The organism is Streptomyces bobili, assembly GCF_002154575.1.
In the GTDB taxonomy this organism is placed as follows: Bacteria; Actinomycetota; Actinomycetes; order Streptomycetales; family Streptomycetaceae; genus Streptomyces; species Streptomyces bobili.
On the sequence record NZ_MUBA01000085.1, the window covers coordinates 1 to 55,587 of the forward strand.

A 55,587-nucleotide genomic window follows, 5' to 3' on the forward strand; every position below is an offset into this window, starting at 1 on the left:
GGACGAGCGGTTCGGGGAGGCCGTCGGCGAGGGACGCGGGGCCGCCGGGGCCGTCGTACGGGCGGGTGCGGAGCCGGACGTGTCCGCCGAGGACGACGGCGAGGGAGAGGAGGCCGACGGCGAGCGGTCGGCCGGGAGCGCGGACAGTGTGCCGAGCGTCGCGAGCAGCGCGCAGGTGACGGCGGCGAGCAGCGCGGTCCGCCGACGCCGGTACCAGGGCCGGGCGGGCCCGCCGCCCAACCCGACATCCGGTAGCACCGCCTCCGGTAACGCCCTTTCCGGTACTGCCGCTTCCGGTACCGCCGTCGTGGCTGTGCGAGGCCGTGCCGCCTGGCGGACCGCCACGGCCCGCAGCCACCGGCGGTGCAGTTCGAGTCGTTCCTCCGGTGTCGCCCCGCTGAATTCCGCGAGCCGTTCCACGGGGGCGAAGTCCTGCGGTACGGCCTCGCCGGCGCAGTAGCGGTGCAGCGTGGAGGTGTTCATGCCGAGGCGGCGCGCCAGGGAGCCGTAGCTCCGGTCGGTGCGCTCCTTCAGCTCCGTCAGCAGTGCCGCGAACTCCGCGACCTCGTCCACGCCGTCACCGGTCGACACCGTTCCTCCTGACTCGCCGTCGTTGCGTCCGGCCGGGTGCCATCCCAGGCACTCATATACCTGCACGTCAGATGGGCTGGGATGGTTCCATGCCCGCCGACCGGGTGCCGGATCTTGCTCCGGGCCGCGGCGGCGCCGATGCTGGTGCCGTCGCCGCCGAGCGGAGCCGGGCCGGCCATCCGCGACTCCCGGCGGCGGTAACGAACCACGCGTGGCGACAGCACTCACTCACGGGGGACACCCATGCCCGACCGCACCCGAACGACAGCACTCACCGCCCTCACCGCCGCGGGCCTCGCCCTCGGCACCGTACTCGCCGTACCGGCCGGAGCCGCCCCGAAGGCGCCGGGATTCCTCGCCGCCAGGGACCTTCCGCCGCACCCGTCCTCGGCCTGGACGGCCGACCGGGTCAAGAACGGCGTCCCGGACTCGCTGCTCAACTGCGTGACGGACGCGCTGCCCGGCTACGACGCCCGCCACCGGGAGTTCCGCACCGACCTCGACACCGGCGCCGTACAGGTCACGGTCGTCGTCGGCAGCGCGTCGAAGGCGAAGGCGCTCCAGACCCGTCTGAACAAGGAGATGCGCACCTGCGCCACGCAGATCGAGCAGAACGATCCCGAGACCGAGGCCGCCGTGAAGGACTACGGCAGCATCGCGGTCGAGGAGGGCGCCCGCGTCCACGGCCTGCACACCGAGACCTCCTGGGGCGCCACCGACATCCACCTGCTGTCCTTCGGCCGTGACGGCCGGACCGTGACCCTTGTGCAGTGGGGACAGATGGGCGACTTCGGGGACGCGCCGGTGAAGGCCTTCAAGAAGACGACGACCACGGCCGTCAACAAGCTCCGCTGACCGCTCGGCCAACCGAAGAGAGACGGGGCCGCGGGCCCTCCCGCCACGGGGGTCGGGAGGGCCGGCGGCCCCGCACTCATGACGACGCCGACGACCGGACGGCCCGCCGCGCGCGACACGGGTCCACGGATCGAGCGCGCCGAGTAGAGCTGATTCCGGCCAACTTCGCGCGCCGATGCCGGGGCCGGGCAGCGCCGCCACCGCGCGGCCCTTCGGCGGGGCGGTCCCGGAGCCCGCCGGGACATGGCCGAACACCTGGTCGTCGGCGATCGGACATGACTGGCCCGCCGCCCGAGAGGGCAAGCATCCCGTGAACGTGTTCGAGCAGGAGGGGAACCGACATCGGCACGCGGGCGGGGGTCATGAAGAGGCAGGCACGAGGCAGCGGTTCGACCATGATCGCGAACACCTCGGCGGGGACGCAGGCAGTGGAGGACACGGCGGACGGCGGTGGCGAGCGGGGGCGTACGTCCCAGCTCCGGCGAAGACTCGGGCGGGCCGACCTGAGGGCCGTACCCGAGACGCGCCGGGCGCTGCGCGAACTGCTGCGGCACTGGGGCAGGCCGGGGCAGTCGGAGACCGCCGAACTGCTCACCAGCGAACTCGTCACCAACGCGCTCGTCCACACCGATCGGGAGGCGGTGCTGACGGCGACCGTCGGACCGGACGGACTACGGGTGGAGGTACGGGATTTCGTGGCCGGCCGTCCGCAGCCGCGCAGACCGGACACCGGCGACGGCACGCACGGCCGGGGCCTGGTCCTGGTGCAGTCCCTCGCCGACGCGTGGGGCGTACGGCCGCACGGGATCGGGAAGGCGGTCTGGTTCGAACTGGGTGCCGAGATGGCGTGAGCGGTGGGACCGGGCCGGCAACGGGACCGCGGGGTCAACGAGACCGCGGGGCAACGAGACCGCGGGGCAACGGGAGGGGGGCGCGACCGATGTGGTCGCGCCCCCCTCCCGTGACCGCTGGTGACGGCCGGTCAGCCGAACTGCTGCTCCAGGTCCTTGAGCTTGCGCTCCAGGGAGTCCAGACGCGGCAGGGCCATCGTGTCGTCCTCCGCCGTGAGGTCGACGGTGATCGGGTCAGTGCTCTGACGGACGGGCTGGAGGGAGGGCCGCGAACGCACGGGCAGTTGTTCCGGCGCGCTCGCCGCTATGGCAGGCTCCGCGGGAACGCGTTCCGTGGCCCGCTCCAGGGAGGCCTGGGCCTCCAGCTGCCGGCCGCCACGGCCGGGAAACCCGCGGTGACCGCGGCTGATCGCCTTGAGCTGGGCGCGCTCCACACGGTCCTGCTCGCGGCGGCGCAGACGTGCCGTCTCCTTCTGCCGCTTGTCCTCGCGCACCTCGTCGACGGCCTCGTCCAGGCTGCGCACGTTCTCCAGGAGCATCAGCGACCAGGCCCTGTACGTCTCGCGGGGGGCCCGCAGCCAGCGCACGACCCGGATCTGGGGCAGCGGACGCGGCACCAGGCCCTGCTCGCGCAGTGCGGCCCGGCGGGTCTGCTTCAGGGCGCGGTCGAAGAGGACGGCCGCCGACAGGGACATGCCGGAGAAGAACTGCGGGGCGCCGTCGTGGCCGAGACCGCGCGGGGCGTGGACCCAGTTGAACCAGGCCGCGGCGCCCGCGAACGTCCATACGAGTATCCGGGAGCCCAGGGCGGCGTCACCGTGGCTGGCCTCGCGCACGGCGAGCACGGAGCAGAACATCGCCGCCCCGTCGAGGCCGAACGGCACGAGGTACTCCCAGCCGCCGGTCAGGTTCAGGTTCTGCCGGCCGAAGCCGACCAGTCCGTGGAAGGAGAGCGCGGCGGCGACCGCCGCGCAGCAGAACAGCAGGACGTAGGAGGCGGTGCCGTATATGGCCTCCTTGCGCCTGCGGCGCTCTTCGGTGCGCTCCCACGAGTCGTCGCTCGCGTCCCCTGAGGAGCGCTTTCCGCGCGCGAGCACCGCCACCGCCGCCAGCATGCCCAGGAGCAGCACGGCGCCCGGAAGCAGCCAGTTCAGCGATATGTCGGTCAGTCTCATCTGGGGTCCCTTGCATTGGGATAGGGCGTAACGCCCGCCATAGTGGCCCAATCCCGCCGCCGCTCAGGGTGTTTCGGGGCAAGAGGCCGCCAAGGAGGTGCAAGGGAATGCCCAGGGCGACGATCTGCTCGAACTGGCGCTTGAGGGGCGGGAGTTGAGTTCGAATAAGACTACCCGTACGGGCGGTTCCACGGAAAGTTCCCGTGGTCGGTGAGGAAGTTGTGAAACAACCGTGATGAGCGCCAGGGGTCTCGTTCGGGTGATCTTACGGGACCAGGGATGCCGGGCCGTCCTGAGGGTGCCTCAACTCGCGGCGGTGGCGACGAGTTTGGCGACCCGGTCCGCGTCGCAGGTGCGCGGGCAGGTGGCGCAGGTGTCCTCGGGGCGCACCGTGTAGAACATGCAGCAGCTCGCCCGGTCCCGGGTGGGCAGCGGCTCCCCGTCCGGACCGGTCAGATCCCGGAAGGCCGCCGAGCCGACGTACGGCCGGGTCGCACCCGGCAGCAGCAGCTCCAGTTCGTGCCGGGCGCGGTCGCCCTCGCCGCCGCCGATCAGCTCGGCGACGTACCAGAGGCCCTCGATGACATCGTCCGTGACCATGCCCCACAGGGCACGGCCGCGCCGCCGGGTACGCGGGCCGAAGCCCGCCAGCACCGGCTCGTGGTGCTCGGCGACGGCGGCCCGCACCTGCGCGCGCAGCGCCTCCTCGTCCGGGACCACTCGGGCGCCGGGCAGGGCCGCCGCCGAGTCGCCCGGCAGGCAGGCGAACGACTCGGGCGCGCGGACGGCCATCCGCATCCCGCCACCGGTGCGGTCGCAGGAGACGTGGGTCACCGGCAGGCGGGGGACCCGGCGGTGCAGGAACCACGGGACGGTGATCAGCAGGCAGGCGGGCCAGGCGTACCGGTGCAGCCCGAAGCTCGCCACGACGTCAGGCCGGGCCGACTGCCCGTAGTCGCGCACCACCTGGGCGTCGTCCCAGGCCAGGAAGGCGTCCAGGTCCGCGCCGCCCTCCGCGAGCGCGGCGGCCGACACCCAGCCGCCGCCGCGCGGGGCCGGCTCGCCGTGCCCCAGTTCCCTGACGGTGAGGCCCGGGTAGACCTCGGCGAGGCGGACGTACGCGTCCGTCATGGCCGACGGGCGTAGGGGCATACCGGGACCACCGATCCAGCAGTGAGGGCGAGGTAAGCCTTACCTTACCGAACATGTTCGGGATTTGAACTGACGGCGAGTACGCCTAAGGTGCTTGACGGGCGAGTAACAACCAGCCGTAATGACCCCAAGTACCGACACGTCCGGAGGAGGACCCGTGGAGCGGAGCGCGCAGGGCTTTGCCGGCACGGGAATCCCCGGCGCGGGGCCGCGGGTGCCCGCGCAGCCGCGGGTCGGGGACCGGGACCGCGACCGGGACCGAGGTATGCCCGGCCCCGGCCCTGCCGTCGGCGGTCGGATCTCCGGCCCGGACGGCGGTGCGGGAGCCGTACGCGGCGAGCACACCCACAGCGAGACGCCCTTCCCGCGCCCCCGGCCCGTCGTCCAGCGGTCCTCCGTCCGCGGCCAGATCCTCGACGCCCTGCGCACGGCGCTCGTCACCGGTGAGCTGAAACCCGGCGAGGTGTACTCGGCGCCCGCCCTCGGCGAGCAGTTCGGCGTCTCCGCGACCCCGGTCCGCGAGGCGATGCAGCAGCTGGCCCTGGAAGGCGCCGTCGAGGTCGTGCCCAACCGGGGGTTCCGGGTGATCGTGCGCGGTACGCGCGAACTGACCGAACTGGCCGAGGTGCGGGCCCTGATCGAGGTCCCCGTGATGCTGCGGCTCGCCCGCACCGTCCCCGCCGAACGCTGGACGGAACTGCGCCCCCTCGCCGAGGCGACCGTCCGGGCCGCGGCCTCCGGCTGCCGCGCGACGTACGCCGAGTCCGACCGCGCCTTCCACCGCGCCGTGCTCGCCCTGTGCGGCAACGACCAGCTGGTCTCCGTGGCGGAGGACCTGCACCGCCGGTCCCAGTGGCCGCTCGTGGGCGGCCCCGTGTCGCACGGCCGGGCCGACCTGATGGCGGACGCGGCGCAGCACCTGACGCTGCTGGAGGCGCTGGGGGCGGGAGACGTGGACGTGGTCCAGGCGCTCGTGCGGGAGCACTGCGCGGGCCCGCGCTGACGGACCCTGGACCTGACCGGAGACCGGCGGAGCCGAACCGCCCCTCGCGGACCGGCAGTTGCCTGCGTCGGCCCGCTTCCACCACGAGGTCACCGGCCGGTCCGGTCGCCCCCCAACCCCTACGCCGTGGCCGCCGGCGGTGCCGCCAACTGCCGTGCCAGCCAGGTCGGTACGCCGCCCAGGAGGCGGAACAGCCGCCGTGCCTCCTCGCGCAGGCGGGACGCCTCGGGCTCGGTCTCCGCGTCCGCCAGGGACACCAGGGCCGGAGCCGTACCCACCAGGTAGCCCAACTCCTCGCGGATACGCAGGGATTCGGCGAAACCGTGACGCGCCTCGGCCGTGTCCCCGTCCCGCAGCGCGAGGCCCGCGAGATGGCGCCAGGTGAAGGACAGCAGCAGCGCATCGGAGCGGGCCGCGGCGGCCGCGTGCGCGCGCCGGTAGGCCGCGCGCGCGGACTGCGGGGAACGGGTCAGGTTCTCCGCGAGCAGCCCGCGCCGGAAGTCCAGCAGGGGCCGCCCCGCCGCGTCCGCGGGGATCAGCGCGGCGGCCCGGCCGAGCGCGGCCCGCGCCTCGTCGGCCCGGTCACGCACCCCGTGCACCGTCGCCGTGTACGCCAAGTGTCCGCGTTCACAAGCGGCGGCGCCCCGCTCCTCGTCGGTGTGGGCCAGCGCCTCCGCCGTCCGCAGCGCGTCCTCCGCCTCCTGCCAGCCCTGCTCGGTGTAGAGACACCGTTCCACGAGGAGAGCGGCCCGCTGGACGGCCCCCGCCGCGCTGTCCGGCGGAAGCAGTGCCGCCGCGTCGGCCCAGCAGGCCCGCGAGCGCAGCCGCCACACCGCTGTCTGGAGGGGATCGTCACCAGCGGAACTTCCATTGCCAGACATGGCGGAATACGCCACGTTGCCCTCCCCAGGGTCCTGTCCTTCGGATCAGCTCGAGTCGCGGGGCCGGGCACGCACATCCGCGGCGTCGTCCTCGGTCCCCGACGCTCCGCGTCGACTCCCTCGTCCGTCCTGCGGCTGCACGCACCCGGTCCCGCTCACCGGCATGCCAAGGCACCGCCCCTCACTACCGACCTGATCCGAAGGACAGGCCCAGCACACCGTTGAGCCATGAGTGGTGGCCGCATCTCAACACGGATCACGGCACCGGGCCAAGGGGGCGGGTGAAGCTTTTCACAAAGTCGGGGGACTCCGGTGCCCCACAGGTTTCAGCTCATCCGCAGTGCCAGGAAGAAGTCCAGCTTGTCCTCGAGCCGCGAGAGGTCACGGCCCGTCAACTGCTCGATGCGGCCGACGCGGTAGCGCAGCGTGTTGACGTGCAGGTGGAGCCGGGACGCGCAGCGGGTCCAGGAGCCGTCGCAGTCCAGGAACGCCTCCAGCGTCGGGATCAGCTCGGCGCGGTGCCGGCGGTCGTACTCGCGCAGCGGGTCCAGAAGGCGCGCGGTGAAGGCCCGGCGCACGTCGTCGGGGACGAAGGGGAGCAGCAGGACGTGCGAGGCCAGCTCCTGGTGGCCCGCCGCGCACACCCGGCCCGGACGGGCCGCCGCCACCCGGCGGGCGTGCCGGGCCTCCTCCAGGGCGCCCCGCAGCCCCTCGGCCGAGTGCACCGCCGCGCTGACGCCCAGCGTGACCCGGCCGTCACCGTCGAGACCCGCGGCGAGCGGTTCCCGTACGGAGGCCAGGAGGGCGTCGGCGAGGACGCCGGCCTCGGAGCCGTCGTGCTCGCTGGAGACCGCCGGGAGCGGGACGAGGGCGATCGCCTCGTCCCCGGTGTGGGCGACGGCGATCCGGTCGGAGGGCTCGGGCCCGGTGGCCCGCGGGTCGACCAGGATCTCCTCCAGGAGCGACTGGGCGACCGGGCCGCCCTCGATCTCCCCGCCGTTCCACTCGACGCGCGCCACGACCACCTGCCAGTGCGGCGCGGCCCCCAGCCCCGGCAGCAGCACCGGCGCCGCGACCCGCAGCCGGGCCGCGATCTCGGCGGGCGCCGCGCCCGTCTGGACGAGTTCGAGGATCTCCTGGGCGAGCCGTCTGCGCACCGTGCGCGCCGCGTCCCGCCGGTCCCGCTCGACCGAGATGAGCTGGGTGACGCCCTGGAGCAGGTCGAGGCGTTCATCCGCCCAGTCCCCGGCGTCCGCCTCGACGGCGAGCAGCCAGTCCGACAGGACGGTCTCGCGCACGTCCCGCGCCGCGTGGACGGCCTGCGCGGCGCGCCCGCTGCTGCGGATCGGGAACAGCGAGTACGTGGCACCGCCGAGGATCACCCGGTGCGGGCCCCGCCGGCCGGTGCGGACGGCCGCCAGCTGCTCGGCCGCCAGCTTCGCGCACACGTCCGCCGCGAGCACCGGCCCCGCCGTCTTCGGGCCCGCGACGAGCCGGCCCGCGGGGGACAGCACCCACGCCCGCAGGTCCAGGTCGGAGCCGAGCAGGTCCAGGACCACGTCCGGGCCGCCGCCCGCCGGTCCCGAGGTCATCATCCGGCGGTGCCGGTCGACGACCGCCGCGAGGTCCCCGGCACGCTCCCCGGACACCTGCCGTACGACGTGTTCGGTGATCGTCGCGAACGCCACCGACTCGTTCACCGCGAACAGCGGCAGCCGGTGCCGGGCGCAGGCCACGACCAGATCGTCGGGCACATCGCCCAGCTCGGCCTCACCGGCGGCGAGCGCGGCCACCCCGGCCTGCACCAGGAGCCGTACGAAAGGCTCGGAGTCCGCGGCGTCCCGGCGCCAGGCCAGCCCCGTGAGGACCAGCTCACCGCCGGAGAGGTAGCGGCTCGGGTCGCGCAGGTCGGTGGTCATGACCCCGCGTACCGTGCGGTCCAGTTCCTCCTGGCCGCCGAGCAGCCGCAGGCCCAGCGCGTCGGTGTCCAGCAGTGCGCGCAGCCGCATTCTCGTCGCCGCCGTTCTTTGTCCGGAAATCTACGATGAAGGGTGAGGAGTCGCGGGGCGAGCGGGCCCCGGCGACGGGCTCCCGGCCCTCGTGTCCACCCTCGCGAGCGGCGTTCTCAGATTGCCGGGTTGTTTCCCGTGTTTCCACGGGAGAACTGGGAGGTTACCGATGGCCTCCGTTCATACGAATCTACAAGATGACCGCCCCGACCAGCCAACTCCTTCATGGTTTCCGTGACTGACCCGGGCGGAGTACGGCGCGGTGTACTGACGACGATCCGCGTGAACAGCACATGAACGAGCCGGGACCGCCGCACCCGATCTGGCTCGAACCGAACGACTCACCAGACCAAGAAGAGAGCCGGTCATGGACTTCCTTCGCCCCGCCAGCTGGCAGGAGGCGCTCGCCGCGAAGGCCGAGCACCCCACCGCCGTGCCGATTGCGGGTGGCACCGATGTGATGGTCGAGATCAACTTCGATCACCGGCGGCCCGAGTACCTCATCGACCTGGGCCGGATCGGCGACCTGTACGAGTGGGAGGTCGGCGAGGACTCCGTGCGGCTCGGTGCCTCCGTCCCCTACACCCAGATCATGGAGAACCTGCGCTCCGAACTGCCCGGCCTGGCCCTCGCCTCGCACACGGTGGCCTCCCCGCAGATCCGCAACCGCGGCGGCGTCGGCGGCAACCTCGGCACCGCCTCCCCGGCCGGTGACGCCCACCCCGCCCTCCTCGCGGCCGGCGCCGAGGTCGAGGTCGAGTCGGTGCGCGGCTCCCGCCGCATCCCCATCGACGACTTCTACACCGGAGTGAAGCGCAACGCGCTCGCCGCCGACGAGCTGATCCGCGCCGTCCACATCAAGAAGGCCGACGGCCCCCAGCAGTACTCCAAGGTCGGCACCCGCAACGCCATGGTGATCGCGGTGTGCGCCTTCGGACTGGCCCTGCACCCCGAGACCCGTACCGTCCGCACCGGCATCGGCTCGGCCGCGCCGACCCCCGTCCGGGCGAGGACCGCGGAGGAGTTCCTCGACGCCGCGCTCGACGAAGGCGGTTTCTGGGACAACGGGAAGATCATCACCCCGTCGGTCGCCAAGCAGTTCGCCGACCTGTGCGCCGCCGCCTGCAACCCGATCGACGACGTCCGCGGCACCGCGAGCTACCGCCGTCACGCCGTCGGCGTCATGGCCCGCCGGACCCTGACCTGGACCTGGGAGTCGTACCGCGGCGCCCGCCGCACGACCGAGGGAGCTGCGTGATGCGCGTCAACTTCACCGTCAACGGACGCCCGCAGGAGGCCGACGACGTGTGGGAGGGCGAGTCCCTGCTGTACGTGCTGCGCGAGCGGCTCGGCCTGCCCGGCTCCAAGAACGCCTGCGAACAGGGCGAATGCGGTTCCTGCACCGTCCGTCTCGACGGCGTGCCGGTCTGCTCCTGCCTGGTCGCCGCAGGCCAGGTCGAGGGCCGCGAGGTCGTCACCGTCGAGGGACTCGCGGACTTCGCCAAGCAGCGCTCCTGCGGAACAGGGACCGGGGCGGGCGCCTGCGCCGGCCACACGGACGCCACCCCGGACAGCGCGCCGCAGGGTGTCTCCCTCGACGAGGCCAAGGCCTGGGCGGCGAGGCCGCAGGACTCCCACACCGGTGAGGGCGCCCAACTCTCCCCGGTCCAGCAGGCGTTCATCGACGCCGGGGCCGTCCAGTGCGGCTTCTGCACCCCCGGACTCCTGGTCGCCGCCGACGAGATGCTGGAACGCAACCCGGACCCGACCGACGCGGACATCCGCGAGGCGCTCTCGGGCAACCTGTGCCGCTGCACCGGTTACGAGAAGATCATGGACGCGGTCCGCCTGGCGGCCGCCCGGCAGGGAGAGGCGGTCTGACGGTGTCTGCAACCTCCAAATCCTCCAGGTCCTCCAGGTCCTCCAACAGCACGATGTCCTCCCCCAACGGCGTCCCCACCAAGATCACCCAGGGTTCGGGGACCAAGGGCGGCATCGGCGAGTCCACGCTCCGACCGGACGGCACCCTCAAGGTCACCGGCGAGTTCGCGTACTCCTCCGACATGTGGCACGAGGACATGCTCTGGGGCCAGATCCTGCGCTCCACGGTCGCGCACGCCGAGATCGTCTCCATCGACACCGCCGAGGCCCTCGCGTTGCCGGGCGTGTACGCCGTCATGACCTACGATGATCTGCCGACGGAGGTGCGCAACTACGGCCTGGAGATCCAGGACACCCCCGTCCTCGCCCACGGCAAGGTCCGCCACCACGGCGAACCGGTCGCGATCGTCGCCGCCGACCACCCGGAGACCGCCCGCCGGGCCGCCGCCAAGATCAAGGTCGAGTACCGCGAACTGCCCGTCATCACCGACGAGGCCTCCGCGACCGCCCCCGACGCGATCCACATCCATGAGGGCCGCGACGACCACCACGTCGGCCATGTCGCGCACCCCAACATCGTCCACCGCCAGCCCATCGTCCGCGGCGACGTCACCAGGGCCGCCGCGAAGGCCGACGTCGTCGTCAGGGGCGAGTACTACTTCGGCATGCAGGACCAGGCCTTCCTCGGCCCCGAGTCCGGTCTCGCCGTGCCCGAGGAGGACGGTGGCGTCCACCTCTACATCGCCACCCAGTGGCTCCACTCCGACCTGCGCCAGATCGCGCCCGTCCTCGGCCTGCCCGAGGACAAGGTACGCATGACGCTGGCCGGCGTCGGCGGCGCCTTCGGCGGACGCGAGGACCTGTCCATGCAGATCCACGCCTGCCTGCTGGCACTGCGCACCGGAAGACCCGTCAAGATCGTCTACAACCGTTTCGAGTCCTTCTTCGGCCACGTCCACCGCCACCCGGCCCGCCTGTACTACGAGCACGGCGCGACCAAGGACGGCCGGCTCACCCACGTGAAGTGCCGCATCGTCCTCGACGGCGGCGCGTACGCCTCCGCATCCCCGGCCGTCGTCGGCAACGCGGCCTCCCTCGGCGTCGGCCCGTACGTCGTCGACGACGTGGAGGTCGAGGCCATCGCCCTCTACACCAACAACCCGCCCTGCGGCGCGATGCGCGGCTTCGGCGCGGTCCAGGCGTGCTTCGCCTACGAGGCGCAGATGGACAAGGTGGCGAAGGAACTGGGCCTGGACCCGGTGGAGTTCCGGCAGCGCAACGCCATGGAACAGGGCTCGGTCCTGCCGACCGGCCAGAGCGTGGACTCCCCGGCCCCGGTCGCCGAACTCCTGCGCCGTGTCAAGGCGATGCCCCTGCCGCCGGAGCGCCAGTGGGAGTCCAGCGAGGGCGCGGACGTACGGCAGCTGCCCGGCGGTCTGTCCAACACCACGCACGGTGAAGGTGTCGTCCGGGGAATCGGTTACGCGGTCGGCATCAAGAACGTCGGCTTCTCCGAGGGCTTCGACGACTACTCGACCGCCCGCGTGCGGATGGAGGTCGTCGGCGGGGAGCCGGTGGCCACCGTGCACACCGCGATGGCCGAGGTCGGCCAGGGCGGGGTCACCGTGCACGCGCAGATCGCCCGCACCGAGCTGGGCGTCGCCCGGGTCACCATCCATCCGGCCAACACCGAGGTCGGCAGCGCCGGTTCGACCTCGGCGTCGCGGCAGACGTACGTCACCGGCGGCGCCGTGAAGAACTCCTGCGAGCTGGTCAGGGAGAAGGTGCTGGACATCGGGCGCCGCAAGTTCGGCTCCTACCACCCGGCCTGGGCCACCGCCGAACTGCTGCTGGAGGGCGGCAAGGTCGTCACAGACGGCGGCGAGGTGCTCGCCGACCTGGTGGACGTCCTCGGCGACGAGGCCGTGGAGGTCGAGGAGGAGTGGCGCCACCGGCCCACCGAACCCTTCGACCTGCGCACCGGCCAGGGCTTCGGCCATGTGCAGTACTCCTTCGCCGCGCACCGCGCGGTAGTCGAGGTCGACACCGAACTGGGCATGGTCAAGGTCGTCGAACTGGCCTGCGCCCAGGACGTCGGCAAGGCCCTCAATCCGCTGTCCGTCCTCGGCCAGATCCAGGGCGGCACCGTCCAGGGGCTGGGCATCGCGGTGATGGAGGAGATCATCGTCGACCCGAAGACCGCGAAGGTGCGCAACCCGTCCTTCACGGACTACCTGATCCCGACCATCCTCGACACGCCGACCATTCCGGTCGACGTCCTCGAACTCGCCGACGACCACGCCCCGTACGGGCTGCGCGGCATCGGCGAGGCCCCGACCCTGTCCTCGACCCCGGCGGTGCTCGCGGCGATCCGCGACGCCACCGGACTGGAGCTGAACAGGACACCTGTCCGGCCCGAACACCTCACCGGAACAGCTCCTTCCACGGACTGATCTCGGTAGGTCCGCCCGAGGCGCGCCGAGTTCGCGCCCCGGGCCCCCAACTGTTCGCCCTGGGCCGTCCCCCGGGTCGTGCACATCCCAAATCCCGCGACCGCCGACGGCAACAGCGGGTGTCCCTGTGAACCTTGGGAGACGGCACCATGACCCAGCAGTCCCTGGAACCCAGGACCACAGCCGAAGACGCGGGCGAGGGAACCCGCGTCCCGGCCGGCAGGTCCTGGCTCGACCGGTACTTTCACATATCCCAGCGAGGATCGACGCTCACCCGTGAAGTGCGCGGCGGCGTCACCACCTTCATGGCGATGGCGTACATCCTGCTGCTCAACCCCCTGATCCTGTCCGGCAAGGACGCGTCGGGGGCCACCCTCGGCCAGCAGGCCCTGATCACCGCGACCGCGTTCGCCGCCGCCCTCAGCACCCTGCTCATGGGCTTCGCCGGCAAGGTGCCCCTCGCGCTCGCCGCCGGCCTCTCCGTCTCCGGAGTCCTCGCCTCCCAGGTCGCCCCGCAGATGACCTGGCCCCAGGCGATGGGCATGTGCGTGATCTACGGCGTGGTCATCATGCTGCTGGTCGTCACCGGCCTCCGCGAGATGATCATGAACGCCATCCCGCTCGCCCTCAAGCACGCGATCACCATGGGCATCGGCCTGTTCGTCGCCCTGATCGGCTTCTACAAGGCGGGCTTCGTCCACCAGGGCAAGGCCACCCCCGTCTCGCTCGGCCCTGCGGGCGAACTGGCCGGCTGGCCCGTGCTCCTGTTCGCCGTCACCCTCCTCGCCATCTTCATGCTCCAGGCACGCGGCATCCCCGGCGCCATCCTGATCGGCATCGTCGGCGGCACCGTACTCGCCGTCCTGCTCAACGCCCTGGACGTCATCGACCCGAAGCAGTGGGCGAGCGGCGCCCCCGAACTGCACGGCAGCGCCGTCTCGATGCCCGACTTCTCGCTCCTCGGCCACGTCGAGTTCGGCGGCTGGGGCGAGGTCGGCGCGATGACCGTCGGCATGATCGTGTTCACGCTCGTGCTCGCCGGGTTCTTCGACGCGATGGCCACCATCATCGGCGTCGGCACCGAGGCGAAACTCGCCGACGAACAGGGCCGGATGCCGGGCCTGTCCAAGGCGCTGTTCGTCGACGGCGCCGGCGGCGCGATCGGCGGCGTCGCGGGCGCCTCCGGCCAGACCGTGTTCGTCGAGTCGGCGACCGGCGTCGGCGAGGGCGCCAGGACCGGTCTCTCCTCGGTCGTCACCGGCCTGTTCTTCGCGGCCTGCCTCTTCTTCACCCCGCTGACGGCGATCGTGCCGGGCGAGGTGGCCGCCGCGGCCCTGGTGGTCATCGGCGCCATGATGATGATGAACGCCCGCCATGTCGACTGGTCCGACCGGGCCACCGCCGTCCCGGTCTTCCTCACCGTCGTCATCATGCCGTTCACCTACTCGATCACCGCGGGCGTCGCGGCCGGCGTCATCTCGTACGTGGCCGTCAAGGCCGCCCAGGGCAGGGCCAGGGAGATCGGCGCCTTCATGTGGGTGCTGACGGTGATCTTCCTGGTGTACTTCGCCCTCAACCCCATCGAGAGCTGGCTCGGCGTCCACTAGCCGCAACCGCAACCGCAACCGCAACCACATCCCTACCCGCAACCGCCCTCCGCACGACCGCAGTCAAGGAGACCGAGACATGCTGGACATCGCCGACGAGCTGAACCGGTGGGTCGAGCAGGGCCGTGACTTCGCCGTCGCCACCGTGGTGGCCGTCGGCGGCAGCGCGCCCCGCCTGCCCGGCGCCGCCCTCGCGGTGGACGCCGACGGCACGGCGATCGGCTCGGTCTCCGGCGGCTGTGTGGAGGGCGCCGTGTACGACCTGTGCCAACAGGCCCTCGCCGACGGGGAGCCGGTCCTCGAACGCTTCGGCTACAGCGACGACGACGCCTTCGCCGTCGGACTGACCTGCGGCGGCGTCATCGACATCCTCGTGACCCCGGTACGCGCCGGCGACCCGGTCCGCCCGGTCGTCACCGCCGGCCTGCGGGCCGCGGCCTCAGGTACGGCGGCGGCACTGGCCCGCGTCGTGCGCGGCCCGGCCGAACTCGTGGGCCACGCCCTGCTCGTGGGCCCCGACGGCTCCTACGACGGCGGCTTCGGCGCCCATCCGGAACTGGACCGCACAGTGGCCGCCGAGGCCGCCGCCTTCCTCGACGCGGGCCGCACCGGCACCCTGGAGATCGGCGAACAGGGCTCCCGGTGCGGGGCCCCGCTCACCGTCCTCGTCGAGGCCTCGGTGCCGCCGCCCCGGATGATCGTCTTCGGCGCGATCGACTTCGCCTCGGCGCTGGTGCGGATCGGCAGGTTCCTCGGCTACCGCGTCACGGTGTGCGACGCCCGCCCGGTGTTCGCCACGCGCAACCGCTTCCCCGAGGCCGACGAGATCGTCGTCGACTGGCCGCACCGGTACCTGGAGCGCACGCGGGTGGACGCGCGGACGGTGCTGTGCGTCCTGACCCACGACGCCAAGTTCGACGTCCCGCTGCTCCGCCTCGCCCTGCGCCTTCCGGTCGCCTACGTCGGCGCCATGGGCTCGCGCCGCACCCACCTGGACCGCAACGCACGGCTCCGCGAGGTCGGCGTCACCGAACTGGAGCTGGCCCGCCTGCGGTCACCCATCGGGCTGGACCTGGGCGCCCGTACGCCCGAGGAGACCGCCCTGTCCATCGCCGCGGAGATCGTCGCGAACCGGCGGGGCGGCAGTGGCGTCGCGCTGACCGGGGCGCACACCCCCATCCATCACGACCCGGCGTCCGTGCCGGCCGGGAGGATCGGCTCGGTCGCCTGAGCGCGGACCGTCCCCCGAGCCCGCGCGGTGACCGGTGTCCGGACCGTCCCCCGGCGGACCACCGGCTGGTCCGGCCAGGCGAACGCGTAGTGCGGGTCGCCCGTCTCGCTCAGCCGCACGAAGCGCAGCAGCTCGCGCACGATGCCCGCGCCGCCCGCACCCCAGCCGGCCCGTGGTTCGAGGACGCTGGGGTCGGCCCGGTGCTCGATGTTGGACCAGCGGGCGCCGTCGGCGTCACGGGTCGCCCGGGTCACCAGATCGGCGACGAGGACCCGCGCGAACTCCGGCGGGTCGTCCTGCTCGGCGATCCGGTCGCAGGCCAGCGCCAGCACTCCCGCCGTGCCGCAGCAGCGGGCCTGGTTGTCCCAGAAGCCGGGGCGCAGCCGGCTCGGCAGACCGGAGTGCGTGACGGTGTGCCAGCAGCGGTCGGCGAGGTCCTGCCAGACCGGTTCGGCGAGCACGTCCCGCAGCAGCCGGAAGACCTGGGCGTCCCCGGCCGGCCCGTGGCACCAGCCGTAGCTGTACCGCTCGATCACGTCCGGCCGGTACTGCGGGTCGGAGTGCGGGACCAGGAAACCGGTTCCGCCCGCTTCGTCGCGGGCCACGACGTCCGCGGCCCCGGCCCGCGCCAGCTCCACGAGGTCCGCGCGACCGGTCGCCCGGCCGACCGCGGCCAGCCCGTACACGATCCCGAGCGTGCCGTGCGAGATGTGATGCAGCCGCGCCTCGATACCGGGCCGGTGCGCCCACCGCACGCCCGCCGCGGTCTCCTCGGCCGTTCGCAGATAAGGCTCCACCGCCCGTACGGCCAGGTCGGTGTCGCCCGCCGCGAGCGCGCCGAGGCCGATGCCGGCGTTGCCGCCCATCAGCTCGAACAGCTCGCCCCAGCGCGTCCCGTCGAACCGGGACCGCACCCGTGCCAGGGCCAGGTCGGCGGCGGCTCCGGCGGCCCTGTCGCCCAGCTCGCGGTGGACGGCCCGCAGGACGAGGGCTATCCCGGTGCGCCCGAAGTACAGTGAGTCGTCCTCGCCGGTCCCGGCGGCCACCGCGAGGGTGCGTGCCGCGCGCAGGGCGGCGTCGCCGTAGGCGTCGTCCCCGAAGTGCCGGCGCGCCTCCAGCAGCGTGGGCACGATCCCGGCGGTCCCGGTGTACAGGTCCGTCCCGACCGTCTCGCCTGACGGGGCGTCGGGCCATCCGAGCCCCCCGCCGTCCGTCTCCCGGGCGATACCGAGCAGCCACCGCAGGCCGTCCCCCGCCAGTGCCTCGACCTCTTCCACCCGCACGTCCACGCCTGTCATGGGGTCACCCTGTCATGGGCACAGGGGGCTGCCCAGGGGGCCAAGGGGGCACGGACGGCGGCCCGGAACGGGCTTTTCACGCCCCACGCGCTCCTCAGCGGGGCGCAGGGGTCGTACGGGCCGGGGGAGGCGTGGCGACGCCGGGACCCCGCGTCAGGGACGGCGCAGCAGCCGGTTGGCCGCCCGGCCGAACACCGCCCGTGCGAGGGGGCGCAGGAGCGGATCGAGGAGGGACGGCAGAAGACGTGGGCGGAGTTCCTCGCGCCAGATGACCCGGGTCCGTCCGCCGGGGCCGGGACGGACCTCGATCTCCGCCCAGCCCCGGACCGCGCGGCCCCGCTTCTCCAGTCGGCACAGGCCCGGTCCGCCGTCCTCCGGCGGGCACCAGACGGTGACCTCCATGCGGTCGTCGAAGGCGAACGGCCCGATCCCGGTCCGGGCCACGAACACGGTGCCCTCCCGGTTCGGCCCTCGAGTGACCACGGTGACGCGGGTCAGCGGGACCACGTCCGCGTGGCGGGTCCACTCGGTGAGCCGGCGCCACGCCTCGTCGAGGGGGAGCGGTGCCGTGCGCGCGAACTCGAAGGTGACCACGTGGTGATCGTAGGCAGTCCGGTGCGCCGGGCGGCGGGTTCCCCGGCGGCTCACACCGTTGGCGCAGTCCGGGAGCGCCGCGCCGACGTGTCGCGGACGCAGGGCGGGCGTCGCGCGCGAAAAGGTGTGCGCCCGGAACGAAAGGTGCCGTCCGGGCGCACACGGTGGATCCCGTGGGGTCAGAGGGGATGCCTCACTGGGCGTAGTACGTCGCGTCGGCGCGGTCCGTCGCCGTGCTCGGAACCTGTACGTACAGGAGGTGTTCGTAGTGCCGGAGGTAGCGCCCCGCGTAGTTGTACGACTCGTACGACACCCCCGCCGCGTCGGACAGGCCCGCCCGCCGGCTGAACGTGGCGTCGGCCGCGAACTGCGCGCTGCCGTCGTTCTTCTCCACCCACGCCTCGAAGTTCTTGTGCCGCAGGTAGTAGCCGGGGAAGTTGGCCGACTCCAGCGACACCGTGCCGCTGCCGGCGAGGCCGGGCACGACCCGGAACTGCGAGTCCGCGAGCGGGCTCACGTTCGCCTCGACGCGGGCGCGGTACTCCCAGTGCCGGATGAAGCGGTCCGCGAGGTTGTACGAGGAGAAGCGCTGCGGGGTGACCCCGTCGGCGACCGGGATGCCGAAGTCGGGGGTGCCGTCGGCCTTCCAGTACAGCTTCTGCACGCGGGTACGGCGGTTGGGGTCGTTCAGCGGGTCGCCGGTGATGTCCTTGTAGCTGCGGTCGTGGTAGACGAGGACGTCGGACTTGCCGTCCTCGGAGACGGTGAACGAGTTGTGGCCGGGTCCGTACTGCGAGGTCGCGGCGCTGGTCTTGAACACCGGCTGCGAACTCTTCGACCAGGACGCCGGGTTGGTGAGGTCGGCGGTCGCCGAGGCGGTCAGCAGGCCGAGGCAGTAGTTGGCGTCGGTCGCGCTGGCCGAGTAGCTCATGAAGACCTTGCCGCCGCGCTGGATGACGGCCGGGCCCTCGTTGACCTTGAAGCCGATGGTCTCCCAGGACAGGGTGGGCTGCGAGATCTCCGCCGGAGTGCCGGTGATCGTCCAGGGGTTGGCCATCTTCGCGATGAACAGGCTGGTGTTGTTCTCCTCGGCCGGGTTGCGCTGCGCCCAGGAGAGGTAGCGCACGCCGTTCACGACGAACGTGGTGGCATCCAGGGAGAAGCTCTCCCAGGTGGTCTTGATCTGCCCCTTCTCGGCCCAGGAGGCGGTGAGCGGGTTGCTGCCGGTGCCCTCCAGGACGTACATCCGGATCGCCCAGATGTCATTGGCGGCGCCGGCCGCGAAGTAGACGTACCACTTGCCGTCGATGAAGTGGATCTCCGGTGCCCAGATGTGGGCGCCCATGGCCCCGCTGGCGTGCTTGGTCCAGATCGTGGTCTCGGGGGCCGTCGACAGGCCCTGGATGGTCGTCGCCCGCCGCAGCACGATGCGGTCGTACTCGGGGACCGTGGCGGTGAAGTAGTAGTAACCGTCCGTGTGCTTGAAGATGTGCGGGTCGGCGCGCTTCTCCGCGATCGGGTTGGTGTAGGTCACGGCGGGGGAGTCGGGCACGGCGGCCTGTGCGGTGCCGGCGGGACCGGCGAAGCAGGTGGCCGCCACGGCCACCAGCACGGCCGTGATCAGACGTAGGGCATTGCGTCTCAAGGGGGTGCTCCGGGATCGCAGGGGGACGACGCTGTTCGCGGGGAGAGGCGTGAGAGGGCCGGCCGGTGGGGAGGTGCGGCGCGCGGTCGGCGCGTGGGCACGCCGACGAAGCATCCGAGGCATACAGGACCGTCCCTTGTCCGTAATTTCGAACACAGTTCGTAACTTCGGCCAGAAGATAGGACGCGGACCTGGCCCCGTCAATGGTTTCGGCAAGCGGTTGCCGAAGCCGGGTGAACCGGCGGAGCCGGCGCCGGTGGCGACCGGGTTAGCCTCTCCCCATGAGCACCGACACGAAGCCCACCTCCCGGGACCGGCTGCTGGAGGCCGCCGCTGCCCTCGCCTACAGCGAAGGCGTCGGGATCGGCGTCGAGGCACTCTGCAAGGCGGCCGGGGTGTCCAAGCGCTCGATGTACCAGCTCTTCGAGAGCAAGGACGAGTTGCTGGCCGCGAGCCTGGACCGGCGTGCCGCGGCCTACACCGACCTGCTGCTTCCCGCCGCCGGGGACGGGCGGACCGCGCGCGAGCACATCCTCCACGTCTTCGAACGGGTGCGGGAACAGGCGGGCCTGCCCGGCTACCACGGGTGTCCCTTCCTCGCCGTCCAGGTCGAACTCAAGGACGCCGAACACCCCGCCAGCAGGGTCGCCCGGCGGGTCAAGGGCGGGCTGACGGAGTTCTTCCGGGCCGAGGCCGAAAGGGGCGGCGCGACGGATCCCGCCCTGCTGGCCCGTCAGTTGATCCTCGTCTTCGACGGAGCGAGCGCCCGCGCCGGCATCGGGGCCGACGACCTCGCCGAGCTGATCCTGCCGACGGTGACCTCGCTGCTGGACGCCGCGGGTGTGCGGTGAGCCGGTAGGCGCCGGCGCGTGGTGCGTCAGCGGTCGGTGCGTCGCCGTCGGCCGGGGCGTCACCGTTGTGACCGGTGACGCGCGTGACCGTGCCCGGTATCCTCGGTGTTCGCGGGGCCCTGGTGGCCGACAGGTCCGCAGCGCACGTCCGAACCCCGGAGGATGAGATGGCGCACGAAGACAGAGCCCCGGACACCGCCGCGGAGGCCCGTCGCGCCCGGTTCGGCGCGCTGCCGGAGCGGATCACCCCGGCGGAGATGGTCGAGGAGAAGCCGGCGAGCTCCGTCGACCCGGCGCGCAACAACTTCAACGACGACGAGTGGCTCGTCCGCATGGGCGCCTTCTGAGCCCAGGAGCCCTCACCCGGCGGTGACTGCGGCGTCCCCCTCTTGCGGGCGCGGTGGGCAGCCGCCTTCACCCGGTTTCCGCACGACTCCATGCCGCACCACTGACGGCGGGCCCCACGGGACCGGTCGAGGTGGACGCGGGTGCACTCGGGATCGCCGCACTCCACCGTTCACCCGAACTCGCGAGCCTTCGGCTGAACGTTCATATGCGGCAATTTTCCCGTTCCGGAAACGGCGCTCACGCCTGTCGCGGATCATGGACGGGCCGAAAGGGACGGGCAGGCAACGGTTTCCGTCGGCTGTGCCGCCGCCGCCCGCTCCCCGCGACACCAGGAGTCCGCATGACCACACCGCGCATCGAGCTCGCCCACCCCGGCGACCTGGCACCCGCGGACCTCGCGAGGTGGAACGACCTGCGCAGCACGACCGCGACCGTCGCGAACCCCTTCATGAGCGCCGAGTTCACCCAGGCCGTCGGCCGGGTCCGGCCCGACACCCGGGTGGCCGTCCTGCGGCGGGGCGGCCGGCCCGTCGGCTACTTCCCCCACCAGCGCGGACGCTGGGGCTACGGCCGGGCGGTCGGGCTCGGTGTCTCCGACTGCCAGGGCGCCGTACTCCAGCCCGACGTCCACCTGGAGGCGCAGTACCTGATGCGCGCCTGCTCCCTCAACGCCTGGGAGTTCAACCATCTCGAAAGCGGTCAGGAACTGTTCCTGCCGTACGCCACCGGGCAGTTCGCCTCACCCGTCGTCGACCTCACCCACGGCTTCGACCGGTACGAGCGGCATCTGCGCGAGCACGCGCGCGGCTTCCTCAAGACGGCCAGGGCGCAGGAACGCCGGATGGCCCGCCACCTCGGCCCGCTGCGCTTCGTCCACGACGAACGCGACCCCGCCGCCCTGCGCGTCCTCATCGCCTGGAAGTCCGCCCACTACCGGCGCACCGGCCGCCGTGACCCCTTCGCCCAGCCCTGGATCACCCGGCTCGTCGACCTCCTGGCAGGCACGGCGGCACCGCACTGCTCCGGTGTCCTGTCGGTGCTCTACGCCGCCGACCGGCCCGTCGCCGCCCACTTCGGCCTGCGCTCCCGCACCGTCTTCTCCTGCTGGTTCCCCTCCTACGACCGCACCCTCGCCACCTACTCGCCCGGCCGCGTCCTCTACCTGCGCATGATCGAGGCCGCCGCCGCGTCCGGCGTCCGCCTCTTCGACTTCGGCCGGGGCGAGGCGGCGTACAAGGACTCCTTCAAGACCGGCGACCTCCTCGTCCACGAGGGCGCGCTGCGCACGACCGGTCCGGGAGCCGCCCTGCACTGGCTCCGCCGTGAACCCGTACGCGCCGCGCACCGCCTGGTCCGCGACCATCCCGCCCTGAGGCAGGCGGCACTGCGCACACTGCACGCGGTGGGCACGGCACGCGGGCGCTGACCGCCGGGCCGGGCCCCCGCTGCCCGGCGCCACCCCGTCCCGGCGCCCGCCCACGCGTGGCGGGCCGGCGCCGGCGGTGTTTTGCTGGCCGTCCGGGACGTGAAGGTGGAGGCGGACATGCCGGTGGGTCGGCTGGGACTCGTGGTGCACGGGGGGCGCCCGGAGGCCGGAGAGGCCGCCCGCGTCGTCCGAGCGTGGTGCGCCGAGCACTCCGTGTCGTGCACGGACATCGACGTGTGGCAGGACGGCGGGCGGCACAGCGCGCAGGAGGAGGTCGAGGCCGCCGGGAATCCCGACCTCGTCGTCACCCTCGGCGGCGACGGCACGTTCCTGCGCGGCGCCCGGCTGGCCGCCGAGAACGACGCCCTCGTCCTCGGCGTCGACCTGGGCCGCGTCGGCTTCCTGACGGAGGTGCCCGTCGCCGCGGTGCGCACGGCCCTGGACGCCGTACGGGAGGAACGGCTCACCGTGGAGAGCCGGTTGCTGCTGACGCTGCGCGCCTCGCGTCGGCTGGAGGTGCCCGAGGAGATGGAGGCGCTGATCAAGTACGGGCGCGGGCCGCTGCTGCCGCCGCCCCGGGTGCGCGAGGACTGCGAGGCCGACGACGAGTGGGGCCTCCCCCTGCACGTCTTCGCGCTCAACGACATCGTGCTGGAGAAGCTGGCGCGTGACCGTCAGGTGTCGGTCGGCGTCTACGTCGCCGGACGGCTGCTCGCCTCCTACTCCGCCGACGCCCTGCTGGTGGCGACGCCGACGGGCTCGACCGCCTACAGTTTCGCCGCCGGCGGTCCTGTCGTCTCGCCGCGCGCCGAGGCCCTGGTCTTCACGCCGGTCGCCCCGCACATGGCGTTCGACCGCTCGGTGGTGACGGCCCCGGACGAGCCCATCGGACTGCGCGTCCTCGAACGGTCGGGCCGGGCCGCAGTCAGTATCGACGGACAGCTGCGCGGCGTCCTCGACCCGGGCGACTGGATCGGCGTCTACGCCTCACCGCGCCGGCTGCGGGCGGTCCGGCTCGGACCGACGGACTTCTACGGCCGGCTGCGCGAGCGGATGAACCTCACCGACGCCCCGGCCGCGGTCGCCGACGGAACCGCCGCCCCGCTGTGGTCGGTGACCACACCCCCGCCGGGCGACATGGCCCACCTGGTGCTGCCCGAGGCCCCGGACGAGCCGGCCCGGGATCCGTAGCGGCCGGGCCTCGCGGGGGACCCGCCTCGGTAAGCGGCGTTAAACGGTAACTCCCCTGGTTTATCAGGGGTTTGGGCGGTTTGGAGCTGCGGTTTCGGACTTACGGATGCGAGGATGGGGTGCGGGCGTCTCGGAGACGGTCGATGTGAGGGGTCCATGATAAAGATTCTGATCGCCGAGGACATGGCGATGCTGCGCCGAGCGCTCGCCGAACTCCTGGCGCTGGAAGCGGACTTCGACGTGGTGGCCGAGATCGACCGTGGCGACGAGATCGTCGCGAAGGCTCGTGCCCTGAAACCGGATGTGGCCGTACTCGACATCGGCCTTCCCGGTATGGACGGTATCGCCGCGGCGGCGGCGCTCGCTGCCGAGGTACCGGACTGCCGGATCCTCATGCTCACCGGGTACGGCAACCCGAGCACCCTGCGCCGGGCGCTGGCCACCCGCGCCATGGGATTCCTGCGCAAGGACGCCGACCCGGCCCAGCTCATCGGCGCCATCAGGGCGGTGGCGGCGGGGAAGCGGGCCGTCGACCCCCAACTGGCCGTCGCGGCGCTCGAGGACGTCACGCAGCCGCTGGCTCCGCGCGAACTGGAAGTGCTGCGCCTCGCCGCCGCGGGTGAGGGCACCACGGCCATCGCCCGCCGCCTGTTCCTCTCACCGGGAACGGTACGGAACTACCTGAGCAGTGCCGTGGTCAAGCTCGGCGCCCGCAATCGTATGGACGCGGTACGCATCGCGCGGGAGACCGGCTGGATCTGACGGGCCGCCGACGAGGCGCCCCGCCGGGCCGGTCCCCGGCCGCCGAGGTCAAGGCCGCACGGGCCGATGGCGCTCGGGCCGAGGCCGGCTCAGGCCACGGTCGCCGAATCGTGCATCCCCCGGTCGGAGGGGTGCGCCGTGTCCATGGAAGGCCACAGGAGCCGGCGCCTGGACGTCTGGTTCGTCGCCGGGAGAGGGACGACCACCGTCAGGGAGAACCACTTGTCCTCGGTGATCTCCGTGTTGAGGCGGCCTTCCACCGCCTCGACGCGTTCGCGGAGGTTGGTGAGCCCGCTTCCGGGCCGGGCGTCGGCGGGCCGGGGGGCCGCACGGCTCATCAGCCCGTCGTTGGTCAGGGTCATCCTGACGGTGCTCTGTTCCAGACCGAGGTGGAGGATGCAGGTGCCGACCCTGCTGTGCCGCAGCATGTTGGTGGCCCCCTCGCGCAGCACCGTGGCCAGCGCGGTCTCGATCTCGGGCGGCAGAGGTCCGGCGCCGCCCCGGAAGACGGTCTGTATGCCCATGGCCCTGAGGGTGCGGAAGACGGTGTCGACCTCCGTGGTCAGTGACATGGCGCGGTAGGTCTGGGAGACGGCCCGCACGTCGGCGAACGCCTGCTGGGTGATGTCGAGGATCTCGGTCAGTTCCTGATGCAGGCGGGCGTGCTTGGAGGGCGGCAGCCGCCGTGCCAGTTCGCATTTGAAGGCGATCGTGGTCAGGCTCATGCCCAGCAGGTCGTGCAGGTCGCGGGAGAAGCGCAGGCGCTCGGCCTCCAGGGCCATCCGGGTCAGCTCGCTCCGGGTGCGGTGGGCCTCCTGGACGAGCCGGGTCAGCTCCGACAGTCCGAACACCACGAGACCGGTCAGCGTGGTCGCGACCGTCCCGTACCACAGCGATCCGCGGCCCATTCCGCTTCCGAGCACCAGCAGGCTGGACGAGGCCACGGTCACGGCGAACGTCGGCCACGCCCAGCGGGACGGCAGGACGAGCAGGGCGGAGCCGGCGAGAAAGCCGGGTGTGGCGAGCCAGGCCTCGGCGAAAGTGAGAAAGGGAAGATAGGTGAGAAGGATCTGAACTCCGAAAGTCCAGGACCGCCGTCGGGCCAGCCAGGGCCACAGATGCGGGAAGGAATGCGCGAGTTGGACGCCGTATACGAGAATGAGGGTCAGGATGCCGGCCGCGAGTCTCGCGGGTGAGAGCCGGTCGTCCAGCAGATAGCTGAGGGCCACCCCGAAGAAGGCCACGAGTACCGCGAGGGTGATGGCGCTGGAGGTGCCGAGAGCCAGGTCCCTGCTTCTCACGTCCTCCCGCTCGACGCGCGCACCCCTGTGCAGGGCAGAACCTTGCATCTCTTCCTCCCCCGGACGAACCGAACGAATGAGTGAGTCAGGGTTGTGCCTCACCCACCCTCTCACGGCAGGCCGGGAGGATGGGAACTGGTCATCGATTTTAATCGAACTGGGCGTTCCGCCCGCGGCGTTGCGGGCGCGGCGGCCCTTTTCCGGCCGCTTTCCAGAAGAGAAGGCTTTTGGCTTCGAAGGGTTGTCTTCCGGGCGCGGAAAAAGAGGAATGCTGGATTCCGTCAGAGGTGGAGCGGCAGCGGATTGAGGTCCGCGAAGTCCGTCGGCCGGGTGAGCCGGCCGAGGGCGACGGGTACGTCGAACAGCCTGCCGGGGCCGAACCCCGCCCAGTGCGGGCGCAGACCGGGTACCAGCACCTTGGCGACGGGCAGTTCCACATCGGGGCGCGTCTGGTCGAGGACCAGCACCTCGAGGCCGTGCCGGCGCAACAGGGCGACCAGGGCCCCGGCCTGTGCCGCGGCGTCGCGGGGAGGCCGCAGCGAGGCGGGGGACCGGGCGGACCGGCGTGCCGCGGGCAGGAGGTACGGCTGGTTGGCCGTGGTGGCGTGCTGGAACCAGTGCAGGGCCTCGGGGTCCGTGCCGGTGTACGCGGTGGCGTCGCCGGCCGTCTCCCGCGTCAACGGCGGGAGCATCTGGCCGAGTTCGGTGAGCGCCCGGCGCAGGGCGATACGCGGGTCGAAATGCGCGCCGAAGCCCAGCACGATGTCCTCGGCGGTGCCGCCCGTGCGCACCGACACGGCGGCGACCACGGGAATGCCGAGATCGGACGTGAGGTCGAGGGCCCACACCGTCCTGCCCAGATCGCGCAGGACGGCCCGGAGCCGCGTGATCCACGGATCCCGCGCGTCCAGGGGCACGCCGGGCCGGCGGGTGCGGTTGTACCACCACAGCGCGATCGCGTCCCGCTCCACGAGTTCCAGGCAGCCGTGCACGACGGCGTCCTCCAGGCTCGTTCCGGCGGCGGCCCCGTTGGACGTGGCCCGGCAGTAGCCCGTGTCCGCGTCCGGGGCGTTGTAGTAGAGCAGGCTCGTCGGCGCGAGCCGCTGCCGCCGCTCGGTCAGTGACCAGACGGGGGTCCAGTCGATCGGGACGTCCTCGTCGAAGGGCTCGGTCACCTGGTGGAAGGGACCGTGTGCGCGGTTCCACGCCCGCCGGTCCTCGAACTGTCTGCGGTCGAAGAGCTGGACGCTGTCCGGATGCACGGCGAGACCGGCCAGCTCGCGGTAACTGCCGCGCCGGCGCGGTTCGTCGCCCTGGAAGTAGCCGCTGCACCGCTCCAGCGCCTCGGCCAGCGCGCTGACCCTGGCGTGCAGTTCGGTGACGCCCTTGCCGGATCCCGGGCTGCGCAGCGGGGACTGGAGCGACGGCGGCGGCAGCGCGGGGTCCCAGGACGGCAGCGCGACGGCGTGGAAGCAGTTGAGGAACTCCGGTCCGCGCGGATCCCGGCGGATCTCGCCGACGACACCGGTGACGGGGTCCACGAGGTGGCCGTAGCGGTCCAGCATCTCCTGCGGTCCGAACGCGCGGTGACCACCGCCGCTCTCGTCCCGCACCGGCCGGGGGGACAGCGTCACGGGGGCCGAGACCCGGTCGCGTACCAGCAGCGGATCGCCGCAGCGGGAACACTGCGGGCGGCGCCGCACGGGATGGCGACTGCTCTCCAGTGTGCGGGTGTCCAGGCGCCAGAGGCTGTCCTGCACGGCGTCGCGGTGTCCGGAGAGCCACTTCCCGGCTTCCAGCAGGGCCAGTTGCAGGGCCGCGGCACGCCCCGCGGGCAGGTAGGCACGCCGGTGCACGGCCGGACCGCTGTGCCCCAGCAGGTGCTGCACGTACGCCTCACCGCGCCGGCGCAGCCGGAGCCGGTCCGCCAGGCAGCTCCAGCAGGGGCCGTCGCCGGCGGAGAAGAACGGGCCGATCCACAGGTGGGTGCCGTTGGCCCGGACGGGCAGCCAGCCGCGTCCCGACGCGCGGTGCTCGGCGTCCAGGGCGCTCAGCCGCGGGTCGAGGTAGTCGTGACAGAGCACCAGGGTCAGAGGGGCCTGCTCGCCCGGTGCCGCGGCGGGCAGGCCCGCGGCGGACACGGCCTCGGGCAGCGGGGATCGCGCGTCGCCGGTGAGGTCGACCGCGGCCAGGACCGGGTCCGGTGCGTCGGCGGAGCGCGCCCCAAGGCCGGTGAGGGACCGGTAGGCCCGTTCGGGGCCATCGGCCCCGTCCTGCGGATAGGCGCACAGCAGGCCCGCGTCCAGCAGCCGGGCCACGAGCCGCTCGGCGAGTCCGGCCGGCAGCCCGGGTGCAGCGTCGGCGACGATGCCCGGCAGATCGCGGCTGCCGTCGAGCAGCGGGGCCAGCAGGGCGATCTGCTCCCCGCCCAGCGTGGTCACCCGGTCCTCCGTCATCAGGAAGACGGGCTCTCCCGGCCGCGACTCGACCCGCAGATGCGGTGCGAACCCCAGCCGGGGGAGCCTGTTGCCAGGGGCCGTACGGCTCATCGAGACGTGGGGCCGCCGACCGTGGCCGACGGGGTGCCGGACAGGGGAGCCCAGCAGATACACATCGCGCTGTCCACGTGCTCCCCGGGACCGTGGCCGAACTCCGTGATGACGAGATCGTCGGCGAACTCGGCGGCTGCCGCGTCACCTTGCAGGAGGGGCGTGATCCGTGACATGTGTGCTCCTTGTCGCTGTCGGCCGGCTGCTGCTGTGAGTAGTGCTCTGGCCCTGGTTCGGGCTGTGCACTGCCGTCATCCTTACGGCCCCGCAGGGCGGCTGCCAGTGCGTCCGGCATACACGGCCTATGAGGTTTACACATCTTGCACATACGTTCCTCATGTGCCTGTTCGGGTTCAGGGCACTGGCTGACTGCCGAAGCGGCCAGCAAGACTCCCTGGGCATGGAGCTCTTCGCGGTGCTCCGTCGACCAGATGGGGGAGAAGAACGTGGACATATGGTTGCTGGGACCGCTGACGGCCGAGGTGCGGGGCAGGTCGATCGTGCCCACCGCGGCGAAACCCCGGCAGATCCTCGCCCTGCTCGCCATCCACGCCAATCGCGTCCTGCCCGTCGGGACCCTGATGGAGGAGATCTGGGGCAGCGAGCCGCCCCAGAGCGCCCTCGCCACCCTGCACACGTACATCCTCCAGCTGCGCCGCCGGCTGACCGCGGCCTACGGTGACGAGGGCGGCGTGTCGGCCAAGGACGTCCTCGTCACCCAGTACGGCGGCTACTGCTGGCAGGCGCCCGAGGACTCCGTGGACGTGCCGCGCTACGAACGGCTCGTCACCGCCGGACGGATCGCCACCGCCGAGGACCGGCAGGAGGAGGCGTCGGCCCACTTCCGTGAGGCGCTCGCGCTGTGGCGGGGCTCCGCGCTGGTGGATGTGCGGATCGGACCGGTCCTGAGCATCGAGGTGGCACGGCTGGAGGAGAGCAGGCTCGGCGTGCTGGAGCGCTGCCTGGAGGCGGACCTGAGGCTGGGACGCCACGCGGAGCTGCTGGCCGAACTCACCGAACTCACCGGGCGCCACCCACTGCACGAGGGCCTGCACGCCCAGTGCATGACGGCGCTGTACCGGGCGGGCCGCTCCTGGCAGGCGCTGGACGTCTACCAGAGGCTGCGCCGCCGGCTGGCGGAGGAACTCGGACTCTCCCCCTCGCCGCGCCTGCAGCGTCTGCAGCAGGCGGTGCTCTCGGCGGAGCCCTGGCTGGACGCGCCCGGATACGGAGGGGACCCGGTGTTCGACCGGATGATCAGCTGACCGCCCTTCGGCTCAGCCGTTCTTGGTGACGAACTCGACGATCGACTCCCGCATGTAGTCGGTCATCTCCTCCGTGATGCCCGGATACACCCCGATCCAGAAGCTCTGCTCGGTGATGATGTCGGAGTTGCGGAGATCGCCCGCCACCCGGTGCGGCGTGTCGAGGTACGCCGGATGGCGGGTGAGGTTGCCACCGAACAGCCGCCGTGTGCCGATCCGCCGTTCCTCCAGGAAGGCGACCAGGTCGCGGCGGGTGTAGGTGGCGTCGGGCAGGACCGTGATCACGAACCCGAACCAGCTGGGATCGCTGCCCGGCGTCGCGACCGGCAGCAGCAGACCGGGAACGTCGGCGAGCCCGTCCCGCAGTCGCTGCCAGTTGCGCCGCCGGGCCGCGCCGAACTCCGGCAGCTTCTTCAACTGGCTGAGCGCCAGAGCCCCTTGCAGATCGGTCGCCTTCAGGTTGTAACCGATGTGGGAGAAGATGTACTTGTGGTCGTAGCCCTTGGGGAGATTGCCCAGCTGGTAGTCGAACCGCTTGAGGCAGGTGTTGTCCTCGCCCGGTTCGCACCAGCAGTCCCGGCCCCAGTCGCGGAACGACTCGACGATACGGGCCAGTTCGAGGTTGCGCGTCAGTACGCAGCCTCCCTCGCCCGTGGTGATGTGGTGGGCGGGATAGAAACTGACCGTGGCCAGGTCCCCGAAGGTCCCCGTCATCCGTCCCTGGTAGGTCGAGCCCACCGCGTCGCAGTTGTCCTCGATCAGGAACAGCTCGTGCTCGGTGGCCAGTTGCTGGATCTCCGCCACCTGGTAGGGGTTGCCGAGGGTGTGCGCGATCATGATGGCCCGGGTCCGGTCCGAGATCGCCGCCCGCACGTGCTCCACCGTCGTGTTGTACGTACCGAGTTCCAGGTCCACGAACACGGGCGTCAGCCCGTTCTGGAGGATCGGGTTCACCGTGGTGGGGAACCCGCCGGCCACCGTGATCACCTCGTCGCCCGGACGCAGCCGCTGCTCACCGAGCCGGGGAGAGGTCAGCGCCGAGAGCGCCAGCAGGTTCGCCGAGGACCCCGAGTTCACCAGGTGCGCCTTGCGTACGCCGATGTGGCGGGCGAACCTGCTCTCGAAGCGCCGGGAGTGGGCTCCGGCCGCGATCCGCAGATCCAGGGCGGCCTCCACCAGGGCGACCCGGTCCTCCTCGTCCAGGACGGCGCCCGAGGAGAGGATGGGCGTCACTCCGGGCTGGAAATTCCCTGGCTGCTGCTGCCGGTGATACTCGCGAACCTGCTCCAGGACCAGAGCCTTGGTGTCCGACGTCATAGCCGTCCCTCCGTAAGGATTGCCTCGCCGACCATGCTGGCCCGGATCGGTCGAGGAGCCGTGGAGTCCCGGCCGAAGGCCCTGCTCCAGTGGGCTTCGAGGGGCCTTCGACCTGCCGTGGCTAGCGTGTCCGGCGACGCGTCGAACTGGTGAGGTGGCAGATGCCGAAGGACACTCCACGGCCCGTACTCCGCATCGGGGTTCTGGGCTGTGCCGATATCGCGGTGCGCCGGATCCTGCCCGCGATCGTGGAGCATCCGTCGGTGCGGCTGGTCGCTCTGGCGAGCCGGGACCGGGCGCGCGCCGAGCGGCTCGCGGCCCGCTTCGGATGCGCGGCGGTGACCGGCTACAAGGCGCTGCTGGAGCGTGAGGACATCAACGCCGTCTACGTTCCCCTGCCGCCCGGCATGCACCACGAATGGGTCACCGAAGCGCTGGCGGCGGGCAAGCACGTGCTGGTGGAGAAGCCGCTCAGCACGACGTACGCGCAGAGCGTCGAGCTGGTGGCGATGGCCGGCCGGCTCGGTCTCGCGCTCACCGAGAACTTCATGTTCCTGCACCACTCGCAGCACGAGGCGGTCCGGGCCATGGCCGGCGAGATCGGGGAGCTGCGGGTCTTCACCAGCTCCTTCGGTGTGCCGCCGCCAGACCCCTCGTCCTTCCGGCACGACGCGCGGCTCGGCGGCGGCGCCCTGCTGGACGTCGGTGTCTATCCGCTGCGCGCGGCCCAGCTCCACCTCGCCGGGGAACTCGACGTGCTGGGCGCCTGTCTGCGCGTCGACGAGGCGACCGGCGTCGACGTCGCGGGAAGCGCGCTGCTGTCCACGGCGACGGGGGTGACCGCGCAGCTCGACTTCGGCTTCCAGCACGCGTACCGGTCCGTGTACGCGCTGTGGGGCAGCCGCGGCAGGCTGAGCGTGCCGCGGGCCTTCACCCCGCCCCGCGAGCACCGCCCGGTGGTCCGCATCGAACAGCAGGACCGGCTCACCGAAGTCACGCTGCCCGCCGATCACCAGGTGGGCAACGCGCTCGACGCGTTCGCCTCGGCGGTGCACTCGGAGACTGTCCGGGCCTCCCTGGGGGAGGCGCTGCTGCGTCAGGCGCTGCTGGTCGAGCAGGTACGCAAGGCCGCACGGGTCGTCAGCGGCTGAGCCGCCCGGACGTTCGGCGAGTGCCTGAAGCCCGGACGTTCGGCGAGTGCCTGAAGCCCGGACGATCGGCGCCTGACCTCCGCAACGACGAAGAGCCGGCGCTGAAAGGCGCCGGCTCTCCTCACGCTCTTGGCGGTCGCGCCCCGCCGGGGCGGCTCAGACCCGCTCGGCCGGTTCCGGCCGGCGGGCCGGCCGGTCGCGGTACCAGTCGACGACCTCGCGCAGACCGTCGTCCAGGGACCGCAGCGGCCGGTAGCCGAGTTCTTCGCGGATCTTCGTGTCGTCCACCGCGTACCGCAGGTCGTGGCCCTTGCGGTCGGGCACCTGGCGGACCCTTGACCAGTCCGTGCCGCACAGCGCGAGCAGCTTGGCCGTCATCTCACGGTTCGTCAGATGCGTACCGCCGCCGATGTTGTAGATCTCGCCCGGCCGGCCACCGGTCAGCACCGCGTGGACGGCCCGGCAGTGGTCGTCCACGTGCAGCCATTCCCTGACGTTGGCTCCGTCGCCGTACAGCGGCACCGTCCGGCCGGCCAGCAGTTCGGTGACGAACAGCGGGATGAGCTTCTCCGGGTGCTGACGGGGGCCGTAGTTGTTGGCGCAGCGGGTGGTGCGCACATCGAGGCCGTGGGTGCGCCAGTAGGACCGCGCGACCAGGTCGCTGCCCGCCTTCGACGCCGCGTAGGGGGAGTTGGGGAGCAGGGGCGCCTCCTCCGTCCAGGTGCCCTGCGCGATCGAGCCGTAGACCTCGTCCGTGGAGACGTGCACGAACGTGCCGACCCCGCCGCGCAGGCTCGCCTCCAGCAGCGACTGGGTGCCCAGCACGTTGGTGCGGACGAACTCCGCCGGCTCGCTCAGGGAACGGTCCACATGGGTCTCGGCCGCGAAGTGCACCACCGCGTCGTGGCCGGGGACCACCGTCAGCAGCGCGTCCAGGTCGCGGATGTCGAGCCGGCGGAAGTCCAGCCGGGGATCGGCAAGGGGCAGATTGCCGGTGTCTCCCGCGTACGTGAGCAGGTCGACGACGGTGACCCGGCTCGGCCGGGGACCGGGCAGGGTCCCCGCCAGCAGGGAACGGACGTAGTGGGATCCGATGAAACCGGCGCCGCCGGTGATCAGGACACGCATGGCGACGTACCTCCGGGGCGTCGGGCTCCACGGGCGCGGTGCTGGGCGGTCAGCCGTTCCAGTACGGGGACGACCTGCGCCGGGGTCGGTTCGGACTCGGCCTCGGCCCGCAGCCGGCCGGCCGCCGCGGTGAACGAGGGCTCGTCGAGGAGCCGGACGAGCCTGCCGCGCAGCCCCTCCACCGTCACCTCGTGCGAGGGGAGATGGAGGCCCGCGCCGAGTGCCTGCTGACGCTGCGCGCGGTCGATCGCGTCCCAGATCCAGCCCATGGCGATCTGCGGCACACCCTCGACCAGCGCCGTCGACCAGGTGCCGGCGCCGCCGTGGTGGACGATGGCCGCGCAGGTCGGCAGCAGCGCGTGCAGCGGCACGTGGTCCACCAGGCGCACATTGTCCGGGACATGGGTCAGCAGCGCCCGCTCCTCGGCGTCGAGGGTGGCGACCACCTCGATGTCGAGCCCCTCGACCGCCTTGAGGACGAGGTCGACCGGGACGGCGTTGGGGAACTCCGAGGTCCGGGCCGTCAGGCCCAGCGTGACGCAGACGCGGGGGCGGGTCGGCGGAACGCGCAGCCAGTCGGGCACGACGGCGGGCCCCGGCCCGTTGTAGGGGACGTAGCGCATGCCCACGACCGGGCCGTCCGACGGCGGGCGGAAGCTGCGCGGCACCTGGTCCACCGACCACTGTCCCGTCACCGCCTCCTCGTCGAAGGGGACGCCGTAGCGGCCGAGCGTCCACTCCAGCCACTGGCCGAGGGAGTCCTCGGGGTGCGCCGTCCCGTCCCACCCGGCCGGGTCCGCCGGGGCGGCGCCGAGCTGGGCGAGGTAGGCCCGCCGCATGGACATGAAGAGGTCGGGAAAGGACAGCAGCCGGGCATGGGCCGCGCCGGTCACCTTCGCGGCCACCGCTCCGGCGAAGGTGAACGGCTCCCACACGATCAGGTCCGGTTCCCAGCCGCGGGCGAACGCGACGAGGTCGTCGACCATCGGATCGTCGTTGATCAGCGTGTAGAAGGTGGCGGCCAACATGGTGTCCCAGCCCTTGAGGAAGGCCGGGGTGAGCTGTCCGGGGGTGTCGGGGTCGAGCGACTGGTCGGCGTGGTGGGACAGCACCGAGTCGCCCACGCCCTTGACCATCTCGTCCAGCCGGGGGTCCGCCCCCACCGGCACGGCGGTCAGCCCGGCCGCCGTGATGCTCGCGGTCAGCGCGGGCTGGCTCGCCACCCGTACCTCGTGCCCGGCGGCCCGCAGTGCCCAGGCCAGCGGCACGGACCCGTTGAAGTGAGCGTCCAGCGCGAAGGACGTCAGGAGAACCCGCATGGTCGGTCCTTTCTCTGCGGCTCGGCTTTCGGCGGCTCGCAACTCGGGCCGCGGTACGCCGGGCCCCGGCGTGCCGTCACGCGGAGGTGGTCAGGGGGAAGCGCAGCACTCCGCCCAGCACGGGGGACCGCATCCGCCGCAGGACCGCGCCGGCCGGCGCGAGCACGGGCCGGCGCTCCCGCAGGGTGCGGACCGCGGTCTCCGCCTGGAGCCGGGCGAACGCCCCGAAGAGCGAGGTGTGCGGGCCGGAGAGCGACAACTGCCCCTGCCCGGCTGGCCGGTCGAGGTCGAAGTGGTCCGGGGCCAGGAACGCCTCGGGGTCCCGGTTCGCCGCCCCGACATGGACGACGACCTGGGCGCCGGCCGGGAGGTCCTGGCCTCCGAGGCTGAGGTCCTCGGCGGCGATACGGCTCTCCAGCCGCACCGGCGGCGCGAACCGCAGTGCCTCCTCCACGGCGCCGGCCGCGAGGTCCGGGCCCTCGCCGAGCCGCGCCCACTGCACGGGACGGGCGAGCAGCGACTCCAGGGTGTTGTTGATGAGCCCGGCGGTGACCTCGACGCCCACCACGGCGGTCAGCACCCCCACGGCGAGCGCGTCCTGCGCGGGAGAGGCGGCGGAGGAGCCGTCCCGCAGCACCGTGCTGAGCAGGTCGTCACCCGGCTGGGTCCGCCGCGCCTCGACGAGGTCGGCGACGAGGGCCCGTACGTCCTCGACGGCCTCGGTCAGCCGGCGGGTCACGGCGAGCGGCTGGGGGCAGAGCGCGGCGTCGAGGGCGACGCCGAGGGCGAGACACGTCGCCGCGAAGCGTTCCCGCTGGGCGGCGGGGACACCGAGCAGCTCCGCGGCGGCCTGCGTCGCCACCGGGCGGGAGTAGTCCGCCATGAGGTCGAAGCTGTCCCCGGTGCGGTCGGCGGCCTCCCGGTGCACGCGCCCGGCCTGCTCGCGGACACCTTCCGCCGTCGCGCCGCCCGCGCCGCCCAGGACGGCGGAGGCGGACCGCGCCCAGCGCGTGTGGTCGGCGTCCGAAGCGTGGAGGAAGGCCCGGTCCAGCGGGATGATGTGGCACAGCTGCGGATTGCTCCAGGCGTCGGAGAAGACGTGCCGCTGCGGGCCCGGCAGGTCGGCGTGGCGCAGCGCGAGCCGGGGATCGGCCAGGGCCTGGGCGGCGACGCCGTGCCGGCCGGTGACCCAGGCGCCGGTGGCGCTCTGCCACAGCGGCCCGGCCTCCCGTATCCGGCGGGTCAGCAGCGCGGGGTCGTCGCTCTCCGCACGCAGGGTCAGGGCGTACGGGTCGCCGCTGGTGCCGTAGATCCAGTGGAAGCCGCGGGCGGTCAGGAGATGACGGCCCAGTTCGCTGTCGGTCTGCTGGTACTCCGCCGTCTCCGGCGCGTTCTGTGTCTGCACGGCAGTCTCCTTCGGGACGTGGTTCAGGTGAGGGACAGACCGCCGTCGACCGCGAGCACCGCTCCGGTCGCGTAGGCGGCGCGCGGGTCGGCGAGCTGGACGGCCCACCAGGCGATGTCCTCGGGCCGGCCGACCCGGCCGGCCGGGACGCGGGCGGCGATCTGCCCGAGGAAGTCCGCGTAGGCCTGCCGTGACATGCCCGAGCGTTCACCGATGCCGGTGTCGATCACGCCGGGCGCGAGGCCCAGGACGCGGATGCCGCGCGGTGCCAGTTCGACGGCCCAGGTCCGGGTGAGGAAGTCGAGCCCGGCCTTGGCGGCGCCGTAGACGCCGTTCTGCGGCCACGCCCGGCGGCCCAGGGCTCCGGCCGAGCCGATGTTCAGCACCGTTCCCCCGCCGTCCGCCGCCAGGGCGTCCAGGGTCTGCCGGGTGAGCAGCAGCGGGGCCAGGAGGTTGCTGTCGAACTGCTCGCGGGCGGCCTCCGGCTTCGTCTCCGCCAGGCCGGCGAATCCACCCGTGGCCGCGTTGTTCACGAGGACGTCGATGCGGCCGAACGCCTCCAGGGCCGCGTCGGTGATGGCGCGCGGACCGTCCGGATCGGTGAGATCGGCGGTGAGGACACTGATGCCGGGATGGCCCTCGGCGGTCCCGGCCAGGGTCGCGGCGGTGCGGCCCACGACGAGTACCCGGTCGCCGCGGCCGGCGAAGGCGTGGGCCGTGGCCCGCCCGATCCCGGTCCCGCCGCCGGTGACGATCACGCCCCGCGGCGCTGACGGTTCTGCTGTAACGCTCATGCCCCGGACCGTAGGCCGGGCCGCTCGATTCACGGTCGACTCCCGCTCGGCCGCGGCCTCAGGGCCGGTCGTCACGGGTCACCACGCGTTCCCGGACCAGGAGCCGGCCGCCCTCGCGGACCAGGATGTCCCGGCAGGTGCAGACCAGGTGCAGCCGGGCGGGGCCGCCCTGCGCGACGGCGACGATCGAGACCAGGCTCTCGGCGGTCAGCGAGCCGTCGTCCGCGGGGGTGACGGTGAGCATCCCGACCCAGTGGCGGTGCGTCTCGCGGGCGGCGGCGAGTCCCGCCGCGGCGTTGCGGGCACCCTCGGCGAGCAGCGGGCGTCCGCGCACCGGCTCCGGGAGCGAGGGCGGTGCGAAGGAGCCGTCCTCGGTGAACGTGCCGGCCCAGGTCTCGGCCTCGCCGGAGTCCAGGTACCGCATCTGCCGTGCGTAGAAATGCTGTACCTCGGCGTAGACGTCCGCCGGGGCCGTGGGTGCCTGTGCTGTCATGCCGTGTCACCTTTCGCCGTTCCCGCGTCCGGGGCGGGTGGGTGCCCGGGTCCCCGGTGAGTGTCACGACGGTCGCAGCGCGACCTCCAGGATCGGTCGAGCGCGGGCCGGGCGGATGCGCTGGCCGCTGTTCAGTCAGCCTCCAACGCTTCTCAAGCCGCGCTGGTGAGCATGGGCTGGCTCGCAGGAACCCATCGCCGGGAGGCGCGTGTGCGCATCATCGACCTGTCCTCACCCGTGGACGCGGCGGGTTTTGAACCTGATCCCGTCGTGCACGACGTTCTCGGTCCGAAGGAGGCCGCCACGCACATGAGCGAGGAGATGCGTGAGCACTTCGGCATCGACTTCGATCCGGCGGAACTGCCGGAGGGCGAATTCCTCTCGCTCGACCGTCTCCAGCTGACCACCCACACCGGAACCCACGTCGACGCGCCCTCGCACTACGGCACGCGCGCCTCGTACCGGGACGGTCCGCCGCGGCACATCGACGAGATGCCGCTCGACTGGTTCTTCCGGCCCGCGGTCGTCCTCGACCTGAGCGGCCAGGGCACGGGCGCGATCGGCGCCGACGTGCTGCGGCGGGAGATGGACCGGATCGGCCACACCCCCGCGCCCATGGACATCGTCCTGCTCAGGACCGGCGCCGACGCGTGGGCGGGGACCCCGAAGTACTTCACGGACTTCACCGGGCTGGACGGCTCGGCCGTGCATCTGCTGCTGGACCTGGGCGTGCGGGTGATCGGCACGGACGCGTTCAGCCTGGACGCGCCGTTCGGCGACATCATCACCCGCTACCGGGCCACGGGTGACCGGTCGGTCCTGTGGCCCGCCCATGTCATCGGGCGGGACCGGGAGTACTGCCAGGTCGAGCGGCTCGCCGGCCTCGACCGGCTGCCCGCCGCGCACGGGTTCCGGGTCGCGTGCTTCCCGGTGCGGATCGCCGGAGCGGGCGCCGGCTGGACGAGGGCGGTGGCCCTGGTCGACGAGTGAGGAGCGCACGGCGGGCCGAGCGGACGACGCGCCCACCGGGGCGCCGACGGAGGGAACAGACATGTACGGCCGGGAACTCGCGGACGTGTACGAGGCCATCTACCGCAGCCGCGGCAAGGACTGGGGACAGGAGGCGGCTGACGTCTCGCGGATCATCACCGAACGGCGTCCGGGAGCCGCTTCGCTGCTCGACGTCGCCTGTGGCACGGGCGCCCATCTGAGCGTGTTCAGCACCCTGTTCGAGGTCGCCGAGGGCCTGGAGATCGCGGAGCCGATGCGGCGGCTCGCCGAGCAGCGGCTGCCCGGCACCACCGTGCACGCCGGCGACATGCGCGACTTCCGGCTCCCGCGCGCCTACGCGGCGGTGAGCTGCATGTTCTGCGCCATCGGCTATCTGGAGACGCTGGACGACATGCGGGCCGCCGTCCGCTCGATGGCCGCCCATCTGGAGCCCGGCGGCGTGCTGGTCGTCGAACCCTGGTGGTTCCCGGAGAACTTCATCGAGGGCTATGTCGCGGGTGACCTGGCCCGCGAGGAGCACCGGACCATCGCCCGGATCTCGCACACCACCCGGAAGGGCCGGGCCACCCGCATGGAGGTTCGCTTCACCGTGGGGGACGCCGCCGGCATCCAGCAGTTCACGGAGATCGACGTGCTGACCCTTTTCACCAGGGACGAATACACGGCCGCGTTCACCGACGCCGGCTGCTCCGTCGAATTCCTGGAGGACGGACCCACCGGCCGCGGTCTTTTCGTCGGTGTCCGCGAACAGCACTGAGTCGGACGGAAGGTCAGCCCGAGAATTCTCGGGCGACCGCCATCACATAGCGACCGTAGCCGGACTGCGACATCTGTTCACCGAGCCGGTGGCACATGTCCGCGTCGATGAATCCCATGCGCAGCGCCACCTCTTCGACGCAGGCGATGCGCACGCCCTGCCGTTCCTCGAGGGTACGCACGTACTGGGTGGCCTGGAGCAGCGATTCCGGGGTTCCGGCGTCGAGCCAGGCGAAACCGCGGCCGAGATCGACCAGCCGGGCTCGGCCGCGGGCCAGGTAATTCCGGTTCACATCGGTGATCTCCAGTTCCCCGCGCGGCGAGGGCCGGAGGTTCTTCGCGATGTCCACCACTTCGTTGTCGTACAGATAGAGCCCGGTGATGGCGAGGTCGGAACGCGGCCGGAGCGGCTTCTCCTCCAGGGAGACGAGTTGCCCCGACGCGTCGGTCTCGCCCACGCCGTAGCGCTCCGGGTCCTCCACGGGGTAGCCGAACAGGACGCAGCCCTGGACGTCGCGGACATTGCTCTGGAGCAGGTCGTAGAAGTGGTGTCCGTGGAAGATGTTGTCCCCCAGGACCAGCGCCACGTCGTCGTCGCCCACGTGGTCGGCGCCGATGACGAAGGCGTCGGCCAGTCCGGCCGGCCGGTTCTGCACCGCGTAGTCGATGCGCAGGCCGAGCTGGGAGCCGTCGCCCAGGAGCCGGCGGAACTGTTCCAGATCGCGCTCGGTGCAGATGAGCAGGATCTCCCTGATGTCCGCCAGCATCAGCACCGAGAGCGGATAGTAGATCATCGGCTTGTCGCCGACCGGAAGAAGCTGTTTTGATACGGAGACGGTTATCGGATGGAGCCGTGTTCCCGAACCGCCGGCGAGAATAATCCCCTTCATGGGTATGCCCCTGTCCTCGATTTCTTCTCATGCTAACGACCGGATTCGCTCGGCAGCAAGCCGGAAAATTTCTGGTCCAGGGAAAATCGAGTGGTAATAGAGGGAATTCCGGGGTTGTGGACCGAAGTGGGAATGTGATGTGCTGCGAGGGGATGGTGACGCCCTGTGGCACGGCATCGGCGTGGCAATCGGCAAGGCATCGGCAAGGGGAGGAAAAGAATTAATGACGACTCTCGTCTGGGACTACCTACAGGAATACGAGAACGAACGCGCCGACATTCTGGACGCCGTGGAGACGGTCTTCAGCTCGGGCCGGCTCGTCCTCGGTGACAGCGTCCGCGGATTCGAGGAGGAGTTCGCCGCCTACCACGGCGCCGCGCACTGCGTCGGTGTCGACAACGGCACCAACGCGATCAAGCTGGCCCTCCAGGCGCTCGGCGTCGGCCCCGGCGACGAGGTCGTCACCGTGTCCAACACCGCGGCCCCCACGGTCGTGGCCATCGACTCGGTGGGCGCCACCCCGGTGTTCGTCGACATCCACGCGGACAGCTACCTCATGGACACCGAGCAGGTCGAGGCCGCGATCACGCCCCGGACCCGGTGCCTGCTGCCCGTCCACCTCTACGGACAGTGCGTCGACCTGGCTCCGCTGGAGCGGCTCGCCGCGGAGCACGACCTGTTCCTCGTCGAGGACTGCGCGCAGGCCCACGGTGCCCGCCGCGCCGGCCGGCTCGCCGGCACCACCGGCGACGCCGCCGCCTTCTCCTTCTACCCCACGAAGGTGCTCGGCGCCTACGGCGACGGAGGCGCCGTACTGACCTCGCGGGACGACGCCCACCACGCGCTGCGCCGACTGCGCTACTACGGCATGGAGGAGCGGTACTACGTCGTCGGCACCCCCGGCCACAACGCCCGGCTCGACGAGGTCCAGGCCGAGATCCTGCGGCGCAAGCTGCGCCGGCTCGACACCTACATCGAGGGGCGGCGGGCCGTCGCCCGGCGCTACGAGGACGGGCTCGGCGACACCGGCCTGGTGCTCCCGCACACCGTCCCCGGCAACGAGCACGTCTACTACGTCTACACGGTGCGCCACCCGCGGCGCGACGACATCATCAAGGCACTCAAGGCGTACGACATCGAGCTGAACATCAGCTATCCCTGGCCGGTGCACACCATGTCCGGGTTCGCCCACCTCGGCTACGGCAAGGGCTCGCTGCCCGTCACCGAGGACCTGGCCGGCCAGATCTTCTCGCTGCCGATGTACCCGGCGCTCCCGCCGGACGCCCAGGACAAGGTGATCAGCGCGGTGCGTGACGTGCTGGACAGCCTCTGAGCCCGTGCGGCGCCCAACCGGCAGGCAGCACACGCGTCGAAGGCCCGGCGGAGGGACACCGCCGGGCCTTCGTCCGTACGCCTCAGCGGGCGGACCGTGCCGTCTCCAGGCCGCGCAGACACGCCACCAGGCTCCGGGCCTGCACATTGAGGTAGTGACTGTGCCGGAGCAGCCCCGTCAGCTGGTCCATGGACAGCCAGCGGTAGTCGGGGTGGCCGGGATCCTCGGGAACATCGCTGTCGACGATCAGATAGCGGTTGCGGGCATGGAAGAAACGGCCCCCCTCCTCGGACAGCACCGCCTCGAAGCGGATGCGGTCGGGACCGGCGGCCAGCACCTCGTCGAGATGACGTGGCCGGGCGGCGGACGGCAGCCACCGGTAGCTCTCCGGGACGCACTGCACGGTCGGTGCCAGTTCGACGACGTCCGCGTAGCCCGGTTCGGTGCGGGCGTGCACCAGCACGTGCTCCACCCCGTTGATCCGCCGCGTCAGGAAGGCGATGACCCCGGTGCCGTGCGGCTCGATCATCGGCTGCCGCCAGCCGCCCACCTCACGCCCGTTGGCCGTGACGGAGACGCCGATGACGTCGAAGAAGCCGCCGCTCTCGTGGGAGTACCCCATCTCGGTGTGCTCCCACTCGTCCAGCCCGGAGAGCGCGATCCGCTGGGTGCTGACGCCGGCCAGCGAACGGGCGCCGGTGATCCAGCTCAGCACGTCGGTCGTCCGGTGCAGCGCGCCCTCGGGCCGGGAGGCGTGCGGCAGGCACGCCATCACGGTCCGCGCGTCCATGTTGACGATGTCGTCGCGCGACAGCAGTAGGTACAGCTGCCCGAGGGTGAACCAGCGGAACCCTTCGAGGACCTCCACCTCGGCGGTCGTCTCCACGACCATGTTGCGGTTGCGCTTGCGGTAGAACCAGGCGCCCTGCTCCGACTGCCGGACGTCCGCGATCACCCGGTGCCCCGAGGTGTCGCGGAAGTAGTCCAGGTACGGCACCGGCCTGCCCTTGTGGACACCGGTGTAGTTGCTGCGGGTCGCCTGCACGGTGGGGGAGAGCTGAAGCCCGCCGGGGTTGCCCGGCTCGGCCTTGGCCTGCATCAGGAAGTGCGGCACCCCGTCGAACTCCTTGACCAGGATGCCCAGGATGCCGACCTCGGGCTGGTCGATGATGGGCTGGTCCCACCAGTGGACCGCGCCGGTGGGGTCGTGCACCCGCAGCCCGTGGACGGTGAAGAACTTGCCGGTGCGGTGGCGCAGATCACCGGTCACCGGCGTCTCGTACCACTGGTCGAGAGCGGCCAGCGGCACCCGCTCGGCCGTCGTGCAGATCTTCTCCCCGTACTCGGCGAACCAGTCGTCGAATCCGGCGAGATCGGTCAGCGGGCTCTCCACAGCCGCGGCCGACCTGGCGATACGGGCCGTGACATCGGCCATCGGAACTCCTCTTCGTGTTCCTGTTCCTGTTCGTGTTCCTGATTTCCCGGACAGCGGACTCCCGGCGGCGGACTCCCGGACGTCCGGGCGGTTCAGTCGGCGGGAACCTCCCAGGTCGCCCGCATCGCCTCGGCCAGCGGGATCCGCGGCTTCCAGCCGAGCAGCCGGCCGGCCAGCCCGATGTCGGCCAGGGTCCAGTTGCCGCCCTTGCTGTCGATGGGCCCGTCCTCGATCCGCAGCGCGTCCGGCGGCAGGGCCGCGGCGGCGGCCAGCAGATCCACCAGCTCACGCATGGACGTGGCCTCCCCGCGGCCGATGTTGACGACGCGTCCGGTGGCCGGTGAGGCGAGGGCGAGGACCACCGCCTCGGCCAGATCGCGCACGTCGACGAAGTCCCGCCGCGCGTCCGCGACGCGCAGCGTCACCGGGTTCGCCGCGTCGGCGGCCCGCAGCATGCCGGCGACCGCCCCGAGGAAACTGGCCCGGGTGGTGCGCGGACCGCACACGTTCACCGCGCGCAGCACCAGGGCGTCCACCCGGCCGGCCCTGGCCGCGTCGAGCACCAGCTCGGAGCCGGCCAGCTTGGTCCTGGCGTACATCGTCGTCGGCCGGGGCGGAAGGTCCTCGCCGATGGAGAGGGGCTCGGGCACCGGCCCGTACTCGTGGACGGAACCCACATGGACCAGGCGCGGCCGGTCGTCCATCAGCGCCAGGGCCCGCAGCAGCCGGTCGACCAGGGTGATGTGCGCGTACCGCATCTCCTCCTCGGTCGTGCCCCAGCCGCCCGTCACGTTGACCACGGCGCGCACCCGGTGCCCGGTGAGCAGCCGCGCCAGCTCGGCGGGGGGCACCGCCGCCACGTCCAGGCCGGCGAAGAGGTGCTCCGCCACCGCGGGCCCGCCGCGCCGGGCGACGGCGAGCACCTCGTGCCCCTCGCGCGCCAGCGCGGCACTCACACAGCGCCCGACACAGCCGGTGGCCCCGAGCACCGCGATCCGCGATCCCTCGGCCGGCGGCCGGCCCCCGCTCAGGGCCGCCACAGTGCGGCCTCGATCCGACGGCACTTGTCGTACTCCGGCAGGCCGCCCTCCGCCCGCACCTGCTCGAGCAGGGGCGCGGCCGTGTCCCGCGCGGACAGCAGGGGCGCCACGTCCTGGGGGATCGGCAGGCCGAGCGCGGGGTCGAGCGGGGAGAGGGACATCTCGTGCTGCGCCTCGTAGCTTCCCGAGAGCATGTACGACATCACCGTGTCGTCCTCCAGCGCGATGAACGCGTGCCCGACGCCGACCGGGAAGTACATGGCGTGAAAGCCCTCCGGGTCGAGCACCGAGGAGTCCCAGCGGCCGTAGGTGGGCGAGCCGACGCGGATGTCGACCACGATGTCGATGGCGCGGCCCCGGGCGCAGTACACGTACTTGGCCACGCCCGGCGGGGTGACCGTGTAGTGGATGCCCCGTACGGTGCCGCGCCGCGACCTGCTGTGGTTGGACTGCGCGACCGGGAACAGGGGGTGGCCCAGTGCCGCCACGAAGGCCGGTTCCTGGAACGGCGAGGTGAACAGACCGCGGTCGTCCTCGAAGACGGGCGGAGTGAAGACGAACGCGCCGGAGACGGCGAGTTCACGGAACTGCACGGCGGTATCCATCTACTGCTCCCCTTCGACGGTGCCGCGGGCACCCCGGTCACGGCGGTGTTCCGCGGTGAGCTTCTCCAGCAGCGGGACGATGTCGTTGGGGCTCGGCGTGCCCACCATCTCCCGGCGGATACGCGCGCAGTTCTCGGCGAACGACGGCTCCTCCAGCAGCCGCAGCAGGTGGTCGCGCAGGTCCTGAGCGGTGTAGTTGTCGACGTCGTGCAGGTAGAGCCCCGCCCCGAACCGTTCGAGCTGCTTGGCCTTGTGGATCGTGTCCCAGACCATGTCGGGCACGATGAGCTGCGGGACACCGTGCGCGAGCGCCGTCTGGAAGGTGCCGGAGCCACCGTGGTGGATCACCGCGGAGCAGGTCGGCAGCAGCGCGTTGAGCGGGACGAAGTCGACGGCCCTGACGTTGTCCGGCAGTTCCATCCCGGCGAGCTGCTTCTCGTTGAGCGTCGCGACCACCTCGACGTCCAGTTCCGCGAGCGCCTTCACGAGTTCGCCGATCGAGGCGCGGTCGCCGTCCAGCACCTCCCGGTGGGCCACCCCCAGCGTGAGACAGACGCGGCGCTTCTTCGGCGGCTCGTGCAGCCAGTCCGGGATGACGGCCTGCCCGTTGTAGGGGATGTACCGCAGCGGCACGAACGGCTGCTCCACCGGGAACCGCATCGACGGCGGCACCGGGTCGACGGTCCACTGACCGACCGCCACCTCCTCCTCGAACTCGGCGCCGTAGCGGCCGAGCGTCCAGGTCAGCCACTCGCGCAGCGGGTCGTCCCGCTGCTCGGGCAGCCGCTCCTCCTGAAGGTCGAGGAAGGTCTCGCGCATCCGCCCCAGCAGATCGAGGCCGAACAGCAGCCGGGCGTGGGCGGCGCCGGTGACCTGCGCGGCCACCGGCCCGGCGAAGGACAGCGTGTCCCAGACGATCAGGTCGGGCTGCCACTCGCGGGCGAACGCGACCACGTCGTCGATCATGCGCTCGGGGCAGGAGTTCTGGAAGGCCATCGCCGTCATCGAGGTGAACACACCGAGGACGTGGTCCCAGGTCAGCATCTCGGGACGGGTCTCCGTCATGTCCATCCCGGCTTCCGCCTGGCTCTCCATGATCTCGGCGTCGTCGCCCAGGCCCTCGTTGACCCGCTGCATCTGCTCCTCCAGGAGCAGCGGCTCACCGACACACACGGCGGTCAGTCCGGTACGGGTGATGTCCTCCGCCAGGTCCGGCTGACTGGCGATACGGACCTCGTGGCCCGCGGTCTGGAGGGCCCAGGCCAGCGGGACCTGGGCATGCATATGGGACTTCGCGGCGAACGTGGTGAACAGGACCTTCATCGATCTCCCTCTTCGCAGGTGGTGGTGGCGGCCACGGGAACCCGGCGAGGGCTCCCGTGACCGCCGCCGTCCGGGACGGCGGGCTTCACTGCCCGTCGTGGCCGACGTAGCGGTGGCTCACCAGCCAGCCGTCCCCGTCGGCGACGAGGACGTCCTGGCACGAGGTGCTCAGCCGGATCACCGGAGCGGCGCCCGCCGCGGTCGAGACGACCAGGGCGTCGTAGGCCGTGCGTACCGAACCGTCCGGGAACCGCCAGGCGGCCGGCAGGCCCAGCCAGTGCCGGCGCACCGTGCCGGCGGGCGCCGCGGGCCGGCCGCGCACCGCCGCCGCGATCGCCGCCCGGCCGCGCACCGGCTCGGCGAACGAACTCTGGTCGAAGGTCCCGTCCTCGGTGAAGGTGTCCGCCCAGGCATCCCCCTCGCCCTCGTCGAGGAGGCGCATCTGCCCGGCGTAGAACCGCTGGACCGACGCGTACTCGGCCGGCGCCACCGGCTCCGTCCCGGCCCGCTCCTCCGCGTACTCCTTGGCGTGCCGCATGGTGATCGTGCTGTTGCCGCCGAGCGCGTCCCGGATGAAGGTGCGGGCGTCGGCGGTCGTCGCGGAGGCACCGAGGACCTTGGCGACGGCCGCCGCGTTGACGACCACGGTGTGCCGGGAGACGGCCACGCAGCCGGACGGGATCTCCCGCACCGACCACTCCCCGGTGTGCACGGACATCAGAGCCGGCGTCTGCAGCTGCTTGTACGTGATCCGCCCGTCGGGCAGGCAGATCCGCACCGACGCCGTGGTGTGCGTCGAACCGTCGGGGGTGCGGGTGTCCATCTCCAGGTGCTGGACGTCGGGCGTGTCCTCCTTCAGCAGCACCCGCGCGACGTGCGGCAGCCGTTCCTGCCACTGCCCCGCGTCGTGCAGGAAGTCCCGCACGTCCTGGGCCGGGGCGTCGATGCGCACCGAGTCCTCGAAGGTGTAGGGCGCCTCGTCGGTGCCGGCGCGCAGCGCGGCGGACTCCAGCGCGGCCAGCTCGGCCCCGCTGTTGCGCTCGATCGCCTCCAGGATCCAGCTGACGTTGCGTTCCAGGTCGTCGACGGCCCGGAAGTCGTGCAGCAGCCGGACCCGGCTGCCGCCGCCGGGGAGCGCCTCGACGATCCACTCCCCGCCCATCGCGGCGACGGGATCCTGGGAGACCTCCTGGCGGAACCGGATCCGCAGTCCCGCGCGGTCCAGGGTGCGCCGTGACGTCCAGGACTTGACCTCGCCGTTGGCGGTGGCCCAGATCCGCAGCCGTTCCTCCTCGCCCGACCGCTCCAGATACTCCACGTGCAGGCTCGGCGGAAAGACGTGCGGCCAGTCCTGCGCCCGCTCCACCAGGCCGAAGACGGCCTCCGGGGCGGCGGCCACGGTGATCGTGTGTTCCGTCGTGTGCACCTCGTGCGCCATGCTGATCCCCTCTGTCTGCCCGAGGCCGCGCACGGCCGGGCCCGCTGTCAGTAGTTGCCGAGCCCGCCGCAGACGTTCATCGCCTGGGCGGTGATCGACGCGGCCGTCGAGGAGAGCAGATAGCCGACGAGTCCGGCGACCTCGTCCGGCGTGGAGTAGCGGCCGAGGGGGATCTTCGCCTCGAACCTCTCCAGCACCTCGTCCTCGGTGATGTCCCAGGCGCCGGCGTATCCCTGGCGCACCCGCTCGGCCATCGGTGTCTCGACGTAACCCGGGCAGACCGCGTTGACGGTGATGCCCGTCTTCGCCAGCTCCAGGCCCAGGGCCTTGGTGAAGCCGACCACGCCGTGCTTCGACGCCGAGTAAGGCGCCCCCAGGGCCACGCCCTGCTTGCCGCCCGTCGAGGCGATGTTGACGATCCGGCCGGCGCCGCGCTCCAGCATCCCGCCGGTCGTCAGCACCTCGCGGGTCATCCGGAAGACGCTGTTGAGGTTGGTCTCGATCACGTCGAGCCACAACTCGTCGGGGATCTGCGCGGTGTGCCCGCCGCCGCTGCGGCCGGCGTTGTTCACCAGGACGTCGACGGGACCGAACCGGTCCCTGGCCTCCTGGACGAAGGTGCGTACCCGAGCGGTGTCGCGTACGTCGCAGGAGGTGCCGTCGACGTCGTGGCCCGCCTCGCGCAACTCCTTGACGGTGTGGGCGACACGGTCGCCGTCGCGGGCGCAGACGAAGACGCGCGCACCGCCTTCGGCCAGGCTCCTGGCCACGGCGAGACCGATCCCGCTGGTGGCACCCGTGACGATGGCGACGCGTTCTGCTGCTGGCGGCATGACGGCTCCTCAGCGGTCCTTGTGGTGCGGTGCCGGACGACTGCGAGGGTGTCAGCGGCCGCTTGAAATGCGCTCGACCCCCGGCCCGGCCCGCGCTCCATCGGCCTTCCACCCGCCTCCGAGACCAGGCCCGCAGCTTGGTACGAAACGAACGAACGCACGGTGTCAAGCGACGCCGGGTCACAACCGACCGGCCAATGAGGAGGCCATCGATGACGGATCATGAGCCAGGCACCGAGGGGGCCGACGCCGTCACCTTCGTGAACACCTTCACCGTGCACGCCGAACCCGAGGTGTTCGAGAAGGAGTTCGCGCGGACGTCGGAGTTCATGGCACGGCAGCCGGGTTTCGTCCGGCACACGCTCTGCCGGCACGCGGAACGGCCCGGCCAGTACGTCAACGTCGCCGAGTGGCGGGACCTCGCCTCGTTCCGCGCGGCCGTCGCGCACGACGGCTTCCGGCCGCACGCCGGCGCGCTGCGCGCCCTGAGCGAGAGCCGGCCGGAACTGTATCTGGTACGGCTGCGCCGCGAGGGCGCCCCGGGTCTCGACGGTCCGGCGTCCGAAGGGGAGGAGATATGACCGCCCGCCGGGTGGTGATCACCGGGCTGGGAGTGATCGCTCCGGGCGGCATCGGCACCAAGGCCTTCTGGGAACGCATCGTCTCCGGTGTCTCCGCGACCAGGACCATCACGGCCTTCGACGCCTCCGGGTTCCGCTCCCGGATGGCCGCGGAGTGCGACTTCGACGGCGTCCGCTCGGGCCTGACCGTCCGTGACACCGCACGGCTGGACCGTGCCACCCAGTTCGCGGTGGTCGCCGCGCGCGAGGCGCTCGCCGACAGCGGCATCGAGATCGACGAGAGGAACGCCCACCGCACCGGGGTCAGCCTCGGCTCCGCCGTGGGGTGCACCCAGAAGCTGGAGGAGGAGTACGTCGCGCGCAGTGACGGCGGGCAGCGGTGGCTGGTCGATCACGCCGCGGGTACCCCGTACCTGTACGACTACTTCGTGCCGAGTTCGATGGCGGCCGAAGTGGCGTGGGAGGCCGGCGCCGAGGGCCCCGCGGCGCTCGTCTCGGCGGGCTGCACCTCCGGTCTCGACTCCCTCGGGCACGCGCTCGACCTCATCAGGGAGGGCGCCGTCGACATCATGATCGCCGGTGGCAGCGACGCACCCATCGCACCCATCACCGTGGCCTGTTTCGACGCCATCAAGGCGACCTCGCCGCGCAACGACACCCCGGAGCACGCCTCGCGGCCCTTCGACAGGACCCGCAGCGGCTTCGTGCTCGGCGAGGGCGCGGCCGTACTCGTCCTGGAGGAGCGGGAGTCGGCCCTGCGGCGCGGAGCACAGATCTACGCCGAGATCGCGGGCTACGCCGGGCGGGCCAACGCCCACCACATGACCGGACTGCGCCCCGACGGACTGGAGATGTCCGCCGCCATCACCGGCGCCCTCGACGACGCCCGCATCGACCGCGAAGCCGTCGGTTACGTCAACGCGCACGGCACGGCCACCCGGCAGAACGACATCCACGAGACGGCCGCGATCAAGCACAGCCTGGGCGAGCACGCCCGCCGGGTCCCGGTCAGCTCCATCAAGGCGGTCATCGGTCACTCGCTGGGCGCCGTCGGCTCCATCGAGGCCGTCGCCTCCGCCCTGGTGATCCGGCACGGAGTGGTGCCGCCCACGGCGGGACTGCACGAGCCCGATCCCCAGCTCGACCTCGACTACGTCCCGCTGACCGCGCGCGATCAGGCCACCGACACCGTGCTGACGGTGGGCAGCGGCTTCGGCGGATTCCAGAGCGCGATGGTGCTCACCAGCGCCGAAGGGGGCCGCTCATGAGCGCCGCGACCGTGGTCACCGGAATCGGTGTGCTCGCGCCCAACGGGATCGGGGCGGAGGAGTTCTGGGCGGCCACCCTGCGCGCCGAGAGCGGCATCGGCCGCATCACCCGCTTCGAGCCCGCCTCGTATCCCTCCCGGCTGGCCGGCGAGGTCACCGGGTTCTCGGCACGCGAGCACCTCCCGAGCCGGCTCGTGCCGCAGACCGACCGCACCACGCAGTTCGCCCTGACGGGCTCCGAGTGGGCACTGCGGGACTCCGGACTGTCCGCCGACAGCCTGCCGGCGGGCGAGCGCGGGGTCGTCACCGCCAGCGCCTCCGGCGGGTTCGAGTTCGGCCAGCGCGAACTGGGCCATCTGTGGGGCAAGGACCCCCGGCACGTCAGCGCGTACATGTCCTTCGCCTGGTTCTACGCGGTCAACTCCGGCCAGATCTCCATCCGGCACGATCTGCGCGGCCCCACCGGAGTGCTCGTCACCGACCAGGCGGGCGGTCTCGACGCGGTGGCACAGGCCAGACGCCGGATCCGCAAGGGCACTCCGGTCATGCTGTCCGGCGGCATGGACGCCTCGCTGTGCCCCTACGGGCTCGCGGCGCAGATCTCCGCCGGAATGCTCAGCGAGAGCGACGACCCGGCCCGCGCCTACCGGCCGTTCGACCCGGCGGCCGACGGCCATGTGCCGGGCGAGGGCGGGGCGATCCTGACCCTGGAGGACGGGGAACGGGCACGGGCGCGCGGGGCACGCAGCCACGGGGAGATCAGCGGGTACGCCGCCACCTTCGACCCCCGTCCCGGCTCGGGCCGGCCCGCCAACCTGGACCGGGCGATCCGGGGCGCGCTGGCCGACGCCGGGCTGAGCCCGCGGGACATCGCCTTCGTCCTCGCGGACGGCGCCGGTGAACCGGAACCCGACCGGGCCGAGGCGCGGGCGCTCACCGACGTCTTCGGTCCCCGGGGCGTACCCGTGACGGTCCCCAAGAGCATGACGGGGCGTCTCTACGCGGGCGCCGCCCCGCTCGATCTCGTCACCGCCCTGTTCGCGCTGCGCGACGGCGTCGTCCCGCCGACGGTCCACGTCGACGGACCGGACCCCGCCTACGACATCGACCTGGTGACCGGCTCCGCCCGGCCCGTCCGCGGAGACGCGGCGCTGGTCCTGGCCCGGGGACGCGGCGGCTTCAACAGCGCCATGGTCGTACGCCGCCCGTCGGCGGCCTGAGCCGTCATCCCGGCGGCCTGAGCCGTCACTCCTGGCGCCCCGAGCCGTCACCCCAAAGGCGGCCGAGGCCGCCGCCATCCGTTCACCCGGCCGGCCAGTCGGCGGCCGGCCCCCACCCGCGGCCCGTACGGCCGCCTTTGGAGACGTCATGTCCGCTTTCACGGTAGAAGAGCTTTTCCAGATCATGCGCGAGTGCGCGGGCGAGGAGGAGGCCGTCGATCTGGCCGACGCCGCGGAGCAGGAGTTCGCCCTGCTCGGCTACGACTCTCTCGCGCTCATGGAGGCGATCAGCAGGGTGGAGCGGGGCCTCGGCATCGCCCTGCCCGAGGAGACGGTGGGCGAGGTGCTGACGCCCGCCGCGTTCGTCGACGTCGTCAACGCCGAACTGGCCCGCAGCGCGCCCGTGGTGGAGGCCGCCGGATGACCGAGGAGCACCTCGACCCCGCGAGCGGCGCTCCCCTCGTACAGGCCCCCGCGCAGGACATCCGGATCGCGGGGTGCGGCGTCTGGCTGCCGCCCCGCGCGCCTGTCGCGCAGGCGGTGGCGGCCGGGCTGTGCGACGAGGCGCTGGCCACGGCCACCGCCATGGTCTCGGTGGCCGTGGCGCAGGACGAGCCGGCCCCCGAGATGGCGGCGAGGGCGGCCAGGACCGCCCTCGCGCGCGGCGGCTCCGACGACGTGTCGCTGATCCTGCACGCCAGCTTCTTCTACCAGGGGCACGACCTGTGGGCGCCCGCCTCCTACGTCCAGCGCGTCGCCGTCGGCAACCACTGCCCCGCGATCGAGGTCGGCCAGGTGTCCAACGGCGGCATGGCCGCGCTCGGCCTCGCCGTCGACCACCTGAGCGCCGGGCGGCGGGCCGGGGCGGCGGGCCGGCGCGTCCTGGTGACGACCGGTGACGCCTTCCGCCCGCCCGGCTTCGACCGCTGGCGCAGCGATCCGGGCACCTTCTACGGGGACGGGGGCACCGCGCTGGTGCTGTCCTCGCAGGAGGGGTTCGCCAGGATCCGAGGACTGGCCACCGTCTCCGCGCCCGAGCTGGAGGGGATGCACCGCGGTGACGACCCCTTCGGGAGCGCACCGTTCAGCCACCGTCCCGTCGTCGACCTGGAAGCCTGTAAGAAGGACTTCCTCACCTCCCGCCGGGTGACCCAGGTGATCGCCGCGAGCGCGGCCGCGCAGGACGCCGCCCTCGGCCGGGCCCTCGCGGCGGCCGGGGCCGAGCTGGCCGACATCGACCGCTTCGTCCTTCCCCACATGGGCCGCAAGCGATTGCGGGCCGGGTTCCTCAACCGCCTCGGGATCGGGGAGGACCGCACCACCTGGGAGTGGAGCCGCGGTGTCGGGCACCTGGGGGCCGGTGACCAGATCGCCGGCTTCGACCATCTCGTCGGCTCCGGGAGCGTCGGCCCCGGCGACATGGTCCTGTGGATGAGCGTGGGCGCCGGGTTCACCTACTCCTGCGCGGTCGTCGAGATGCTGGAACGGCCCGGCTGGGCCGCTACGGCGGGTACGGCGGGTGCCGCGTGACCGGCGCCGCACAGGCCCTGCCGGTCGCCCTGCTGCTGCCGGGCCAGGGCTCCCAGCACCGGCGGATGGCCGCGGGGCTCTACGGGCACGAGCCGGTGTTCACCGAGGCCATGGACGAGTTCTTCGACGCGGCGGGCCCCGAGGGCGGTCCGCTGCGCGACGACTGGCTGGCCGAACGGCCCGCCACGGACATCGATCACGTCACCCGCTCACAGCCGCTGCTCTTCGCCGTGGACCACGCGCTGGGGCGGCTGGTGCTGGGTTGGGGGGTGCGCCCGGCGGCGCTCCTCGGGCACAGCATCGGAGAGCTGGCGGCGGCCACACTGGCCGGGGTGTTCGCTCCGCGGGACGCCGCCGGCCTGGTGCTCGACCGGATACGGCGGCTGTCGGCGGCTCCGCCGGGCGGCATGCTCGCGGTGGCCGCGTCCACGGCGGAAGTGGCCCCGTACCTGAGGGGAGACGTCGTGGTCGGCGCGGTCAACGCCCCGCGGCAGACCGTGCTCGCCGGACCCGACGGCCCGCTGGACGAGGTGGACCGCGCCCTGCGGGAGGCCGGGTTCGTCTGCCGCCGGGTGCCGTCGCTGAGCGCCTTCCACAGTCCGGTGCTCGAACCCGCCTGCCGGGGGGCCGCCGCGGTCTTCGCAGCGGCCCGCAAAAACCCGCCGGCCGTGCCGGTCCACTCCGCCTACACCGCCGCCCCGCTGACGGAGTCCGACATCGGCGACCCCGCCTTCTGGGCGCGACAGCCGGTGGCACCGGTGCTGTTCTGGCCCGCTCTGGAGGGACTGCTGGCCACCGGCGACCATCTGCTGGTGGAGGTGGGGCCGGGACAGGGGCTGTCCCAGCTGGTCCGCCGGCACCCGGCTGTGCGCCGGGGCAGCAGCGCCGTGGTGTCGCTGCTCCCGGCGCGGCCGGGGCCGCCGGAGGCGGACCGCGCCGCGGTGGCCGCCGCCGCGGAGCGGATCACGGCGGCGGGGTGGCCGGCCGCCCCCGCGAGCGGGGACCGCGGCCGGCCGTCACGGCGGGCCGCGGCCGGCTGACCCGCGGAAGAAGAGGTGACGTCCCGTCCCCGTGAACCGCCCGGGGGCGGGACGTCAGTTCCCCACGGTCGCGGTGACGTACCGCACGGGGGTGTCGATGGTGAGCGGGCCGTCCCCGTCCCGCATCGCGTCGAGCGAGGTGATCAGCCGCTCCCGCAGCTGCTGCCGTTTGTCCTGCGCCAGGTGGTTCCAGAGCAGGCGCATCCCCTGGGTGTGCGACCAGTCCACCCAGGCCAGGCCCGATTCGGCCACCAGCGTGACGGGTTCGTCGACGACCGTCACCTCCTGGAAGCCGCACCGCTCCAGCGTGCGGGTGAGGTCCCGCGGGTCCGCGAGCCAGCTGTTGAAGCGCTGCTGGAGCTGTTCGGGCTGCCACTGCGGCGGCAGGTCCAGCAGCAGCTCGCGCGGGATCAGTTCGGTGAACACGGGGGGCAGGAAGGGGAAGGTGTCGTCGCTGAACACCGGGCTGGTGAAGGCGAGTCGGCCCCCGGGGGAGAGCAGCGGCGCGTAACGGGCCAGCGCCGTGGGGGCGTCGGGCAGGAAGATGACGCTGTAGCTGCCCAGGACCACGTCGAAGGAGTGCGGCGCGAAGTCGGGGTGTTCCCCGTCCATCACCCGCAGTTCCACCATGGCGGCGTCGCGCAGCGCCGCCTCCTTCGTGGCCTCCTCGATCATCGCCTCGGCGACGTCGATGCCCACGACACGGCCCTCGGGCCCCACGCGTTCGGCTGCCGGGAAGACGCAGGCGCCCCGCCCGCAGCCGACGTCGAGGACCCGGGCGCCGACGGCAGGTGCCGCGCGTTCCACCAGACGTCGGCCCATCGGGGTGAAGAATTCCACGCCGAGCCGGTCGTAGGTCGCCGCGGCGCTGTTGAAGGCCGCCGCCACTTCGGATTTGTAGGTGGACGTGTCCACTGGCTCTCCCGCTCTCTCGGTGGATTTTCCACTTTTCCCCTCCGCTCTCGGGCGCGGGTGGAGTGCTCTTGGAGTGCCGCTGGAATGCGGCTGGACAAAACCAAAAGGAGCCCCTGGAGGGCCTGTCGGCTCTTGTTCGCGGTCGTGCCGTCTCCTAAGAATTGGTTCCGGCACGGTAGTGACCGATTCAGAAGGAGCAGGCGTGAGTGAGCAGATAGCGGCCGTTCGGCGCATGGTCGAGGCGTACAACACCGGGAAAACGGATGATGTGGCCGACTACATCCATCCGGAATACATGAATCCGGGAACCCTGGAATTCACCTCGCTGCGCGGCCCGGAACTTTTCGCGATCAATGTCGCGTGGGTCAAGAAGACGTTCTCCGAGGAGGCGCGTCTGGAGGAGGTCGGCATCGAGGAGCGGGCCGACTGGGTGCGCGCCCGGCTGGTGCTCTACGGCCGGCACGTCGGTGAGATGGTCGGCATGGCGCCGACCGGACGGCTGTTCTCCGGCGAGCAGATCCACCTCCTGCACTTCGTCGACGGGAAGATCCACCACCACCGCGACTGGCCCGACTACCAGGGCACCTACCGCCAGCTCGGCGAGCCGTGGCCGGAGACCGAGCACCGCCGTCCCTGAGGCGGCTTCGACGGCGGGAGACGGCGGGAACGAGGGGGGCACGATGGAGTTCGGTGTTCTGGGACCGCTGTACGTGCGGGTGAACGGTGCGACCACCGCGCCGAGCGCCCCGAAACTGCGGAACGTGCTGGCGATGCTGCTCGTCCACGCGGGGCAGGTGGTGCCCGTGCCGTCGCTGGTGCGGGACCTGTGGGACGAGGACCCGCCGGTCAGCGGCCTGACCACGCTGCAGACGTACATCCTGAATCTGCGCAAGATGTTCTCCGCGGTCACCGGACTGACCACCGCGGAGGTGGCCCGCGACGTCCTGGTGACGCGGGCGGGCGGCTACGCGCTGGCCGCGGAGGCCGGCGTGCTCGACGTCCACCGCTACCAGCGTCTCGTGACCTCCGGCCGCGAGGCCCTGGCGCGCGGCGACGACGCGGCCGGGATACGGGACCTGAACGAGGCGCTGCTGCTGTGGCGGGGCCCCGCGCTGGCGGACGTACCGGCGGGGCGGGTGCTGGAGAGCAGGCGCCGGCAGCTGGAGGAGTCCCGGCTCGCCGCGTTCGAGTACCTGGTCGACGTGGAGCTGCGGCTCGGCATGTACCGCGAGGTGCTCGCCGAGCTGGCCGCCCTCACGGTGGAGAACCCGCTGCACGAGGGGCTGCACGGCCAGTACATGTGGGCCCTGCACCTCAGCGGGCGGCGGGCCCAGGCGTTGCAGGTCTTCCACCGGCTGCGGGGTGCGCTGGTGGCGGGCCTCGGCCTGGAGCCGGGTCCGCAGGTGCAGCGGCTGCACCAGGCGGTGCTGAACGCGGACACCGCCTTCGAACCCCGCTTCACCGTGCGCCGGCCCGCGGTCGCCGCGCCGGCCACGGCCTTCGGGGGCGGACGGTCGTACTGACGGGCGTGACCACACGTGATTGCGCTGCTCGATCAGGCGTGGCTAGGGTGCCCACTAGCTAAATTTGATTAGTTCGGGAGGGGTCATGCCGGAGAAGGACCAGTCGCAGCCGACGGAACAGCGGGACGAGGCGCCCCTGGACAGCCCCACGGGGTGGGTGGCGGCGCACATCCGCCGTTACGACCGCAGCGGCGGGAAGGAGGGGCAGAAGTGGTACGGGCTCGACACGCTGCTCCTGACCACCCGCGGCCGGAAATCGGGCCGGCTCCGCCGCACCGCGGTGATCTACGGCCGGGACGGCGGCAACATCATCGTCGTCG

General features: G+C 72.2%; 52 protein-coding genes and 1 pseudogene (1 of these 53 only partly in view). 27 read left to right on the forward strand and 26 right to left on the reverse strand.

Annotated elements, in window-relative coordinates; translation table 11 throughout:
- The coding region (locus BZL64_RS08020; RefSeq protein WP_143663042.1) for a helix-turn-helix domain-containing protein at positions 1–591 on the reverse strand (591 nt) is incomplete at its 3' end.
- Between the two features lie 243 nt (positions 592–834).
- Here BZL64_RS08020 and BZL64_RS08025 point away from each other — a divergent pair.
- Both BZL64_RS08025 and BZL64_RS08030 read left to right on the forward strand, forming a co-directional pair.
- Positions 835–1,446 carry a hypothetical protein gene (locus BZL64_RS08025; RefSeq protein ID WP_086767515.1) on the forward strand — a complete coding sequence of 204 codons (612 nt, stop codon included), beginning with the start codon at positions 835–837 and terminating at the stop codon, positions 1,444–1,446.
- A gap of 395 nt (positions 1,447–1,841) precedes the next feature.
- Positions 1,842–2,297 (forward strand): ATP-binding protein, encoded by a 456-nt coding sequence (locus BZL64_RS08030; protein ID WP_086767625.1) that lies wholly within the window; start codon positions 1,842–1,844, stop codon positions 2,295–2,297.
- Positions 2,298–2,428: 131 nt separating this feature from the next.
- Here the strand turns inward: BZL64_RS08030 and BZL64_RS08035 are convergent, their stop codons facing one another.
- Positions 2,429–3,472: a DUF2637 domain-containing protein gene (locus BZL64_RS08035; RefSeq protein ID WP_086767517.1), complete on the reverse strand. Its 1,044-nt coding sequence runs from the start codon at positions 3,470–3,472 to the stop codon at positions 2,429–2,431.
- Between the two features lie 303 nt (positions 3,473–3,775).
- On the reverse strand, positions 3,776–4,624 hold the full coding sequence (locus BZL64_RS08040) for a (2Fe-2S)-binding protein (RefSeq protein WP_086767518.1): 849 nt from the start codon (positions 4,622–4,624) through the stop codon (positions 3,776–3,778).
- Between the two features lie 157 nt (positions 4,625–4,781).
- Here BZL64_RS08040 and BZL64_RS08045 point away from each other — a divergent pair, with 157 nt between their 5' ends.
- Positions 4,782–5,627, forward strand: a complete 846-nt coding sequence (locus BZL64_RS08045; RefSeq protein WP_244205253.1) for a GntR family transcriptional regulator — start codon at positions 4,782–4,784, stop codon at positions 5,625–5,627.
- A 119-nt stretch (positions 5,628–5,746) separates the two neighbouring features.
- Here the strand turns inward: BZL64_RS08045 and BZL64_RS08050 are convergent, their stop codons facing one another.
- Together BZL64_RS08050 and BZL64_RS08055 are read right to left on the reverse strand one after the other, a co-directional pair.
- The gene (locus BZL64_RS08050; protein ID WP_208639387.1) at positions 5,747–6,508 is read right to left on the reverse strand and encodes a hypothetical protein; all 762 of its coding nucleotides are present in this window, start codon (positions 6,506–6,508) and stop codon (positions 5,747–5,749) included.
- A gap of 326 nt (positions 6,509–6,834) precedes the next feature.
- The gene (locus BZL64_RS08055; RefSeq protein WP_086767523.1) at positions 6,835–8,517 is read right to left on the reverse strand and encodes a PucR family transcriptional regulator; all 1,683 of its coding nucleotides are present in this window, start codon (positions 8,515–8,517) and stop codon (positions 6,835–6,837) included.
- 367 nt (positions 8,518–8,884) lie between these two features.
- Here BZL64_RS08055 and BZL64_RS08060 point away from each other — a divergent pair, with 367 nt between their 5' ends.
- The 5 genes from BZL64_RS08060 (at position 8,885) to BZL64_RS08080 (ending at position 15,689) form a co-directional block, all read left to right on the forward strand.
- Entirely contained in the window at positions 8,885–9,775 is an 891-nt protein-coding gene (locus BZL64_RS08060) for an FAD binding domain-containing protein (RefSeq protein ID WP_086767524.1), read from the forward strand.
- Positions 9,775–10,398 (forward strand): (2Fe-2S)-binding protein, encoded by a 624-nt coding sequence (locus BZL64_RS08065; protein WP_086767526.1) that lies wholly within the window; start codon positions 9,775–9,777, stop codon positions 10,396–10,398. The genes BZL64_RS08060 and BZL64_RS08065 overlap by 1 nt, the downstream gene beginning before the upstream one ends.
- A 53-nt stretch (positions 10,399–10,451) precedes the next feature.
- On the forward strand, positions 10,452–12,851 hold the full coding sequence (locus BZL64_RS08070; protein WP_086767528.1) for a xanthine dehydrogenase family protein molybdopterin-binding subunit: 2,400 nt from the start codon (positions 10,452–10,454) through the stop codon (positions 12,849–12,851).
- A gap of 149 nt (positions 12,852–13,000) precedes the next feature.
- Positions 13,001–14,458, forward strand: coding sequence for an NCS2 family permease (locus tag BZL64_RS08075; RefSeq protein WP_086767529.1), 1,458 nt, complete (start codon positions 13,001–13,003; stop codon positions 14,456–14,458).
- Between the two features lie 79 nt (positions 14,459–14,537).
- Complete coding sequence (locus BZL64_RS08080; protein WP_086767531.1) at positions 14,538–15,689, forward strand: XdhC family protein; 1,152 nt, start codon at positions 14,538–14,540, stop codon at positions 15,687–15,689.
- Here BZL64_RS08080 and BZL64_RS08085 read toward each other — a convergent pair.
- From BZL64_RS08085 to BZL64_RS08095, 3 genes are all read right to left on the reverse strand, one after another.
- Positions 15,641–16,987 (reverse strand): lanthionine synthetase LanC family protein, encoded by a 1,347-nt coding sequence (locus BZL64_RS08085; protein WP_086767533.1) that lies wholly within the window; start codon positions 16,985–16,987, stop codon positions 15,641–15,643. The genes BZL64_RS08080 and BZL64_RS08085 overlap by 49 nt on opposite strands.
- A gap of 153 nt (positions 16,988–17,140) precedes the next feature.
- Positions 17,141–17,581, reverse strand: a complete 441-nt coding sequence (locus BZL64_RS08090; RefSeq protein ID WP_086767535.1) for an SRPBCC family protein — start codon at positions 17,579–17,581, stop codon at positions 17,141–17,143.
- A gap of 193 nt (positions 17,582–17,774) precedes the next feature.
- Positions 17,775–19,226 (reverse strand): family 43 glycosylhydrolase, encoded by a 1,452-nt coding sequence (locus BZL64_RS08095; protein WP_086767537.1) that lies wholly within the window; start codon positions 19,224–19,226, stop codon positions 17,775–17,777.
- Between the two features lie 281 nt (positions 19,227–19,507).
- Here BZL64_RS08095 and BZL64_RS08100 point away from each other — a divergent pair, with 281 nt between their 5' ends.
- Positions 19,508–20,077 (forward strand): TetR/AcrR family transcriptional regulator, encoded by a 570-nt coding sequence (locus tag BZL64_RS08100; protein WP_086767539.1) that lies wholly within the window; start codon positions 19,508–19,510, stop codon positions 20,075–20,077.
- Positions 20,078–20,244: 167 nt separating this feature from the next.
- Positions 20,245–20,424: a hypothetical protein gene (locus tag BZL64_RS08105; RefSeq protein WP_086767541.1), complete on the forward strand. Its 180-nt coding sequence runs from the start codon at positions 20,245–20,247 to the stop codon at positions 20,422–20,424.
- 29 nt (positions 20,425–20,453) lie between these two features.
- Here the strand turns inward: BZL64_RS08105 and BZL64_RS08110 are convergent.
- Positions 20,454–20,588 (reverse strand): annotated as a pseudogene (locus BZL64_RS08110) (CGNR zinc finger domain-containing protein); the annotation flags it as partial.
- A 177-nt stretch (positions 20,589–20,765) separates the two neighbouring features.
- Between BZL64_RS08110 and BZL64_RS08115 the strand changes: the two are divergent.
- The 3 genes from BZL64_RS08115 (at position 20,766) to BZL64_RS08125 (ending at position 23,804) form a co-directional block, all read left to right on the forward strand.
- Positions 20,766–21,851 carry a GNAT family N-acetyltransferase gene (locus BZL64_RS08115; protein ID WP_086767543.1) on the forward strand — a complete coding sequence of 362 codons (1,086 nt, stop codon included), beginning with the start codon at positions 20,766–20,768 and terminating at the stop codon, positions 21,849–21,851.
- Positions 21,852–21,968: 117 nt separating this feature from the next.
- Entirely contained in the window at positions 21,969–23,042 is a 1,074-nt protein-coding gene (locus tag BZL64_RS08120; RefSeq protein ID WP_086767627.1) for an NAD(+)/NADH kinase, read from the forward strand.
- Positions 23,043–23,198: 156 nt separating this feature from the next.
- Positions 23,199–23,804, forward strand: a complete 606-nt coding sequence (locus BZL64_RS08125; RefSeq protein ID WP_086767545.1) for a response regulator — start codon at positions 23,199–23,201, stop codon at positions 23,802–23,804.
- Positions 23,805–23,893: 89 nt separating this feature from the next.
- Here BZL64_RS08125 and BZL64_RS08130 read toward each other — a convergent pair whose 3' ends face one another.
- From BZL64_RS08130 to BZL64_RS08140, 3 genes are all read right to left on the reverse strand, one after another.
- Positions 23,894–25,153, reverse strand: a complete 1,260-nt coding sequence (locus BZL64_RS08130; RefSeq protein ID WP_086767547.1) for a sensor histidine kinase — start codon at positions 25,151–25,153, stop codon at positions 23,894–23,896.
- Between the two features lie 233 nt (positions 25,154–25,386).
- A complete protein-coding gene (locus tag BZL64_RS08135; RefSeq protein WP_143663044.1) occupies positions 25,387–27,654 on the reverse strand; it encodes a TOMM precursor leader peptide-binding protein in 2,268 nt (755 codons plus the stop codon).
- Entirely contained in the window at positions 27,651–27,830 is a 180-nt protein-coding gene (locus tag BZL64_RS08140; RefSeq protein ID WP_086767551.1) for a hypothetical protein, read from the reverse strand. The genes BZL64_RS08135 and BZL64_RS08140 overlap by 4 nt, the downstream gene beginning before the upstream one ends.
- A 270-nt stretch (positions 27,831–28,100) precedes the next feature.
- Between BZL64_RS08140 and BZL64_RS08145 the strand changes: the two genes are divergently transcribed.
- A complete protein-coding gene (locus BZL64_RS08145; RefSeq protein WP_086767629.1) occupies positions 28,101–28,919 on the forward strand; it encodes an AfsR/SARP family transcriptional regulator in 819 nt (272 codons plus the stop codon).
- 12 nt (positions 28,920–28,931) lie between these two features.
- On the opposite strand, the gene rfbH is transcribed toward BZL64_RS08145, so the two are convergent.
- A complete protein-coding gene (gene rfbH, locus BZL64_RS08150) occupies positions 28,932–30,236 on the reverse strand; it encodes a lipopolysaccharide biosynthesis protein RfbH (RefSeq protein WP_086767553.1) in 1,305 nt (434 codons plus the stop codon).
- 161 nt (positions 30,237–30,397) lie between these two features.
- Between rfbH and BZL64_RS08155 the strand changes: the two genes are divergently transcribed.
- Positions 30,398–31,387: a Gfo/Idh/MocA family protein gene (locus tag BZL64_RS08155; protein WP_244205254.1), complete on the forward strand. Its 990-nt coding sequence runs from the start codon at positions 30,398–30,400 to the stop codon at positions 31,385–31,387.
- Between the two features lie 156 nt (positions 31,388–31,543).
- Here BZL64_RS08155 and rfbB read toward each other — a convergent pair whose 3' ends face one another.
- The 5 genes from rfbB to BZL64_RS08180 all read right to left on the reverse strand — a co-directional run bounded on the left by rfbB (position 31,544) and on the right by BZL64_RS08180 (position 36,526).
- Positions 31,544–32,515: a dTDP-glucose 4,6-dehydratase gene (gene rfbB / locus BZL64_RS08160; protein WP_086767555.1), complete on the reverse strand. Its 972-nt coding sequence runs from the start codon at positions 32,513–32,515 to the stop codon at positions 31,544–31,546.
- Positions 32,503–33,834 carry an activator-dependent family glycosyltransferase gene (locus BZL64_RS08165; protein ID WP_086767557.1) on the reverse strand — a complete coding sequence of 444 codons (1,332 nt, stop codon included), beginning with the start codon at positions 33,832–33,834 and terminating at the stop codon, positions 32,503–32,505. The genes rfbB and BZL64_RS08165 overlap by 13 nt, the downstream gene beginning before the upstream one ends.
- 76 nt (positions 33,835–33,910) lie before the next feature.
- Positions 33,911–35,239: a cytochrome P450 family protein gene (locus BZL64_RS08170; protein WP_158101514.1), complete on the reverse strand. Its 1,329-nt coding sequence runs from the start codon at positions 35,237–35,239 to the stop codon at positions 33,911–33,913.
- A 23-nt stretch (positions 35,240–35,262) separates the two neighbouring features.
- A complete protein-coding gene (locus BZL64_RS08175; RefSeq protein ID WP_208639388.1) occupies positions 35,263–36,033 on the reverse strand; it encodes an SDR family NAD(P)-dependent oxidoreductase in 771 nt (256 codons plus the stop codon).
- Between the two features lie 58 nt (positions 36,034–36,091).
- Complete coding sequence (locus BZL64_RS08180) at positions 36,092–36,526, reverse strand: nuclear transport factor 2 family protein (protein ID WP_086767564.1); 435 nt, start codon at positions 36,524–36,526, stop codon at positions 36,092–36,094.
- Positions 36,527–36,736: 210 nt separating this feature from the next.
- Between BZL64_RS08180 and BZL64_RS08185 the strand changes: the two genes are divergently transcribed.
- Positions 36,737–37,516 carry a cyclase family protein gene (locus BZL64_RS08185; protein ID WP_086767566.1) on the forward strand — a complete coding sequence of 260 codons (780 nt, stop codon included), beginning with the start codon at positions 36,737–36,739 and terminating at the stop codon, positions 37,514–37,516.
- Positions 37,517–37,577: 61 nt separating this feature from the next.
- The gene (locus BZL64_RS08190; protein ID WP_086767568.1) at positions 37,578–38,294 is read left to right on the forward strand and encodes a class I SAM-dependent methyltransferase; all 717 of its coding nucleotides are present in this window, start codon (positions 37,578–37,580) and stop codon (positions 38,292–38,294) included.
- Positions 38,295–38,307: 13 nt separating this feature from the next.
- On the opposite strand, the gene rfbA is transcribed toward BZL64_RS08190, so the two are convergent.
- Positions 38,308–39,183 carry a glucose-1-phosphate thymidylyltransferase RfbA gene (gene rfbA, locus BZL64_RS08195; protein ID WP_086767570.1) on the reverse strand — a complete coding sequence of 292 codons (876 nt, stop codon included), beginning with the start codon at positions 39,181–39,183 and terminating at the stop codon, positions 38,308–38,310.
- Positions 39,184–39,406: 223 nt separating this feature from the next.
- Here rfbA and BZL64_RS08200 point away from each other — a divergent pair, with 223 nt between their 5' ends.
- Positions 39,407–40,516, forward strand: coding sequence for a DegT/DnrJ/EryC1/StrS family aminotransferase (locus BZL64_RS08200; protein ID WP_086767572.1), 1,110 nt, complete (start codon positions 39,407–39,409; stop codon positions 40,514–40,516).
- An 82-nt stretch (positions 40,517–40,598) separates the two neighbouring features.
- Here the strand turns inward: BZL64_RS08200 and BZL64_RS08205 are convergent, their stop codons facing one another.
- From BZL64_RS08205 to BZL64_RS08230, 6 genes are all read right to left on the reverse strand, one after another.
- The gene (locus tag BZL64_RS08205) at positions 40,599–41,951 is read right to left on the reverse strand and encodes an NDP-hexose 2,3-dehydratase family protein (RefSeq protein ID WP_086767574.1); all 1,353 of its coding nucleotides are present in this window, start codon (positions 41,949–41,951) and stop codon (positions 40,599–40,601) included.
- A gap of 92 nt (positions 41,952–42,043) precedes the next feature.
- Positions 42,044–42,907 carry an NAD-dependent epimerase/dehydratase family protein gene (locus tag BZL64_RS08210; RefSeq protein ID WP_244205255.1) on the reverse strand — a complete coding sequence of 288 codons (864 nt, stop codon included), beginning with the start codon at positions 42,905–42,907 and terminating at the stop codon, positions 42,044–42,046.
- Positions 42,908–42,978: 71 nt separating this feature from the next.
- Positions 42,979–43,596: a dTDP-4-dehydrorhamnose 3,5-epimerase family protein gene (locus tag BZL64_RS08215; protein ID WP_086767575.1), complete on the reverse strand. Its 618-nt coding sequence runs from the start codon at positions 43,594–43,596 to the stop codon at positions 42,979–42,981.
- The gene (locus BZL64_RS08220; RefSeq protein WP_086767577.1) at positions 43,597–44,919 is read right to left on the reverse strand and encodes an activator-dependent family glycosyltransferase; all 1,323 of its coding nucleotides are present in this window, start codon (positions 44,917–44,919) and stop codon (positions 43,597–43,599) included. It lies immediately after the preceding gene.
- Positions 44,920–45,004: 85 nt separating this feature from the next.
- Complete coding sequence (locus BZL64_RS08225) at positions 45,005–46,357, reverse strand: SRPBCC family protein (protein ID WP_086767579.1); 1,353 nt, start codon at positions 46,355–46,357, stop codon at positions 45,005–45,007.
- Between the two features lie 47 nt (positions 46,358–46,404).
- A complete protein-coding gene (locus BZL64_RS08230) occupies positions 46,405–47,190 on the reverse strand; it encodes an SDR family NAD(P)-dependent oxidoreductase (protein ID WP_086767581.1) in 786 nt (261 codons plus the stop codon).
- A 212-nt stretch (positions 47,191–47,402) separates the two neighbouring features.
- Between BZL64_RS08230 and BZL64_RS08235 the strand changes: the two genes are divergently transcribed.
- The 6 genes from BZL64_RS08235 (at position 47,403) to BZL64_RS08260 (ending at position 52,829) form a co-directional block, all read left to right on the forward strand.
- Positions 47,403–47,771 carry an antibiotic biosynthesis monooxygenase family protein gene (locus BZL64_RS08235; RefSeq protein WP_086767583.1) on the forward strand — a complete coding sequence of 123 codons (369 nt, stop codon included), beginning with the start codon at positions 47,403–47,405 and terminating at the stop codon, positions 47,769–47,771.
- Positions 47,768–49,039, forward strand: a complete 1,272-nt coding sequence (locus tag BZL64_RS08240) for a beta-ketoacyl-[acyl-carrier-protein] synthase family protein (RefSeq protein ID WP_086767586.1) — start codon at positions 47,768–47,770, stop codon at positions 49,037–49,039. Before BZL64_RS08235 ends, BZL64_RS08240 begins: the two co-directional genes overlap by 4 nt.
- A complete protein-coding gene (locus BZL64_RS08245) occupies positions 49,036–50,259 on the forward strand; it encodes a ketosynthase chain-length factor (protein WP_086767588.1) in 1,224 nt (407 codons plus the stop codon). The genes BZL64_RS08240 and BZL64_RS08245 overlap by 4 nt, the downstream gene beginning before the upstream one ends.
- A gap of 148 nt (positions 50,260–50,407) precedes the next feature.
- The gene (locus BZL64_RS08250; RefSeq protein ID WP_086767590.1) at positions 50,408–50,683 is read left to right on the forward strand and encodes an acyl carrier protein; all 276 of its coding nucleotides are present in this window, start codon (positions 50,408–50,410) and stop codon (positions 50,681–50,683) included.
- Positions 50,680–51,789: a ketoacyl-ACP synthase III family protein gene (locus BZL64_RS08255; protein WP_086767592.1), complete on the forward strand. Its 1,110-nt coding sequence runs from the start codon at positions 50,680–50,682 to the stop codon at positions 51,787–51,789. Before BZL64_RS08250 ends, BZL64_RS08255 begins: the two co-directional genes overlap by 4 nt.
- Positions 51,786–52,829 (forward strand): acyltransferase domain-containing protein, encoded by a 1,044-nt coding sequence (locus BZL64_RS08260; RefSeq protein ID WP_266464284.1) that lies wholly within the window; start codon positions 51,786–51,788, stop codon positions 52,827–52,829. Before BZL64_RS08255 ends, BZL64_RS08260 begins: the two co-directional genes overlap by 4 nt.
- 54 nt (positions 52,830–52,883) lie before the next feature.
- Here the strand turns inward: BZL64_RS08260 and BZL64_RS08265 are convergent, their stop codons facing one another.
- Positions 52,884–53,744, reverse strand: a complete 861-nt coding sequence (locus BZL64_RS08265) for a class I SAM-dependent methyltransferase (protein ID WP_086767594.1) — start codon at positions 53,742–53,744, stop codon at positions 52,884–52,886.
- Positions 53,745–53,946: 202 nt separating this feature from the next.
- Between BZL64_RS08265 and BZL64_RS08270 the strand changes: the two genes are divergently transcribed.
- The 3 genes from BZL64_RS08270 to BZL64_RS08280 all read left to right on the forward strand — a co-directional run.
- Positions 53,947–54,381 (forward strand): ester cyclase, encoded by a 435-nt coding sequence (locus BZL64_RS08270; RefSeq protein WP_107430233.1) that lies wholly within the window; start codon positions 53,947–53,949, stop codon positions 54,379–54,381.
- Between the two features lie 43 nt (positions 54,382–54,424).
- Entirely contained in the window at positions 54,425–55,267 is an 843-nt protein-coding gene (locus BZL64_RS08275; RefSeq protein ID WP_086767598.1) for an AfsR/SARP family transcriptional regulator, read from the forward strand.
- Between the two features lie 85 nt (positions 55,268–55,352).
- Positions 55,353–55,587, forward strand: partial view of a nitroreductase family deazaflavin-dependent oxidoreductase gene (locus tag BZL64_RS08280; RefSeq protein ID WP_086767599.1) — the 5' end (the start) only. It continues 236 nt past the right edge of the window; the window shows 235 of its 471 coding nt (coding positions 1–235); the start codon lies at positions 55,353–55,355; its stop codon lies off the right edge, out of view.

Excerpts from the sequence above, each read along its gene's own strand:
- BZL64_RS08135 (WP_143663044.1), bottom strand. The coding sequence starts at position 27,654 with ATGAGCCGTACGGCCCCTGGCAACAGGCTCCCCCGGCTGGGGTTCGCA.
- BZL64_RS08060 (WP_086767524.1), top strand. The coding sequence starts at position 8,885 with ATGGACTTCCTTCGCCCCGCCAGCTGGCAGGAGGCGCTCGCCGCGAAG.
- BZL64_RS08120 (WP_086767627.1), top strand. The coding sequence starts at position 21,969 with ATGCCGGTGGGTCGGCTGGGACTCGTGGTGCACGGGGGGCGCCCGGAG.
- BZL64_RS08165 (WP_086767557.1), bottom strand. The coding sequence starts at position 33,834 with ATGCGGGTTCTCCTGACGTCCTTCGCGCTGGACGCTCACTTCAACGGG.
- BZL64_RS08240 (WP_086767586.1), top strand. The coding sequence starts at position 47,768 with ATGACCGCCCGCCGGGTGGTGATCACCGGGCTGGGAGTGATCGCTCCG.
- BZL64_RS08065 (WP_086767526.1), top strand. The coding sequence starts at position 9,775 with ATGCGCGTCAACTTCACCGTCAACGGACGCCCGCAGGAGGCCGACGAC.
- BZL64_RS08140 (WP_086767551.1), bottom strand. The coding sequence starts at position 27,830 with ATGTCACGGATCACGCCCCTCCTGCAAGGTGACGCGGCAGCCGCCGAG.
- rfbA (WP_086767570.1), bottom strand. The coding sequence starts at position 39,183 with ATGAAGGGGATTATTCTCGCCGGCGGTTCGGGAACACGGCTCCATCCG.
- BZL64_RS08075 (WP_086767529.1), top strand. The coding sequence starts at position 13,001 with ATGACCCAGCAGTCCCTGGAACCCAGGACCACAGCCGAAGACGCGGGC.
- BZL64_RS08130 (WP_086767547.1), bottom strand. The coding sequence starts at position 25,153 with ATGCAAGGTTCTGCCCTGCACAGGGGTGCGCGCGTCGAGCGGGAGGAC.
- BZL64_RS08070 (WP_086767528.1), top strand. The coding sequence starts at position 10,452 with ATGTCCTCCCCCAACGGCGTCCCCACCAAGATCACCCAGGGTTCGGGG.
- rfbB (WP_086767555.1), bottom strand. The coding sequence starts at position 32,515 with ATGCGTGTCCTGATCACCGGCGGCGCCGGTTTCATCGGATCCCACTAC.
- BZL64_RS08035 (WP_086767517.1), bottom strand. The coding sequence starts at position 3,472 with ATGAGACTGACCGACATATCGCTGAACTGGCTGCTTCCGGGCGCCGTG.
- BZL64_RS08100 (WP_086767539.1), top strand. The coding sequence starts at position 19,508 with ATGAGCACCGACACGAAGCCCACCTCCCGGGACCGGCTGCTGGAGGCC.
- BZL64_RS08155 (WP_244205254.1), top strand. The coding sequence starts at position 30,398 with ATGCCGAAGGACACTCCACGGCCCGTACTCCGCATCGGGGTTCTGGGC.
- BZL64_RS08235 (WP_086767583.1), top strand. The coding sequence starts at position 47,403 with ATGACGGATCATGAGCCAGGCACCGAGGGGGCCGACGCCGTCACCTTC.
- BZL64_RS08030 (WP_086767625.1), top strand. The coding sequence starts at position 1,842 with ATGATCGCGAACACCTCGGCGGGGACGCAGGCAGTGGAGGACACGGCG.
- BZL64_RS08230 (WP_086767581.1), bottom strand. The coding sequence starts at position 47,190 with ATGCCGCCAGCAGCAGAACGCGTCGCCATCGTCACGGGTGCCACCAGC.
- BZL64_RS08025 (WP_086767515.1), top strand. The coding sequence starts at position 835 with ATGCCCGACCGCACCCGAACGACAGCACTCACCGCCCTCACCGCCGCG.
- BZL64_RS08180 (WP_086767564.1), bottom strand. The coding sequence starts at position 36,526 with ATGACAGCACAGGCACCCACGGCCCCGGCGGACGTCTACGCCGAGGTA.
- BZL64_RS08250 (WP_086767590.1), top strand. The coding sequence starts at position 50,408 with ATGTCCGCTTTCACGGTAGAAGAGCTTTTCCAGATCATGCGCGAGTGC.
- BZL64_RS08200 (WP_086767572.1), top strand. The coding sequence starts at position 39,407 with ATGACGACTCTCGTCTGGGACTACCTACAGGAATACGAGAACGAACGC.
- BZL64_RS08220 (WP_086767577.1), bottom strand. The coding sequence starts at position 44,919 with ATGAAGGTCCTGTTCACCACGTTCGCCGCGAAGTCCCATATGCATGCC.
- BZL64_RS08055 (WP_086767523.1), bottom strand. The coding sequence starts at position 8,517 with ATGCGGCTGCGCGCACTGCTGGACACCGACGCGCTGGGCCTGCGGCTG.
- BZL64_RS08105 (WP_086767541.1), top strand. The coding sequence starts at position 20,245 with ATGGCGCACGAAGACAGAGCCCCGGACACCGCCGCGGAGGCCCGTCGC.
- BZL64_RS08275 (WP_086767598.1), top strand. The coding sequence starts at position 54,425 with ATGGAGTTCGGTGTTCTGGGACCGCTGTACGTGCGGGTGAACGGTGCG.
- BZL64_RS08080 (WP_086767531.1), top strand. The coding sequence starts at position 14,538 with ATGCTGGACATCGCCGACGAGCTGAACCGGTGGGTCGAGCAGGGCCGT.
- BZL64_RS08215 (WP_086767575.1), bottom strand. The coding sequence starts at position 43,596 with ATGGATACCGCCGTGCAGTTCCGTGAACTCGCCGTCTCCGGCGCGTTC.
- BZL64_RS08115 (WP_086767543.1), top strand. The coding sequence starts at position 20,766 with ATGACCACACCGCGCATCGAGCTCGCCCACCCCGGCGACCTGGCACCC.
- BZL64_RS08050 (WP_208639387.1), bottom strand. The coding sequence starts at position 6,508 with ATGTCTGGCAATGGAAGTTCCGCTGGTGACGATCCCCTCCAGACAGCG.
- rfbH (WP_086767553.1), bottom strand. The coding sequence starts at position 30,236 with ATGACGTCGGACACCAAGGCTCTGGTCCTGGAGCAGGTTCGCGAGTAT.
- BZL64_RS08225 (WP_086767579.1), bottom strand. The coding sequence starts at position 46,357 with ATGGCGCACGAGGTGCACACGACGGAACACACGATCACCGTGGCCGCC.
- BZL64_RS08175 (WP_208639388.1), bottom strand. The coding sequence starts at position 36,033 with ATGAGCGTTACAGCAGAACCGTCAGCGCCGCGGGGCGTGATCGTCACC.
- BZL64_RS08245 (WP_086767588.1), top strand. The coding sequence starts at position 49,036 with ATGAGCGCCGCGACCGTGGTCACCGGAATCGGTGTGCTCGCGCCCAAC.
- BZL64_RS08190 (WP_086767568.1), top strand. The coding sequence starts at position 37,578 with ATGTACGGCCGGGAACTCGCGGACGTGTACGAGGCCATCTACCGCAGC.
- BZL64_RS08040 (WP_086767518.1), bottom strand. The coding sequence starts at position 4,624 with ATGCCCCTACGCCCGTCGGCCATGACGGACGCGTACGTCCGCCTCGCC.
- BZL64_RS08255 (WP_086767592.1), top strand. The coding sequence starts at position 50,680 with ATGACCGAGGAGCACCTCGACCCCGCGAGCGGCGCTCCCCTCGTACAG.
- BZL64_RS08085 (WP_086767533.1), bottom strand. The coding sequence starts at position 16,987 with ATGACAGGCGTGGACGTGCGGGTGGAAGAGGTCGAGGCACTGGCGGGG.
- BZL64_RS08125 (WP_086767545.1), top strand. The coding sequence starts at position 23,199 with ATGATAAAGATTCTGATCGCCGAGGACATGGCGATGCTGCGCCGAGCG.
- BZL64_RS08205 (WP_086767574.1), bottom strand. The coding sequence starts at position 41,951 with ATGGCCGATGTCACGGCCCGTATCGCCAGGTCGGCCGCGGCTGTGGAG.